A 57,671-nucleotide genomic window follows, 5' to 3' on the forward strand; every position below is an offset into this window, starting at 1 on the left:
GACAGCACCAGGCCCGCACCAGTCACTACAAACGACGCGGACACATCCCCTGACCTTCGCCACCAGTCACAGCAAACACCGTTGCAGTACTAGGGCCTCTCGTCCGGACCCCAGGCACCTACTTCAGGGCGTCGGGGCACGGCGTGCCCCGGGGCAGCTGGTACGGGGCGGCAAGCCGGTACGTGCCCGCCCGCGGCGCGATCAGCATCGTCCACTTGTCGCCGTTCGCGTCCTCGGGCGTCTCCATGAGGCACCCGTTGACATTGCGGTACTTCTTCTCCGTGCCCGGCGGCGAGGGGATCACCTGCGGGCCCTTCAGGCTCTTGCCATGGGCGTCGACCACGCTGAGCCAGGGGGAGTAGGGGATCCGGATCAGGATCCGGCCGGCCTTGCGCACGTCCAGGGTCATCTCGCCCTGCTCGGCACGGTCCACCCGCGCGTTCGGCTCGGCCAGCGGGGTCGGGTCGGTCACCTGGAACAGCTGCCAGTTGGCATCGCCCCAGATCTGCGTCAGGTACGGCATCCCGCGCCGCAGCAGCTGCCGCTCGCGCTCGCCGCCGTCCCCGTCCGGGTTGTCCTTGGGCAGCACCACGAAGTGCACGGCCCACCGCTGGAGCCACTCGTGGTAGTTCGCCGAGTTGAGCGTGTCGTCGTAGAAGAGCGGGTTGCGCTCCATGTCGGCCTGCCGGTTCCAGCCCCGCGCCAGGTTGACGTACGGCGCGAGCGCGGACGCCTCGCGGTGCGAACGCGCCGGTACGACCTCCACCCGCCCCCGCTCCGCGCCGACCTTCTGCAACTGGTTGACCAGCGGCGCCAGCTCGTGCGCCCAGGACGCGGTCGGGGTCGTGTGCACGATGTCGTCGACCGACTTGTAGCCGATCCACCCGACGAACCCCAGGAACGCCACCACCGTCGCGTACCACTTGCGCGACTTCGGCACGGTGAACGGCAGCGCCGCGATCAGCGTCGCGCCCGCGAACAGCATCGGCAGCCGCGAGATGTTCGAACCGATCTGCGAGCTGACCACCCACACCGCCACCACCATGGCGCTGTAGACGGCCGCCGTCAGCCGGACCGTGATCCACTCCTTCGGCACCAGGAACAGGCAGAGCAGCCCGTATATCAGCGGCAGGCTGACCGAGCCGATCGTCATCGGCTGGGTGCCGGAGAAGGGGAAGAGGAAGTACGACGCGGCCACCACCGCCGCCGGTGCCAGCCCGAGCGCCCACGCGCCCGGCCGTCGCTTCTGCAGAAACAGTGCGACCGCGACCAGGCCGACGAACAGTCCGGAGACCGGCGAGGCCATGGTGGAGAGCCCGGCCAGCGGGGCCGCCACCGCCGCCTTCGCCCAGCGTTTGTGCCGCCAGCGGTACGGCCAGCAGAACACCGCCGCCACCGCGCCGAGCGCGATCATCGTGCCGAGCCCGAAGGTCACCCGGCCCGACATCGCGTTGCACAGCAGCGCGAAGACCCCGGCCATCGAGACCCACAGGGGGTTCCGCACGGCCCGGCTGCGGATGAGGATCAGCGTCAGCAGGCCCGCCGAGACGGTGCCGGCGATCATCATCGTCGTACGGACGCCGAGGACCGCCATCAGATACGGCGACACCACGCTGTACGACACCGGGTGCATGCCCCCGTACCAGGCGAGGTTGTACGCCGAGTCCGGGTGCCGGCCGACGAACTCCGCCCAGGCGTCCTGCGCCGCGAGATCGCCGCCGCTGTTCGCGAACGTGAAGAACCAGATGATGTGCAGCACGCCCGCGAGCACGGTGACCCACAGCACGGGGTGGCGCAGCATACGGGCGCGAAGGGGTTCGAGGGGCGCGAGGAGGCGGGTGAGGCGGCGGCCGCCGGGTACGTCCGTACGACCGCTCGCGGGGACGCTCGTACGACCCTTCGCGGCGGTGCCCGCGTCCGCGCCGGTGTCCGCGTCAGGCGTGGACAGGCGTATTCGTGGGCCGTTTTCCGGGCCCGGTCCGGCGTCGTCGGCGCGTGTCGGCTCCGCAGTGGCCACCTGAAGGCACTCCCCGTGTCCCGTCTTCTGTTCTCGGCCGTTTTCTTCGGTGTTCCCGGCCGCTTCTCGTCCAGTTCGCGGCCGTGTCCCGGGAACCGGCGACCTGCCCCGATTCGTGACGCTAGCACGCACCCCGCCACGGGGCGCCCGGGTGGGGCGCCGTGACGGGGTGCGCGGGGGTGTGCGGGGCGTGCGGTCAGCCGATGCGGGTGAGCTTCGCGCCGAAGCCGGGCTCGGCCAGATCCCGCTGGAGGGCCACCGGGACCTTGATGCCGGCCGTGCTGCCGTCGCCCACCGTGAGGGTGCCGACCTTGGTGCCGGCCTTCGCGGTGTGCGGGACGGTGTCGGAGGCGAAGGACAGCTTCACCTTCAGGCCCGACCAGCCGACCGCGGTGACGTCCTGGGTGACCACGATCGGGGTCTGCCCGCCGAGCCGGTCGTCCACATAGCCGACGACATCGCCCTTCTTCAGGATCTTCGCCGAGGTCAGCGCGTTCTCGGCGCCGAGCAGGGCGGTCTTGCTGACCGCGTTGACCGTGTCCAGGATCGACGGCTTGTGCTGGCCGAGGATCGCGCCGACGACGGTCACCGTCTGGCCGCCGACCTTCTTGCGGGCGGCGAACAGCAGGTTGCCGCCGGCCGCGGTGGTGCTGCCGGTCTTGATGCCGATGGCGCCGACCAGGATGGGGAGATCGTTGTAGTTCCGCCAGTTGTGGCCGGAGGGGTCGGTCCAGCTGGCGGCGCTGGTGATGGCGACCAGGGCGGGGATCTTGACGACCGCGCGGCCGATCTTCACCTGGTCCTGGGCGGTGGAGACGGTGGTCTCCTTCAGACCCGAGGGGTCGGTGTACGTCGTACCGGTCATCCCCAGCTCCTTGGCGGTGGCGTTCATCTTCTTCACGAACGCCGCCTCCGAGCCCGCGTCCCAGCGGGCCAGCAGCCGGGCGATGTTGTTGGCGGAGGGGATCATGACGGCCGACAGGGCCTGCTTCTCCGTGAGGGTGTCGCCGGCGTGGACGGTGTCGAGGGTCGACTCACCGTCCTTGCTGTAGCCGGCCTCCTTCTCCGCCGTGGCGTCCACCTTGATCTTCGGGCCCTCCTGGCCCGGCTTCAGCGGGTGGTCGCGCAGGATGATGTACGCGGTCATCGTCTTGGCGACCGAGCCGATGGCGACGGGGGTCTGCTTGCCGAAGTTCCCCATCGTGCCGATGCCGTCGCCGTCCATCCAGCCCTGGCCCTCGCTCGGCCACGGCAGGTTCACCCGGCCGCCGTCGAAGGTGTAGCTGTCCTTCGCGGTCAGCGCGAGGGTGGGGGACGGGAGGGGGCGCAGGGTCTGTACGACCGCGAAGATGATCACCAGCAGGAGGACCAGCGGGGTCCAGATCTTGACCCGCCGCAGGGCCGTGCGGACCGGGGTCTCCGGGGGCGGCGGGGTATTGGTCAGCTCCGCGAGGAGGTCGAGCGGGGGCTTGGGGGGCAGGGGCTGCTGGGTGGTGCGCTCGGGGCCGATCTGGGGGACGGCGGTGGTCTCGTCGGCCGGCGCGGACGCGGGCTTGTGCCGGACGTCGTCCTTGAGCGCGACGAACTTGCTGGTGCGCTCGGACTCGGGCTCGTCCTGCTTGGCCCCCTTGCCGACCTTGAGCATCGTCGTGGGCTGGTCGACCTGGTCCTTGGGGCGTACGGCCTTGAAGATGGCGGTCGGCTGGTCGACGGCGTCCGCTCCGCCGGTCTTGGCCTTGGCCTCGACTCCGCCTCCGGCCGTCTTCCCACCCGCACCACCCGTGCGGCTCTCGCCGTCGGCCGCGGGCGGCCCCTGCGGGTCCTCCGCGCCGTCGGCGTCCTTCGCCTCGGCACCGCGCTCGGCCTTGCCGCCGCTCTTCGCCTCGGCGTCCGCCTTCGCGTCGGCGCCGGTGTCGCCCTTCGCGTCGGCGCCACTTTCCGCGTCGGCGTCCGCCTTCGCACCCGCGACGCCGGCACCTGCCGGAGCCTTCGGCTGAGCGGCGGCCTTCGTACCGGCGTCGGCCTTCGCGCCCGCGGCGCCCTTGGTGTCGGCGCCCGCCGGGGTCTTCGACCGAGCGTCGGCCTTCGTACCGGAAGCGGCCTTCGCACCGGTGCCGGACTCCGCACCGTCGCTCGCCTTCGCGGCCGCGCCGTCCGCCAGGGCCTCCGCCTCGGCGTCGGCCTTCGCGCTGCCGTCGTCGGCGCCCGGCTTCGAACCCTCGCCCGCGTCGGTCGCCGCCTCGGCGCCTGCCGGGGCCTTCTCGCCCTCGCCCTCGCCCTTGCCGTCGTCGTCGGCACCCGCCTTCACGCTCCCGGCGCCGGCGGTCTTCTGCCCGGCACCGGCCTTCGCTCCGGCGTCCGTGTCGCCCGCCGGAACCTCGGCCCCGGCGTCCGCGCCGTCGGCCTTCGCGCCGGAACCGGCGGCCGCCTCCGCGCCGTTGCCCTCGGCGGCCGCCTTCGCGTCCGCACCGGAGTCGCCGTGAGCCGTCCCCGTGTCTGCGTCGGAGTCGCCGTGAGCCGTCCCCGTGTCCGCACCGGAGTCGGCGTCAGCCGTCCCCGCGTCCGCGCCGCTCCCCGCGGCGCCGCCGTTTATCGCGCCCGTCGTTCCCCGCGCGTCCGCGTCGCCCTCGGCGTCCGTGTCGGCCGCCGTGGCCTCGGGGCCCTCGGCGTCCTTCGTGGCAGCGTCCGTTGACGCCTCCGGCTCGTCCGCGTCCCGGACCCATGACGAGACCGCGTTGCGCAGGGCGGTGTCCTCCTCGATCGCGGGGGTGCGGAACACCTTCGTCGCGGTGTCCGTGCCGCCGTTCGAGGAATCCTTTTGCCCGCCACCGGCACCCGCACCGGCCCCGGTGCTCGCACCGGACCCGCCCCGGGCCACCGCGAGGCGGGGATCGCGGGCCTCGGGAACCGAATCCGCGTGCCCCGACGTCGCTCCTGCCGACGACTCGCGCTGCTTCGACCTGTCGGGGGACTCGCCCGCCACCGATGCCTCCTCATGCGCCGCACGCCTACGCGCGCGCCCTGTCCGAACCATGTACCAGTGTCCTGTGTGAGGGCTTGGCCCCTGTGGTAGACGAGAACGACATACCTACCGGTTCCCTCACGAACCGGTCACGCACCCTCGACAGACCAATGTGAGAGGGGTCACCCTGTCATTCATCCACGCGGGGAGGCATGGATGGGCAGGAGCCGCAGAACACTTCCGGAGGAGCTTCTGCTGCTGGCACTGGACCCGACCACGGGTACCACTGCACAGCCGCAGTCGCTCGACCTCGGTCTGGCCGGTGCACAGCTAGTGGAGCTGGCGCTGGCCGGACGGATAGCCCCAGACGGGGATCGTATCGCCGTGGTGGTGCCACGGCCGACAGGAGATCCAACTCTGGACTGCGCGTTGGAGTTGCTGCGAAGGCGCGGCGCTCCGGTGCGAGCCGTCCACTGGATCGGCGGGCCCCGGCTGGGGCTGCGCCAGACGTACCTTTCGCATCTGGAGCGGTGCGGCATGGTCGCCGCGGTGCCGGGCCAGATGTGCGGAGTGCTGCCGACGACGCGCTACCAGGCGACGGAGACGGCCATCAGCCGGGAGATCCGCGGCCGGCTGGACTCCGCGATCCGCACCGGCGTACCGCCGGACCCGCGGACCGCGGCGCTCGCCGCCCTGGCGCACGCCGTCGGGCTGGGCAAGCATCTGTATCCGGGCAACGAGGGCCGATCGTCCCGTTCCCGGCTGCGGGATCTGATCCGGCACGACCCCATGGGCGGGCTCGTCGCGCACGCCGTGATGGACGTGCAGAACGGCGCGGCCGCACAGCCGCGCCGCGCTCCGGCCGTCACGGGCCGGCCGCCTGGGCCGGGACCCCGGCCCGCGGCCGAACCCGCGCACGGGGTGCCGATGCAGCCGCGCCACGGGTCCATGGCCCGTGCCGTGGCCCACTGATCCGCCGCGCCGCAACGATCGTCCCCACAGGCCCGGTTCGGGAGCCGCAGGCCGAGCGGGGTGGTGGGACCTCCGGGTCCCGCCACCCCGCTCGGCCGTATCCGGAACCGCGCCCGTCCCGGGCGGTCCGCGTGAAGCCGGCGCCCGAACAGACACGCATGCGTGCCGCATATCGAGCATTTCCCAGCGCCGGTGAGCGCCTTGGTGGCAATCTGCTCAGCAGCAGATACGGAAAGTGTCAGTACAGGCAGCAGCCGGAGGTGCGCGTCCCGTGGCGTCCAATGTCAATCCCACCGTTAGGCGGCGCCGGCTGGGCCAGGAGCTTCGAAAACTCCGCGAGCAGAAGAACATGACGGCCGAAGAGGTCGCCGAGCGTCTGCTCGTGTCCCAGTCGAAGATCAGCCGTCTGGAGAACGGCCGCCGCAGCATCAGCCAGCGCGATGTGCGCGATCTGTGCGGCGTCTACGAGGTCGAGGACCAGCGGGTCGTGGACTCGCTGATGGAGATGGCCCGGGACTCCAGACAGCAGGGCTGGTGGCACACCTTCGGGGACATCCCGTACAGCGTGTACATCGGTCTGGAGACCGACGCCGAGTCGCTGCGGGTCTACGAACCCCAGATCGTCACCGGTCTGCTCCAGACCCCGGCGTACGCCGAGGCGCTGGTGCGGGGCGCGCTGCCGGAGACCTCGGCCGCGGAGATCGAGAAGCGCGTGGGCGTGCGCATGCGCCGCCAGGAGCGGATCACCACCGAGAAGGAACCGCTGCGGCTCTGGATCGTCCTGGACGAGGCCGCGCTGCACCGGGTCGTCGGCGGCAAGCGCGTGATGCGCGAGCAGCTGGAGCATCTCCTGAAGCTGTCCGAGCTGCCCCATGTCACCGTGCAGGTGATGCCGTTCGAGGTGGGCGCGCATCCTGGGCTCAACGGCCAGTACGCGATCCTGGAGTTCGCCGACGCGGCCGACTCCAGCGTGGTCTACCTGGAGGGCGTCACCAGCGACCTGTATCTGGAGAAGGCCCAGGACGTGCAGAAGTACGCCGTGATGTACGAGCATCTGCGGGCCCAGTCCCTCAGCGTGGAGGCGTCCCGGCAGCTGATCGACGAGACGGCGCAGCGGTACACGGAATAGGGCCCGGCCACGGGCGGCGCGTGATCCTACAGGGTGGGCGCGCTCCCGTGGAAGGTACGTTGGAATATGCCATCCGGTCGAGTGAACGTCCGCTCCGGCCACGGCAGTTGCCCGGTAGCGTCGATCACGCCAATCGGACATCGGGTTGGCGTGAACCCGCACTATCGCAACTCGCACACAGGAGTGGACATGGCACTGATTCAGGGCGCTTCGGAGACGTGGCTGAAGTCCTCCTACTCCGCGGGCAACGGCGCCTGCGTGGAGGTCAAGTCGCCCGTCACCGCCGAACTGGCCGTCCGTGACTCCAAGGTCGCCGAGGGCGCGATCCTGGCCTTCCCCGCCGACGCGTGGAACGCTTTCGTGGCCTCGGTCAAGGCGTAAGGGGCTCGCGGGCCTCGTCCCTGATCCTCGTTCCGGCGATCACAACTGCACACGCACCACCCAAGAGCCCTCTCGACCAGACGCCGTCCTTGCCGAGAGGGCTCGGTCGTGCCCGGCCCCCGGCGGGGCCGGACCGCCTCGGTGAGCGTGCACCGCCTCAGCGGGCTCGCACCGGGAACGCCACGTCGCACACCGGGTCCTCGGGTCCCGCCGCCGCCCAGTCGGCGAAGTAGATCTCCCGGCAGGGCCCGGCCGGCTCCAGCCCCTCCCGGCCCAGCCACTCCTCCACCGCCTCGAACGCGGCGAGGATCTGCGGATGCGCCACCTGCGCCTTGGTGATCCGGACATACGCCAGCCGGGCCGCCGGCTCCACCCGCACCCCGGTCTCCCGGCCCCGCCCCTGCCGCCCGGCCCAGGCCCGCGCCGCCGCCTCGTCGGCCACCGGCACACAGGCCTGCGCGGGCCCGTCGCTCTCCATCGACACCTCGGCGTGGTAGACGACGAACGGCGCCGCCGCCACACCCCCGCACTCCTGGGCGGCCGCCTCCAGCCGTCCCAGCGCGGCGCCGATCCAGGCGGGCAGCTCGTCCGCCAGCGTGTGCCGCGACTCGGTGATCACCACCCGCGCCGGCACGTCCACCGTCTCGACCGCGAACTTCCCGTACATCTCGTCACTCCTCCCGGACAGCCGTCCACGGAGGTACTCGGCGAGGGTCCGCTGCCCGGCCACCCGGGCCTCCACGTCCGCCCAGTAGGCGTCCAGCAGCCGGGCCGCCTCGGCGCCCTCGGCCCCGGCCACCTCGGCGATCCGGGCCAGCGGCATGTCCAGCTGCCGCAGCAGGGCGACCAGCCGGGCGCGCTCCACCTGGGCGGCGCGGTAGTAGCGGTAGCCGCTCGACTCGTCGACGTACGCCGGGGCGAGCAGGCCGAGGCGGTCGTACAGCCGCAGGGCCTTGGCGGACAGCCGGGCCCGCGCGGCGAACGCCCCGATGGTGAGCAGATCCTCGTGCACCGATGTCATCCTCCGTCGCCGGGCGGTTCCTTCCCGCCCGGCGACAGCGACGCTCCGCCCTGCCCCAGGGGCAAGGTCAAGCGTGGTCAGCCGAGCTGGGCCTCGATCGCCGCGACGACCTCCGCCGACTCCGGCTCGGCCTGCGGCGAGAACCGGGCGACGACGGTGCCGTCCCGGCCGATCAGGAACTTCTCGAAGTTCCAGCGGATGTCGCCGCTGTGGCCCGCCTCGTCCGCGAAGCCCACCAGGCGCTCATAGAGGGGGTGCCGGTCCTCGCCGTTCACCTCCACCTTCTCGGTCAGCGGGAAGGTCACGCCGTAGGTCGCCGAGCAGAACTCGGCGATCTCCTCGGCGCTGCCCGGCTCCTGCCCGAGGAACTGGTTGCACGGCACGCCCAGCACGGTGAAGCCGCGCCCGGCGTAGCGCTCCTGGAGCTTCTCCAGGCCCGCGTACTGCGGGGTCAGGCCGCACTTGGAGGCCACGTTCACGATGAGGACGGCCTTGCCCGCGTACTGCGGCAGGTTCGCGGCGCCGCCGGTGAGGGCGCCGATCTCGGTGTTCAGCACAGTGGTCATGGGCGCGATGGTATGCGGCCGAGATGTCCTGCGGGCGGCGCCGGTCACCCCGGCTCGGCGGGTGCGGCCGCCGCCACCACCGTGTCCCCGGCCGCCGTCCTGCCGTACAGCACCGACCGCCCGGTCCTGCGCCCCACCACCAGCCCCGCCTCCCGCAGCACCTTCAGATGCCGCCCGACCGAACCGAGCCCCTGGCCAGTCACCGCCGTCAACTGGCTGGTGGTCATGGGGGAGTCGAGGAGGGCCAGGACGCCCGCGCGGGCCGGGCCGAGCAGGGCCCCGAGGGCGGCCGGGACCGCGCGGGCCCCGGCATCGGCGAGGACGCCCGCGCAGGGGTAGACCAGCGCGTACCGCTCCCCGTCGTCCCAGGACACCCAGCCGTGCCGCTGCGGGGTGACCGGCACGAAGAGCATCTCGGCGCCGGAGATCTCGCGCGGCGGGTACTCGTGCAGATTGATCTGGAGCCGGTTCTGCCCCAGCCACCGGGTACGGCCCGGCCGCAGCGAGTCCAGCACGCTCACCCAGCCGCCCCGCCCGGCCTGCGCCGTCCGCGCGACCACATCCGCCTCCAGCACCCGGCGCTGCCGCTCCCAGTACGGCCGTACGGCCGCCCGCCACACCCACTCCAGGAGCGCGGCCGCCCGCTCGGGCAGGTCCTCCCGGTCCAGCACGGCGGGCAGCGGTCCGGCGAGGGCGGTGCGCAGATGCCCCCGGGCGAGGTCCGGCGCGACCGAGCGCACCCGGGCGACCTCCGCGGCGAACTCCTCCCCGTCGCGGGGCGTGGGTGTGAGGAAGTCGGCGATCCACTCCCGCCCGAGGCCCGCCCGCACCAGCCGGTCCGTCACCGGATCGGCGGCCAACAGGGCGTGGTACGAGGGCAGATGGGCCCGCAGCCAGTCCCGCTCACCGGGATGCGCCGCCTCGCCCGCGTGCAGCAGCTTCAGCCGCGCGAACGTCTCCGCGAGCGGCGAGATCACGAACCGGCTGCGCGCGAGCGTGTCCGCGTTGACCTCCCACCAGCCCACCGTTCACCACCCCCGAACCACTGCACGCGGTACGACCTTTCGCACTGCCGCGAAACAATAACGGCCCGGCCCGCCCCGGCCGAGACTCCCCGGTGTGACCAGCTACAGATCCCTGTTCCGCACCCCCGAGTTCACCCCGCTCTTCCTCGGCTCGGCCGCCCAGACGGCGGCCGGCACCGTCGGCGGCCTCGCCCTCGCCACCCTCGTCTACCGGGCCACCGGCTCCCCGCTGCTGTCGGCGGTGAGCATGTTCGGCCCCTCCCTCGCCCAAGTCCTCGGCGCCACCGTCCTGTTGTCCGGCGCCGACCGGCTGCCACCCCGCAGGGCTCTGACGGCGATCGCGCTCGTCTTCGCGGCCGGCACCGCGCTCCAGGCGCTGCCCGCACTGCCGGTCGGCGCGGTCTTCGCCGTGCTGCTCGCGATGGGACTGGTGGCCTCGCTCGGCGGCGGGGTCCGCTGGGGCCTGCTCAACGAGATCCTCGCCAAGGACGGCTATCTGCCCGGGCGTTCGGTGTTCAACATGATGAGCGGCCTGACCCAGATCGCCGGATTCGCCACCGGCGGCGCCCTGCTGGCCGCGCTGTCGCCCCGCGTCTGCCTGCTGCTGTCGGCGGCCCTGTACCTGGCGGCCGCCCTCGCGCTGCGCCTCGGCCTGTCCGCCCGCCCGCCGCGCAGCGCGGGCCGCCCCTCCGCCTCGGCCACCTGGCGCGCCAACTCCGCGCTGTGGTCGGACCGTTCACGCCGCCTCACCTATCTGGGCCTGTGGCTCCCGAACGGCATGGTCGTCGGCTGCGAGTCCCTGTACGTGTCGTACGCCCCGCACGCGGCCGGCACCCTGTTCGCCTGCGGGGCGCTCGGGATGTTCGCCGGGGACGTCACGGTGGGCCGGCTGCTGCCGCCCGGGGTGCGCCGGCGGCTGGCGACACCGCTGCTGCTCCTGCTCGCCGCGCCCTATCTGGCGTTCGCCGTCCACCCGCCGCTGCCGCTCGCCGCGCTCTGCGTCACCCTCGCCTCCGTCGGCTTCGGCGCGAGCCTCGTGCAGCAGGAGCGGCTGATGGACCTCACCCCCGGCGAACTCGCGGGCCAGGCCCTCGGGTTGCACTCGTCCGGCATGCTGACCATGCAGGGCGTGAGCGCGGCCGCCGCGGGCGCGGTGGCCCAACTGACCACCCCGGCCGCGGGAATGGCCCTGATGGCGGCGGGCTCGGTCGCCGTGACCCTCGTCCTGGCCGCGGCGGGCCGCCGTACCCCTCGCCCGCTGATCACCCCTGCACCGGCGGCGGTGGAAGGGTCTGCTCCGTCCAGATGACCTTGCCGGTCGGGGTGTAGCGGGTGCCCCAGCGCTGGGTCATCTGGGCGATGATGAACAGCCCCCGGCCGCCCTCGTCATCGCTCGCCGCGTGCCGCAGATTCGGGGTGGTGTGCCCGGTGTCGGAGACCTCGCAGGTCAGGGTGCGGTCCCGGATCAGGCGCACCTGGATCGGGCCGCCGACATAGCGGATGGCGTTGGTGACGAGCTCGCTGACGATGACCTCGGTGGTGAACGCCAGCTCGTCAAGACCCCAGTCGTCCAGCTGCTTGCCGACGCTGCTGCGCAGGGCGGCGACCGCGGCCGGATCGGCGGCCGGCTCCCACTGGGCGAGCCGGGTCCGGTCGAGCAGCCGGGTGCGGGCCAGCAGCAGTGTCGCGTCCTCGTCCACCGCGCCGGTCAGCATCGCGCTCACCGTCTGCTCGCACAGCTCGGTCAGGGACCCCCGAGGGCCGGTCAGGGATCCCCGAGGGCCGGTGAGGGACCCCCGATGGCCGGTGAGGGAGTCGGCGAGCCGGCGCAGCCCCGCGTCCTGCCGATCGGCCGCCTGGAGCAGCCCGGCGGTGAACAGCGCGAGGACACTGCCGGGCGCGAGCCGCAGCTCGGTGTTCTGGTACGGCGGCCCGCCGACCCCCAGCGGCGGCCCCGGCGGCACGTCGAGGCACCGGGCGACCCCCGTGTCCCCGGCCACCAGCACCGGCGGCGGCCCGCCCGCGCGCGCCATGCTGCACCATCCGGAGACCGGGTCGTACACCGCGTACAGGCAGGTCACCAGCGCCTCGTCGGCGGGCGGCGGGGCATGGCCGGGCACGGGGGCGGGGCCGCTCGGGGCGGGCGCGCGCTCCTGGGCGGTCTGCTCGGCGAGGTCGTCGAGCCGGGTGAGGACCTCGTCAGGGGACAGATCGAGACGGGCGAGGACCCGCAGTCCGGTGCGCAGCCGGCCCATGGTCGCGGCGGCGGGCAGCCCGTGCCCGAGCACGTCCCCGACGACCAGGCCCACCCGGGTGCCGGACAGCGGGATCACGTCGTACCAGTCGCCGCCCACCCCGGACCCGTTGTCGGCGGGCAGATAGCGGCTCGCCGTCTCGCACGCGGTCTGCGGGGGCAGCCGGCCCGGCAGCAGGCTGCGCTGGAGCTTGAGCGCCGTGCTGTGCCCCCGGGTGACGACCGGCAGCAGCAGGAAGCCGATCGCGAGGGTGCCGAGCCCGAGGACGGTCACCCCGCCGACCCGCCCGACCACGGGCAGGTCGACGGTGCTCGCGCCGTACCCCGGTTTGGCGTACACGACGAAGGCGGCGTACCCGAACAGCAGCACCATGAGCAGCCCCCCGAGCCCCGGCATCAGGCCCTTGCAGATCAGGTCGTGGGGGCTGCGGGTGAGGACCTTGCGGTGGTACCAGAGGCAGGCGAAGCCGGTCAGGCCGTACTGGAAGGCGATCGCGAGGCCGACGGAGTCGACCGAGTCGGCGAGGACGTTGCGGCTGAACGACGACAGCAGGACGAGCAGCGCGATGGAGGCCACGCCCATGCCGAGCGTGGCCCAGGTCGGGGTGAGGAACCTGCGGTGCACCCGGGCGAACCGGGCGGGCACCGCCTTGTGCACGGCCATCGAGAAGACGGTCCTGGCCAGCGGCAGGATGGTGGTCTGCGCGGAGGCCAGCGCCGAGGTCAGCACCATCAGGACCAGCAGCCGGGACAGGAACAGCCCGGTGCCGTCACTGCCGAAGACCGCTTCCCCCAGCCCCGAGAACACATCGTCGTGGTGATCGGCGTTGCCGAGCCCGATACCGGTGGTGCCGACGCCCGCGAAGGACTGCGCGGCGGTCGCGACCAGCCCGTACATGACCAGCAGCAGCACGGGGGAGAGCACGGCGGCCCGGCCGGGGATCCGGGTGCTGTCGACGGTCTCCTCGTTGACGGACACCGCGGTGTCCCAGCCCCAGTAGATGAAGACGCCCGCGAGGATGCCCGAGGTCAGGGCCCGTACGGAGGACACCTCGAAGGGATTGAACCAGGACGCGGAGACATGGATCGCGGTCGCGGGCGGATCGGTGTAGACGCGGATCAGCGCGGCGACGGCGAACAGCAGCAGGACGGCGACCTCCAGACACAGCAGCCAGCGCTGTACGGCCGCCGAGACCGTGATGCCGACGTAGCAGATCGCGGTGAGCAGCCCGATCCAGACGACCCCCGCGACCGTGACCCACAGCCGGCTCTGGCTCAGCGAGTCCAGACCCACCAGCCGGAACCCGTAGGCACCGGCGACGGTGGCGAGGTTCGCCATGACGATGATGTTGGCGACGATCAGCCCCCAGCCGCCCATCCACCCGGTCCGCGGCCCGAACGCCCGGGTCGCCCAGGTGAAGGTCGTCCCGCAGTCCGCGTCGCTCGCGTTCAGCTCCCGGAAGGCGTACGCGATCAGCAGCATCGGCACGAACGCCAGCATGGTCACGATCGGCGCCTGCAGCCCGACCCCCGCCACGATGATCCCCAGCGTGGCGGCCAGGCTGTACGCCGGTCCGGTCGACGCCAGCGCCATGACGACCGAGGAGAACATCCCCAGCGCGTCCCCGCGAAGCCCCTTCCGCCCCACCCCGGAGCCCGGAGCGGGCCGCCCCCCGGACACACCCCTGCTCCCGAAAAGCCTCACATTCGATTCCAACGCGGGCGCGGGCGGCGTGCAAATACAGGGACGGCCGACGGGTGGCCCGCCCTCACCCCCTCTCCCCTCTTCTCCTCGTCTCTTCCGTCCCCCGCCCTCCACGCCCCGGTCGCGTGCGTGTTCCCCGTGGGGCAGCATGAGGCCGTAACCGGGTGATCACGGATCAACCGGACATCGACGGGTCGGCCGGAAGGGAACGGATGCCATGGGTAGCGGCGTGTCGAGGGGCGGACGGCGGCTGCGGGTCCGGAGCTTTTGGCGGCTCCGGTGCTTCCGGTGCTTCCGGAGTGCGAGCGTGGCCGTCGCGGTACTGGCCACCGCGGGCACCCTGACCCTCACGGCCTGCGGCGGCGGCAACAGCAACGGCGGCGGTACGACCGTCAGGCCCAGCCCCACGCCCCCCGCCACGGAGTCCTTCACGGGCACCCCGCCCTCCCCGCTCTCCTCGGCCGCCTCCTCCGCCGTCGCCTCGGCCCGCGCGTCCGCCTCCGCCGCGGCCTCCTCCGCCTCCGCTCGGGCCGACGAGTTCGAGGCCTCGGTCGCCGCGGCGGCCGAACGGGCGAACCAGGAGGCCCACAAGCGGCTGGCGAACGTCCAGGGCCGGGGCAACGCCGTCTCCGACGTCTCGCTGAGCGGCATCCCCCGCGCCCAGGTGAACGACCTCCAGGCCGCCCATGTCAACATCCACAACTCCACGGACAAGACGGCGAACTTCGCCGTCCAGGTCGACTTCCGCGACCCGGACGGCAAGGTGGTGGAGACCCGCTACGTCGGCGCGGAGAACGTCCGCCCCGGCCAGACGGTCCGCCCCTACGCCATCAGCCATCAGCCGCCGCAGCCGATCCTGAAGCCGGAGGTGGCGAAGGCGGAGCGGTACTGAGGGAACTTTCCGCAAGTTCCGGAAAGAGTTTGCACGACACCTTGACGGGCGGTCGGCCCGGCGCGATCGTCGTCGCCCGGGGCAACCGTGCCACCGGTCAGGGCACGGCGCCTCCGGCAGGGCCATGTCCGCCCTGCCGTGTCCACCGTGCGCGAGGCGCCGGTGCCGGGGCCGCGCGCGGCCGGCCGCGCCGGTGCCGTGACCTGCCCTGGAGGCAGTCGTCCCATGAGCCGCAGACTCTCCCGGCGAATACCGTCCTCTTCTCAAGGCACCAACTCCCTCCGTACCGCCGCCCGCCGAGCGGCCACCCTCGCCGCCTCCATCGCCCTCCTGGGCGGCGGCAGCGTCGGCCTGTCCACCGCCCCTGCCCTCGCCGCCACCGCACCGACCTCGGTCGTCCTGGCGGGCACCTTCGACACCGAGCTGGGCTGCGCCGCCGACTGGCAACCCGACTGCGCCCAGGCGAAGATGACGCTCCAGGCCGACGGCCGCTGGAAGGCCTCGCTGGACCTGCCCGCGGGCAGCTACACCTACAAGGCCGCCGTCGACAACGGCTGGACCGAGAACTACGGCTTGGGCGGCGTCCCGGACGGCACGAACATCTCCCTGACCGTGCCCTCCGGCGGCGAGAAGGTCAGCTTCGTCTACGACCCCGACACCCACGTCGTCACCGACAACTCGGCGATGCCGGTCGTCACCGCCGCCGGCGACTACCAGTCCGGCCTCGGCTGCGCCGCGAACTGGTCCGCCACCTGTACGACGACCACCATGACGGACCCCGACGGAACCGGCGTCTACACCTACACCACCACCGCCATCCCGGCCGGCGACTGGAACACCAAGGTCACCCTCGGCCGCTCCTGGGACACCAACTACGGCGCGGCGGGCGCCGCCGGCGGCGCGAACATCCCCTTCACCGTCCCGGCCGACGGGGCCCGTACGACCTTCTCCTTCAACTCCGCGACCCACCTGATGACCGTGGTGAGCAACCAGGGAGCCACCGCCCCGCTCAACACCCTGGGCGCGCTGTACACCTCGGCCGCCACCACGTTCCGCATCTGGTCACCGGACAGCTCGAACGTCTCCGTGACCGTCGGCGGCGCGAGCCACGCCATGACGGCGACCACCCTCAGCGGCTACACGGACGTCTACCAGGCCGTCGTACCAGGGGACTTGAAGGACCAGCCCTACCAGTTCTCGGTGGGCGGCGTCGCCGTACCCGACCCGTACGCGCAGATGGTCAAGCCCGGCACCACCCAGGGCGTCGTCGTGGACACCGCCGCCGTGACTCCCTCCTCCGGCGGCTGGGGACCCCGCCCGGCGCTGGTCAACCGTGAGGACGCGGTCGTCTACGAGCTGAGCGCGCACGACTTCACCGTCGACCCCAGCTCCGGCGTCGACGCGGCCAAGCGCGGCAAGTTCCTCGGCCTGGTGCAGACGGGGACGACGTACGACGGGGTGAAGACCGGCATCGACCACCTCAAGCAACTCGGGGTGACCGCCGTCCAGTTGATGCCGTCGTTCGACTTCGGCAGCACGGTGCCGAACTGGGGCTACGACCCGGTGGACTACAACACCCCGGAGGAGCAGTACTCGCAGTTCACCGCTCCCGAGGACCGGATCCGCGAATACAAGGACATGGTCGACCAGTTCCATCGCAACGGGATCCGCGTGATCATGGACGTGGTCTACAACCACACGTACACGAAGAGCGTGTTCGGCGGCATCACCGGCAAGTACTACACCGGGACCGATCTGTCCGGCACCGGCAACTCGATCGACGACGGCGACCCGATGGTCAGCCGGATGATCCAGGACTCGCTGGAACACTGGGTCCGCGACTACGACGTCGACGGCTTCCGCTTCGACCTCGCGGGCGTCCACTACTACAAGGACGCGTACAACTGGGCGAATTACCTGGAGACCACCTACCCCGACCGCGACCTGATGTTCTACGGCGAACCGTGGAACGGCGGCGCCGGCGACCCGAACGAGGCGCAGAAGGTCCGCTACGGCACCCTGCCCGCGCTCGCCCCCGTCCACTTCGGCGCCTTCAACGGCGTCTACCGGGACGCCATCCGGGGCGGCACCAACGACAACGTCCTGGGATTCATGGGCGGTTCGGGCAACCCGTCGGCCATCGCCTTCGGCCTGACCGGCTCACCCACCGACGCCGACAGCACCGCGCCCCTCTCCGACCTGTGGACACCGGCCTTCGCCGACCGCCCGGACCAGACGATGAACTACGTCTCGATCCACGACAACCTCAACCTCTACGACAAGATCACCTACTCCGGCGCGACCGGCGGCGCCACCGGCACGGCCGGCCGCATCGACCGCCTCGCCGTCGGGACCGTCCTGACCTCACAGGGTGTCCCCGTCATCGCCGAGGGCGACGAGTTCCTCCGCTCCAAGGTGGTGAACGGCGACTACGACACCGCCAAGAACTCCTACAACGCCCCCGACAGCGTCAACGCGATCCACTGGGGCGACAAGATCACCAACGCGAGCGTCTTCACCTACTACCGCGACGCCATCGCCCTGCGCAAAGCCACCGCGGCCCTGCGGCTGACGACCTGGTCCGCGATCCACAACCAGCTGACCACCCAGGTCGACGGCGCCACGGTGATCGCCCGGATCAGCTCCGACCCCGGCGCCCCGGCCACCCCCGACACGATCGTCGTCGCCAACCCGACGACCACGGCCTACTCCGCCACCCTTCCCTCCGGCACCTGGACCAAGGTCCTGGACTCCTCCGGCGCCACCTCCGCCACGGACACCTCCTGCGACCCTCGGTCGGTGACCGTCTTCACCCGAACCTGACCACCTCGCATTCGTGCGTCCTGGCCGCCGTCGACCCGGCCTCCGACATCCACGAGACCGGCACCGACCTCTGCTTCCCGGGCCGGCTGCCAGATCCCGCGCTTCTGACAGCGACTCTGGGCGGGGCGCTTCTCCTCACGACCTCAGGGCTCACGGGGGAGCGCCCCGCCCGTGCCCGTCACCCGCAGTCGATGTCCGTCAATCCCCCTTGCACGACGGGATCGGTACTCGTACCTCTGACCTGCAGAATCCCTCCGTCCGGCCCCCACCCCAACGTGTATCTCCCGTCGGCGACGGGCCGATACCCGTCATCGACCGTCCAGGACCCCGCCGCACCGAACGCCAGCCCCGTACGCCCCACGGCGTACGCCTCGCCGTTCCCGATCACAAGGAACGACGTCTCCCGCACCACAGCCGTACACCCTCCCGGCCCCACGGGTCCCAGCACGAAGTACCTCGCATCCGAGACCAGATCATCCACCGCACCCCACACCGTGCCGAACACGGCGACGCCGATCAGCACCCGACTCCCGACCCGCACCCACCTGCTCCGCGCGGAGCCCCCCACCCGATGGAGCCCCCACCGAAGAACGATCACCACCCCGGTCAGAACCGCACTGACCCCCCACCCGGGAATCACCTGTCCCCGCACCACCAGCAATGTGCTGCTCCAACTCGCCACCGCGGCAAGGCAGATCCCCCCGACCCCTACCGCCGTGCGGACGGCCGGCGCCCATCTCTCCCTGCGCATCGCGCGTGGTTCGTCCATGGCGGGTACGACTCCCGTCAGGCGCCGACGGTTGCGATCGGGGCCCGCTCGTCGCACCGGCCGGAAGCCCACGGCCCCTGGAGGGTCTGCCACCCGAGGGCAGAGCCATGATCCTGCCCGTGCACCCGGCAGGATCAGCGTCCAGGATCAACGTCATGGACTACCGACATGCCGTCGCGACCGATGCCCCGGCCATGGCAGAACTCTTCGCGGCCAACCACTACGACGCGCTCACGGAACGGCAACGCGCGGAACAGGGCTTCGTCCAAGGCGCTTTCGACACGGATTCACTGCGCTCGATGGCTGAACACGGAACCCTGCTCGTCGCCGACGACGACGGCCACCTGGCCGGCCTCCTGGGCCTGGCCTCCCCGGCCGACCTCCCCACCCCACCCCCACCGATCCAGGCACTACTGGCCGCCCAGGACTCCCTGCACTGGCAAGGCCACTCCCTCCGCTCCACCCCCTTCCTCCTCTACGGCCCCGTGGTGGTCGCCGCCGCCTACCGCGGCAGGGGAGTGGCCCGAGGCCTGTTCACCACAGCCCTCCGGTCCGCCGCGGGCCGAGCGGACCTGCTGATCGCCTTCATCGAACTCTCCAACCAGACCTCCTGGCGAGTCCACGTGAACGGCTTCGGCATGACCCCCCTGGGCGAGTTCACCATCGGCTCCCGCACCTACGGCGTCGTCGGCGCATCCACCCGTCCGGACGCAAGGCCCGGCACCTGAGCCGACCGGTCATCCATGCCGGCAGGAGCGCTGGCCGACTACTCGCCCTCACCACCGCGGGCCGGTGCCGTGAACATGTGGCCGACGCTGCTCCACATGAAACCCTCTCGCCAACCGGGCTCGCCGAGCATCCAGCCGAGCAGCGCTCGCAGCACCTTCTCCTGCGACACCGTCAACGTCTGGTAGTGCTCGGCGGGGACACCGTCGCAGTACTCCAACTGGTACGTGTTGTTGTCCCGCAACCAGACCTGCACGTACCAGTCCCCCTCACGCCCCTCCTCCTGCCGCTCCAGAACCACGTACTCATTCCCACGCCCCAGGCTGGCGAGCATGATCCCCACCGCCCGCTCCGTGGCCCGCTTCAGCACATGACCACGGCCATCGGTCGCTATCAGCATGGATGGATTGTGACGACTGGGTACGACAACCACGCACCGGTCATCGGTGACCGACTCAGCAATCTCAGAAGCAGACGCCAAAGGCCCCGGACCAAGATCGGTCCGAGGCCTCTGAACTGGTGCCCCCGGCAGGATTCGAACCTGCGACACCCGCTTTAGGAGAGCGGTGCTCTATCCCCTGAGCTACGAAGGCGGGGCTGACCCACAGGGTACCGGATCGGGGATCGGGCGGAGGCCGGGTTCGGGTGGTCGGGGTGGGAGGGGGCAGGGGGGCGCCGCTGGGGAGGGGAGGTGGCCGGTGGCGTGGAGGTCAGGGGCGGGTCACGATGCCGTTCAGCAGGAGCTCTGACGCCTGCAGCAGTTCTTGTTCCAGGCGGCCCTCGGGCTCGTTCTCCGCCTCGCGGAACCAGCGGTACAGAGTGCCCAGGTAGATGTCCCGGAGGACGTTGCCCACCTGCTGCGGGACGACGTCCTCGCGCAGTTCGCCGGTTCTGCGGCCGTCCTCGACGATCTCGGCGAAGAGTTCGGCGACGTAGGGCTCTTCCCGCAGGGGGCGGCCGGCCTTGACCCAGGCGACCAGCATCGCGGCCGTGCGGTCGTGTTCTTCCTCGTTGATGTGGCCCAGGACGGTCATGCAGCGGCGCAGCCGGTCCGCGGCGCCCGTCCGGTCGGGGAAGGCGTCCTCCATGATGCTGACCAGGCGTTCCCGGCGGCGTTCGCCCCAGGTGCCGATCAGGTCTTCCTTGCGTGGGAAGTGGTTGAAGAAGGTGCCGCGGGCCACGTCGGCGCGTTCGGCGATCTCGTCGACGGAGGTCTGGTCGTAGCCCTGCTCGGCGAAGAGTTCCAGCGCCGCCGTGTACAGGCGCTCTTTTATCTTGATCTTGTTTCGCCCGCGGCGCCCCAGGGGCTGGGCCTCGCTCTCGGCCGGGGACGTGTTCATCTCTTCCTCCTGTACGCGCGATGCCGGTACCAGGACAGAGACATGCGCCGCAACTGAGTGCGCCGCCCGCTCGGGCGTCCCGCCCCCACTCGTTCTTATACCACAGTACATGGATAGTTCACAGTCGAAGTATGGGGGGCAGGTTCATGAGTTGTTCGTAGATGAACTGCCGATCAGAGATGTATCGTGGTTCAAAGTTGACTCAAGGTCGTCAAGGTCGTCCTCGTGCCGAGTCGGATGGCAGGCAGCACGCCCTGCGAGAGCCGGGCCGGAAGGAGACTGCAAGGTGGATGTTCAGAGGCTTCAGACATTCGTGGCCGTAGCGCAGAGCAACACCCTCGCCGAGGCCGCGGAACGGCTCGGCTACGCGCGTTCGACGGTCACCAGTCACCTCCAGGCGCTCGAACGCGCCCTGGGGGCTTCGCTGTTGGAGCGCGGAGCGTCGGTGAACCGGCTCACGAGGGCCGGTACCCGATTCCTGGAGTACGCGACGGATATCCTGGACAAGCTGGCCCAGGCGCAGGCAGCGGTGGCCGCCGCCGCGGAGGACCGGCCGAGCACCCTGAGCATCGGCGCGACGGCGTCCCTGTGCACCTACCGGCTGCCGGGCTTCCTGCGCACGCTCCGCCGGCTCATGCCGAACCTGGAGACCCAGATCTTCGTCGGCTCGGTCGCCCAGCTGCGCGACCAGGTCGGCCGGGGCGAACTCGCCGCAGCCCTCATCAACTCGGCGCCCCTGTCGACGCCGGTGCGCGCAGCTGAGGGCGACGACCGCCGGCATCTGTGGACCGACCGGGCCGTCCTGGTGGGCACGCCCGAGTCGGCGGCGCGTCCCGAGCGGCTCCTGGTCACCGCGCCGGGCTGTGTCTACCGGGACATCGCCGAGAAGGAGGTGCTGCCCCGGCTCGGGCGCGTCCGGGTCCAGCAGGTGGGCAGCGTGGACGGCGTGAAGTCCTCCGTGCTGGGCGGCATGGGCGTGGGCGTGGTGCCGGCCATCGCGGTCGGACCCCAGCTGGAATCGGGGCAGTTGACGGAGATGCCGCCCTCCGCGCTGTCCCCGGTGATGTCCGAACTCATCTGGAACGCCGACGTCACCCCCGCCCATGTGATCCCGCACTTCCAGCTGCTCCGCCCGCCGGGCAGTCTCCAGTCGGCCCAGCCCGCCCGGCCCGGCACCTCATGCGTCACGAGCGGCATAGCGAGTTGAGCCTGAGAGAAGGGGAACGCGGGGGTGCCGGGCCCGTGGAGGAGGGGCGCGTCAGGGGGGCGGGTGCGAAAGGGGCGTCCGGCTGCCTCTTGGTCGTCGGCGCCTGCGCGCTGTTCGGGCTGAGCGGTACGGCCTCGCGCGTGCTCATCGACCATGGGGTCAGTGCGCTGACGGTTACTCAGTTCCGCATGTCGGCGGGGTTCTTGAGTCTGTTCGGTGCTCTGGCGCTCACCCGGCGTGAGCTGCTGCGCCTGCCGTGGCGGTGGTTGCCGCGGGTGGTTGTCTTCGGGCTGGCGCTGGCCGCGCTCATCTACTGCTACTCGATGGCGATAGCCCGGCTGCCCCTGGCCGTCGCGCTGGTGCTCCAGTACAGCGCCGCCGCCTGGCTGACCGCAGCGGATGCCGTACGACAGCGCCGGCGCCCGGCCCTGAGCGTGCTGGTGGCGCTGCCGCTCACGCTCGGCGGGGTCGTCCTGATGGTCGGCGTCGGGGGTGCCTCGCTGGGGCATCTCGATCCCGTGGGGCTCGTCTTCGGGCTGGCCACCGCCGCCGCGTACATCCTGTACCTGGTGTGCGGGCGCGGCATCGGCGACGCCGTGCCCACCGCCACCTCCACGATGTACGGATCGCTGGTCGCGGCCGTCGCGTGGAGCTGCGTCCAGCCGCCGTGGCGCATCGAGAGCGGGGCGTGGGAGCCGCGGGCGCTGGTGCCGCTGGTGCTGATCGGGGTCCTCGGGATGGCCGTGCCGTTCGCGCTGGTGCTCACCGCCGTACGTTCTCTCGGCCCGACGCGTGTGAGCATGCTGGGCACCTTCGAGATCGTCGCCACCAGTGTCATCGCCTATGTGTGGCTCGGTCAGGCGCTGACCCTCCTCCAGTGCGTCGGCGGGCTCCTGGTGGTCACCGGGGTCGTCGTCTGCGGGCGCCGGGTCCCGGACGGAGCGCCGGTCCCCGAACTGAACGTAGAGCAAGCGTAGTTGCTTCTCCCCGCGGAACCGTGGGCCGTACGGCATCCGTGAACAGCGGTTCAGGACCTCCGAATCGGTCTGGGACATGGAGCCGGAAGGCGGGATCTTCGATGTGTCGCGGCAGGCCGCGACACATCGACAGGAGGTCTCTCCCGTGTCACCCATCCAGTCCAGAGCCACCCGTGTACTGCTCTCGACGGTCTCCTCCGACTCCCACACCTGGAACCTGGTCTTCCTCCAGCTGCTGCTCGAAGAGCGCGGGTACGAGGTGTCCAACCTCGGCCCGTGCGTGCCCGACGCCGAGATCATCGAGGCGATCCGCGCACAGCGGCCCGACGCCGTGGTCATCTCCTCGGTGAACGGCCACGGCCACATCGACGGCCGCCGGCTGATCAGGAAGCTGCGAGAAGACAGTGACGCGACCCTGTCCGCCGTTCCCGTGATGATCGGCGGAAAGCTCGGCATCCAGGGAGCCGACCAGCCGCACCTCGCCGACGAACTGGTCGCCGCGGGCTTCGACGCGGTGTTCACGGACGGCGCCGACCCGGCCGAGTTCGGCAGCGAGCTCCAGCGGATGACCGGGCACCGCCCCGAGATCGCGGGGGCGGCCGCATGAGCGCGAACCGCCGCCAGAGCCGCCCAGACGTATACGGCCAGGGCAGCCCCGACATGCAGACCTACGTCGAACGCGCCGCGCAGGCCGGGCAGTTGGTCGTACAGCCCCGGATGGGCATGTCGGACCCGAAGAGCATGGCCGAGGGCCTCGCGGCCGTCACGGCGGCCCGTGCGCGGACGCTCGGCACGCTCACCATCGACTCCTACACCCGGGTCGAGGACATGGCCGGCGCGCAGGCCGCCCTCGCCGAGGGCCGCGCGCTGAACGGCTTCCCCCTCGTCAACCACGGACCGCGGGTCACCGCCGAGGTCGCCCGGGCCGCCGACGGCATCCCCGTCCAGGTCCGGCACGGCTCCGCGCGGCCCGCCCATATCTTCGAGGCGATGATCGAGGCGGGCCTCTCCGCCTCCGAGGGCGGCCCGGTCTCGTACTGCCTGCCCTACTCCCGGCTCCCGCTGGCCGAGGCGGTCCCCGCCTGGACCGACGCGACCCAGCAGCTCGCCGAGCAGGCGGACGACCACGGGATGCGCGCCCATCTGGAGACCTTCGGCGGCTGCCTGCTCGGGCAGATGTGCCCGCCGTCGCTGCTGGTGGCGATCAGCGTCCTGGAGGCGATGTTCTTCGCCCGCAACGGGGTGACCTCCGTATCGCTGTCGTACGCCCAGCAGACCAACGCGGTGCAGGACATCGAGGCGCTGGCGGCCCTGCACCACCTCGCGGAACTCTTCCTGCCCTCCAGCGTCGCGCGACACGTCGTGCTCTACACCTACATGGGCGTCTACCCCGCCACCGAGGCCGGGGCCGAGCTGCTCCTGGACTCGTCGGCGCAGATCGCCGTCCGCGGCGGCGCCCAGCGGCTGATCGTCAAGACCGTCGCCGAGGCGCACCGGATCCCCACCGTCCCCGAGAACATCGCGGCCCTGGAACGGGCGGCACGCGTGTCCCGGCAGGCGCTCCAGGACGACTGCCCGCTGCCGTGGGCCCGCCAGGTCGACTACGAGAGGATCTACAGCGAGGCGCTACGGCTCATCACCTCGGTCCTCGACCACGGCACCGACATCGGCGCGGGCCTGCGCGCGGCCTTCGCGTCCGGCGCCCTCGACGTGCCGTTCTGCCTGCACCGGGACAACGCGGGGGTGGCCCGCGGTGCGATCGGCGACGACGGCCGGCTGGTCTGGTCCGGTACGGGCGCCATGCCGCTGCCGGTCGCCGGGGGCACCCGGCACGCCGTCACCTCGGGCCGGCTCCTGGGCATGCTGCGCTACACCGCCGACGCCCACGACCGGGCGGCGGCCGCCCTGGCCCGCAAGCGCGCCGAGGCCCTCGCCATCCGCCGCGAGGAAGCCGCCGAGGCCCTCGCCACCCGCGGCGACGAAGCCATCGACAGCAGCGCCGGTAGCAACGACGGCAGCGCTGCCGAGGGCGTCGCCGAAAGCGCCGTCGCCCACCGCATCGCGGTCGTCGGCTCGGGCCCGCGCGGGCTCGCCGTCGTGGAGCGCCTGGTGGCCCGGCTGCGCGAGGAGACGCCGGAGCGGGCCGTGGAGATCACGCTGATCGACAAGGACCAGGTCGGCGCGGGCCGTATCTGGCGCACCGACCAGAACCCGGCCTTCCTGATGAACACCGCCTGCGGCGAGGTGACCATGTTCTCCGGTCCCTCCGACGGCGGCCCCGCCCGAGCGGGCGCGGGACCCTCGCTCGGCCAGTGGTGGGCCGGAGCCGAAGACCTGGTCTACCCCGGCCCCAATGCCTACGCCCCCCGGGCGCTGTACGGCCGCTACCTCCAGTTCTTCCTCCGGGCGGTCCAGGACTCCCTGCCGGAGCGCGCGACCCTGCGGCGGTACGAGGGTCATGTCGTCGCCCTGCAACGGGCGTCCGGCGCCTGGCAGTTACGCTGCGCGGACGGTGAACTGCTGCACGCCGACCGGGTCGTCCTGGCCACCGGCCACCCCCTGACCGAACTCACCGCCGACCAGAGCCGGTTCGCCGACTTCGCCGCCGACCGCCCGGAACTGACGTACATCCGCGGCGACAGCGCGGCCGACATGCCGCTGGAGCACATCGCACCGGGAGCCCGTGTCGCGGTCCTCGGGATGGGCCTCACGTTCTACGACATCGTCGCGGCGCTGACCACCAGCCGCGGCGGCCAGTTCAGCGAGGGTCCGGGCAAGGTGCTGCGGTATCTGCCCTCCGGCCTCGAACCGGTCCTGGTGGCGGGCTCACGGTCCGGAGTGCCACTGCCCGCCCGCGGCCTCAACCAGAAGGGCCCGCTGTGGCGTTACACGGCCAAGCTGTTCACCCCCGAGCGGATCGCCGCCCTGCGCGCCGACGGCGCCCCCCTCGACTTCCGGCTCCAGATCTGGCCCTGGCTGCACGCCGAGATGCAGCTCGTCCACTACGCCACCGCCGTGCGCGCCAGACTCGGCGCCGACCGGGAACGGGAGTTCCTGATACGCACGGCCGCCCTTGTCGAGAACGCGGGAGCCGACGGCGCGGAGAAGATCGTCCGCACCGCCGCCGCCGAACTCGGCATCGACGGCCCGGCCCCCCTGGACATCGACGCGCTGGCCCGCCCCTTCGCCGGCCGCACCTTCGAGAGCCCCGCCGAATTCACCGCAGCCATCGGCGAGTTGATCGACGAGGACCTCGCGCACGCCGGACAGGGCAACCTCGACGGCCCCCGCAAGGCGGCCCTGGACGTGCTGCGCGACGTACGCGGAACCATCCGGGCCGCGGTCGACTTCGACGGCCTCACCGCCGCCTCGCACCGCGACGACTTCCTGGGCCGGCTCGCCCCGCTCAGCTCCTTCCTGGCCGCGGGCCCCCCGGCGCAGCGGCTGCGGCAGACCCGGGCGCTGCTCGAAGCGGGCGTCCTGCGGGTGGCCGGACCCTCGGTCGAGTTCGCCCCGGACGAGGCGAGCGGCCGCTTCACCGTCCGCTCCCCGCAGGTCGAGGGATCCCTGGAGCACTGCGAGGTGCTCGTCGACGCCCGGATCCCGGCCCCGGACCTCGGCCGCGACACCGCACCGCTGACCCGGCAGCTGCTCGACACCGGCCTGTGGACGCCCTGGGCCAACGAGCAGGGCGAGGGCGGCCGGGTCGCCGGGGGAGTCACGACGACGGCGAGCCCGTACCGGCCCGTGACCGCGACCGGCGCGGCGGCGGAGGGCGTGTACGTCCTCGGCATCCCCTCCGAGGGGCAGCGCTGGTTCATGCAGGTCGGCTCCGCCCGGCCCGGCCCCTGGACCGACTTCACCCGGGACGCCGACGCCATCGCCCAGGACGCCCTCATCGCGCTCCCGCGGCCGGCCGCCCACCGCACGCTGGAAGGAACCCGACGATGACCGCCCGAGACGACCGCGCCGCGGCCCACGCCACGCTGCGCCGCACCCCCGCCCACGCCGCCTTCCGGCGCGGCCGCGATCTGCTCCTGGAACTGCGCGCCGACCACGAGGCCGCCCACCGGGCCTTCCGCTGGCCCCGCCTCACGCACTTCAACTGGGCGCTGGAGTGGTTCGACGTCATCGCCCGGGACAACCCGCGCACCGCCCTCGAACTGATCGGCCCCGACGGCCGGGACCAGCGGATCTCCTACCAGGACCTCGCCACCCGCTCCGACCAGCTCGCCAACTGGCTGACCCACATTGGTATTTCGCGCGGCGACCGGGTGCTCATCGTGCTCGGTACGCAGGTGGAGCTGTGGGAGACCCTGCTGGCCTGTCTGAAGACCGGGGCGGTGGCCATCCCCACCTACACCTCGCTGACCCGCAGCGAGGCCGCCGACCGGATCGGCCGGGGCCGGGTCCGCCATGTGATCTGCCGCAGCGAACTCGCCCCGCTCTTCGACCGCCTCGACCTCGACCTCGATCTCGATCTCGACCCGGACGCGTCCATGACCCGGATCGCGGTCGGCGCGCCGGTCGAGGGCTGGCAGCCGTACGACGACTCGTACCAGTCCGCGACGTCCTATCTGCCGACCGGGCCGACCCCCGCCTCGGACACGGCCTTCGCCTACTTCACCTCCGGCACCACCTCGGCGCCCAAACTCGTCGTCCACACCCACGCCTCCTACCCGGTGGGGCATCTGTCCTCCCTGTACTTCAACGGACTGCTGCCCGGCGACCGGCATGTGAACATCTCCGAGCCCGGCTGGGCCAAGCACTCCTGGTCCAGCTTCTTCGTCCCCTTCACCGCCGAGGCGACCCTCGTCGTCCCGCCCGTCGAGATCGTCGAGTCCGGCCGGCTGCCGCGGCTGCTGGGGGAGCGCGGCATCACCAGCGTCTGCGCCCCGCCCGCCCAGTGGACCCGGCTCGCCGCGCACGCGGCGACCGCCCGGCCGCGGCTGCGCGAGGCCACCACCGCGGGTGAGCCGCTCGCCCTGCACGTGGCGGAGGCCATCGAGGCCGAATGGGGCGTGACCGTCCGCGAGGGCTACGGCCAGACCGAGACGACCGCCCTGGTCGGCACCACGCCCGGACTGCCTCGCAAGCCCGGCTGGCTGGGCAAGCCGCTGCCCGGCTGGGACCTGACCGTCCGCGACGAGCAGCTGTACGTGGAACTCGCCGACCGGCCCGTCGGCATGATGACCGGCTACGACGGCGACCCCGGGCGCACCGGCCAGGTCCTCACCGCCGACCGGTACGCCACCGGGGACTCCGCGGTCCTCGCGTCCGACGGATACGTACGGCTGCTGGGCCGCCGCGACGACGTCTTCAAATCGGGCGGGCACCGCGTCTCGCCGTACGAACTGGAGGCGATCCTGCGCACCCACCCCGCCGTCCGCGCGGCCGCCGTGGTGCCGGTGCCGCACCCCACGCTGAACCTCGCCGCGCACGCCGTGCTCGAACTCGAAGCCGGCACCCGGGCCACGGAGACGGAACTCCTCGCCCATGTCGACCTGCATGTCACCCGCGCCCTGCGCGTCCACAGCGCCTCCTTCACCGACGCGCTGCCCCGTACGACGTCCGGCAAGATCCGCCGCTCCGAGGTGAGCGCACGACTGCGCGCCACCGCGACCGACCCCGCGCCCGGCCCCGGCCCCGCCGACCCGAAAGGCACCCCCATGTCCGTGACCAGCCCCGCGCACCGGGACGTCCTCGTCATACGCGAACTCCTCGACACCGCGAACCTGGACCGGCTGACCTGGCAGGCGTACGTCCAGCCCGGACGCCAGGCGGTCGACGTGCACTGGCTGTACACCGCCGAGGAGACCGGCCCCGACGGCGCGGAGTCCTACCTGGCCCGCTTCGGCGCCGGTGCGCACGGCGACCTCCACCGCCACCTCGGCTACGAGCTGATCGTGGTCGTGGACGGCGAACTGCACAACGACAACGGCGATGTGTACGGCCCCGGCTGCCTGGTGCTGGAGAAGCCCGGCAGCGTGCACCGGGTCAGCAGCCCCCGCGGCTGCACCCTCCTGGTGATCCGGGAGAAGCGCACCGAGGCCCTGCTGCCCGGTGAACTCCCGGACACCGGCCTCGCCCTGGAGGGCGCCCCGGTCCCCGCCTCCTGACCGACCCCGGTCCCCGCACCCGCAGCCGGCGCCACCCCCCGAGCAGAAAGCCCTTCAGGACCATGTCTCAGCAGCTCACCACGTCACCCGTCGCCCCCGCGGCGACCCCCCTGCCCGTCGGCAGGTCGGGCAGGACCCATTCGCCCCGCTACAAGTGGGGGATCCTCGGCATCGGAATCGTCGCGCAGGCGGCCTTCAGCGCGGCCTTCCAGGGCATCCCCATGGCCAGCGCGGTCCTGCAGAGCGACTACCACTACTCCACCGGCCAACTCGGCCTCGTCCTTGCCGCGTTGACCTGCGGAGCGGCCGTCACCGAGATCATCTGGGGGCTGCTCACCGACCGCTTCGGCGAGCGGATGGTGCTGATCACCGGGCTGGCCGGGACCACCGCGTGCCTCGCGGCGGCCACCGCCTTCCTCGTGCCCACCGGCGGCCACACCCCGCCCTCCTGGCTGCTGTCCGCCGTCCTGCTGCTGGCCGGCGCCCTCGGCGGCTGCGTCAACAGCGCCTCAGGCCGGGCGGTCCTCGGCTGGTTCCCGCCCGGCAACCACGGCTTCGCCATCAGCCTGCGGGTGGCGGCCGTCCCCCTCGGCGGCGCCATCGGCGCGCTCGCGCTGCCCGCCCTCGCCATGAGCGTCGGCTTCCGGGGTGTCTACGGCTTCCTGACCGCCTTCGCGCTGGTCGCCACCGTCATCATCGTCCGCTGGCTGGACGAGCCGCCGCTGCCCGCCGCCGGACATCGGAACACCACCGTCAGCCCGCTGCGCCGCTGGAAGATCTGGCGGATCTCGCTCAGCGCCTTCCTGCTGGACTTCCCGCAGTTCACCGTCCTGTCGTTCGCCGCGATCTATCTGCACAAGGTGCACGGGGTCGGCATCACCGCCATCTCCGGTCTGCTCTTCGTCGTCCAGGCCCTGGGCGCGGTCTCCCGGGTGTGGAGCGGCCGCTGGACGGACAGCAGGGGCGGCCGGCACCGCCGTACCCTCGTCATCGCCTACAGCTGGATCATCGCCGCCTGCTTCGTCGGCCTCGCGCTCTGCCAGTCCGGGCCCGCCTGGATCGCGGCGGCGCTGATGGTGGTGGCCGGTCTGCTGTCCTGCGGCTGGCACGGGGTGCACTACGCCGAGATCGCCATCATGGCGGGCAAGGAGCGCTCCGGTACCGCCCTCGGGCTGGAGAACACCATGGTGTTCGCGGGCGCCTTCCTCACCCCGCTGATCATCCCCGGGATCCTCTCGGCCACCGACTGGCCCGCGGTCATGCTGCTCATCGGGGCCGTGCCCGCCGTGCTGTCGGCGGTGATCATGCCCCGCGAAGGGAAGTAGCCGTCCGCCCGGTTCGCCGGACGTCCGCCCCGCCGCGCACCTCGTGCGGCGGGGCGGCGGCGCGTACGGCCAGTGCGTACGGCCTGATGGCAGGGGTTCAGCGGAGCCGGCGCAGGGCGTCGGGGGTGAGGTCGGCCAGGGTGGGGTAGCCGTCGACGGCCATCAGCAGGTCGGCCTCGGCGAGCAGGGTGCGCAGGACGTGCACGATGCCGTCGGCGCCGTCCAGGGCGAGGCCGTAGGCGTAGGGGCGGCCGATGCCGACGGCCCGGGCGCCCAGGGCGAGCGCCTTGACGACGTCGGAGCCGGAGCGGACCCCGGAGTCGAAGAGGACGGGCAGCTCACCGGCGGCCTCGACCACACCGGGCAGGCAGTGCAGGGCGGGCAGCCCGCCGTTGGCCTGGCGGCCGCCGTGGTTGGAGCAGTAGATGCCGTCGACGCCCGCGTCCCCGGCGCGGCGGGCGTCGTCCGGGTGGCAGATGCCCTTGAGGATCAGCGGCAGATCGGTGAGCGAGCGCAGCCAGGGCAGGTCGTCCCAGGTGAGCGGGTTGCCGAAGGTCAGCGCCCAGTGCAGGACGGCGGCCGAGGGGTCGTCCTCGGGGGACTTGGCGAGACGGGAGCGGAACACGGGGTCGCCGGTGTAGTTGGCCAGGCAGTGCCCGCGCAGCTGGGGGAAGTTGCTCGCGGCCAGATCGCGCGGGCGCCAGCCGGTGATCCAGGTGTCCAGGGTGACCACGATGCCCTTGAACCCGGCCGCCTCGGCCCGGTGCACCAGGCTCTCCGCCAACTCCCGGTCGGTGGGCGTGTAGAGCTGGAAGAAGCCCGGGGTGTCGCCGAACTCCGCGGCCACCTCCTCCATCGGATCCACCGTCAGGGTGGAGGCGATCATCGGCACACCGGTACGGGCGGCGGCGCGGGCGGTGGCCAGATCGCCGTGCCCGTCCTGCGCGCACAGGCCGATCACCCCGACCGGGGCCATGAACAGCGGGGAGGGCAGCCGCATCCCGAACAGGTCGACGGACAGATCGCGGTCCTTCGCCCCCACCAGCATGCGCGGGATGAGCCCCCACTCCTCGAACGCGGTGACGTTGGCCCGCTGGGTGTGCTCGTCCCCGGCGCCGCCCGCGACGTACGACCGCACCGAGGGCGGCAGCGCGGCCAGCGCGGGCGGCTCCAGCTCGGCGAAGGTCATCGGCAGCCGCGGTGTCACCCCGCGCAGGCCGTCGAGGTAGATCTCGTTCTGGTAGTCGGCGAACGCCATGGGGTCCTCCTGCTCCGGCCCGCCGCGTGCGAGCCGCTGGACCCTACAGCGCGGGCACGGGCCCGGGGAACAGGGTCACGTCCGCGTCACCCGCACCCGGTACGTCCCGTCGTCCTCCCCCGCCACCCGCACCACGATCCCGTGCCGGGGGTCCTTGAAGGTCTGGCCCGGGGTGAAGGGGGCGTCGGAGAGTTCGGCCTGGACATTGGGGCTGCGGGTGCAGCCGCCGCTGTCGCGGTGGGCGTCGTAGACGGTGATGGGGCCCCGGCCGGTGTCGACGGTGGCGTCCACCTTGTAGATGAGGACGCCGGGGCAGCAGATCGCCTCGTCGTTGCCGCCCTGCGCGCGGACCTCCAGGGCGTACGCCGAGTGGCCGTTCACCGGGATGATCACCAGCTTGCCGCCGCCCGACCTGTACAGCGGGGTCAGGGAGTACTCGACGCTGCCGCCCTTCGCCGCGCAGCCCACCTGGGAGCCGTCCAGCCAGCCCAGTTTCCATTTGTCCCAGGCGAGCATGTCGTTGTTGGCGCCCCAGTCCTCGCTCATGATGTCCCAGTGCCCGACCGTGCCCCCGCCGTCCTGGGTGTACAGGTCGGGCAGGCCGAAGGTGTGGCCGTTCTCGTGCGGCAGCACCCGGTAGCCGGTGTGCGGGAAGGAGCCGGAGCCGTCGTCCTGGCGGGAGTAGATGAAGGAGGCGTTGGCGACCGGCACCCCGTCGGCCACCGGCGCGTCCGCGTTCCCCGCGAAGGTCACCGACAGCACCGTGTCCAGCGCGGACGGACCCGCGTTCGGAGTGACCAATATGTTCAGCAGGTCGTACGAGCGGAAGTCGACCTTGGGGTCGGCCGCGGTCACGATGTCCTGGACCAGCTGCCGGTACCCGGGGTCGAAGGGCGCGCCGCGCTCTATGCCGTACGCCTTGAACGGCTTCGGCATCCGCAGCCAGTCGGTCACCGGTGTCTCGGGCCGGTAGTCGAGGCGGCCGTACGACGAGGTGCGGAACCAGTCCTGGGTGCGCGGGAAGAACTCGTGGAAGCGGTCCATCGCGCTGCCCTCGCCGGGCGCGTCGGAGAAGTCGACCATCAGGGTCAGGGCGTGCACGGTGCCGGTGGAGCGGGCGTAGCCGTGCGGGGTGGGCACGCCCTCGGTCATCTGCACGTCGGGGCCGCCGTGGATCATGCAGGGGGAGAGGGCGGCGGTGCGGGCGAGTCCGGTCGGCCCGGCGGTGGAGGGCGCCGAGAGGCGGGCGGTCCCGGCGGAGGTGGTGATCGCGAGGGTCAGCGCGGTCACCGCGGCGAGCGCCATCCGGCGCGAGGGTATGCGGCGCGCGGATATACCGCTGGGGTCCTGGTCGGGGGATATGCGGCGGGGCGACTGCGGCTGCGGCTGCATGCACGGACCCTTCGCTCCACGGCAGCCGCCGGACTCCTGGCTGCGCCCTTGCGATCACCCTGTGCCGGGGCCGTGGCGGGCGCGCGCTGGGCGAGACCGATCGTGGGAAGGGCGGGTCCGAACGTGGGAACTGCGGGGGCGGGAGGGTGAATTCGGGTCCCCGGCGCATGTGGCCCAGTTCACAGGCTCTTCTTCCGCGGACGGGAAATAAGTGGGGACCCTCTCCCCGTTTGGAACTGTGTCCGCCCGAAACGGGGACCCGGTCCCCGGATCATCAGGGCCCACCGGTATCGCACCGACACCGCAATGACATCGCATCGACCGAACCGACCGAGGAGCACGCAGTGACGACCGCCACCCACCCCGCGCCGCGCAAGGTGACCCGGCCCCGCGCCGACGCCCTGCGCAACCGGGAGCGGATCGTCACCGCCGCCCGGGAGATGTTCACCGAGCACGGCCCGGACGTGCCGCTGGACGAGATCGCCCGCCGGGCCGGCGTCGGCAATGCCACGCTGTACCGCAACTTCCCCGACCGCGACGCCCTCGTCCGCGAGGTCGTCTGCTCCGTGATGGACCGTACGGCCGAGGCGGCCGAAGGGGCCCTCGCGGAGACCGGGGACGCCTTCGCCGCGCTGGAGCACTTCGTGCACGCCTGCGCCGACGAGCGGATCAGCGCGCTGTGCCCGATGGTCTCCAGCACCTTCGACCGGCACCACCCCGACCTGGAGGCCTCCCGCGAGCGCGTCGAGAGCCTCGTGGGGGAGGTCATGGGCCGGGCCGTGACGGCCGGTCAGCTGCGGTCCGACGTCGGGGTGGGCGACCTGATGATCGCGGTGGCCCAGCTGAGCCGGCCCCCGGCCGGCACCGGCTGCCCGCAGGGCGACCGGTTCGTCCACCGCCACCTCCAGCTTCTCCTCGACGGCCTGCGGGCCCCCGCGCGCTCCGTGCTGCCGGGCACCGCCGTCACCGTCGGGGAACTCCGCCAGTGCGGTACGGCCGCATAGTCCGTATCCCTCACTCCAGCCGTTGTCGTCCGTTTTCCTGACGCATTCCGTTCACTGTCGTTTTCTCGTCATTTTTCCGTCACCTGGTCACGAAGCTCCGCACTCGTGAACTCCCGAAGTCCCGAAGTGGGTACCCCCATGTCCGAAGCCCTCAAGGCTCCCCGCATCGCCGCGCCATCCGGCGATGCCAACCGCTGGAAAGCGCTCGTCTTCATCGCGCTCGCCCAGCTGATGGTCGTCCTCGACTCGACCATCGTGAACATCGCCCTGCCCTCGGCCCAGAAGGACCTCGGCATATCCGACGGCAACCGGCAGTGGGTCGTCACGGCCTACGCCCTCGCCTTCGGCGGTCTGCTGCTGTTCGGCGGCCGGATCGCCGACAAGTGGGGCCGCCGGCGCGCCTTCCTCACCGGTCTGATCGGCTTCGCGCTGGCCTCCGCGCTCGGCGGTCTCGCCGTCTCGGGCCCGATGATGTTCGGCGCCCGCGCCCTCCAGGGCGTCTTCGGCGCGCTGCTCGCGCCCGCCGCGCTGTCCCTGCTGGCCGTGATGTTCACGGACGCCAAGGAGCGCGCCAAGGCGTTCGGCATCTACGGCGCCATCGCGGGGGGTGGCGGCGCGGTCGGCCTGATCCTCGGCGGCTTCCTCACCGAGTACCTGGACTGGCGCTGGACGTTCTTCGTGAACGTGCCGTTCGCCGTCGTCGCCGCGCTCGGCGCCACCCTGGTCATCCGCGAGCCGGAGGGCGGCCGCAACCGCGCCCCGCTCGACATCCCCGGCGTCCTGCTGTCCACCCTCGGCCTGGTCGCGCTGGTGTACGGCTTCACGCGCGCCGAGTCCAACGGCTGGAGCGACGCCCTGACCATCTCGATGTTCGTGGCGTCCGCGGTGCTGCTGCTGTCGTTCGTGCTGGTCGAGTCCCGGGTCAAGGCCCCGCTGCTGCCGCTGCGCGTGGTCCGCGACCGCAACCGCGGTGGCATCTACCTCTCGCTCGGCCTCGCCATCATCGGCATGTTCGGCCTGTTCCTCTTCCTGACGTACTACCTCCAGATCGTGCAGGGCTACTCCCCGGTCAAGACCGGCTTCGCCTTCCTGCCGATGGTGGCCGGCATGATCACCGGCTCCACCCAGATCGGCGCCCGGCTGATGACCCGGGTGCGGGCCCGGTTCCTGATGGGTCCCGGCTTCCTGGTCGCGGGTCTCGGCATGCTGCTGCTGACCCAGCTGGAGATCGGTTCGTCGTACACCACCCTGCTGCTGCCCGCGATGGTGCTGCTGGGCCTCGGCATGGGTACCGCGTTCATGCCGGCCATGTCCCTGGCCACCACGGGCGTCGAGCCCCGGGACGCCGGTGTGGCCTCCGCGATGGTCAACACCTCGCAGCAGGTGGGCGGCGCGATCGGCACGGCGCTGCTGAACACCATCGCCGCGTCCGCGAAGACCTCGTACCTCAAGGACCACATCGCCGGTGCCACCACCAAGCCGCAGCAGCAGCTGGTGGGCCTGCAGAGCATGGTGCACGGCTACAGCACGGCGATCGCCTTCGCCGTCGGCATCCTGGCCGTCGCCGCGCTGATCGCCTTCACCTTCGTCAACGCCGGCCGTCCGGGCACCACCCAGGTGGCCTCCGGCGCGGCCGCCGAGGACGAGGTGCCGGTGCCGGTGGTGGCCCACTGACCTTCGGGTACCCGATGAGCCAGGTGAGTTAGCGGAGCCAGGGGAGGTCCGCACCCTCCTCGTCCGGCTGCAGGCCCTCGGCGACGATCTCCATGATCTCGCCGAGGGCCTTCTGCTGTTCCGGGCTGAGCCGGTCGAACAGGGCCTGGCGTACGGCGGTCACATGGCCCGGGGCGGTACGGCCGAGCACGGCCGCGCCCTCCTCGGTGAGCACCGCGAACTGACCGCGCTTGTCGGAGGGGCAGTTCTCGCGGCGCACCCAGCCGTTCTTCTCCAGCCGGGCGATCGCGTGCGAGAGCCGGGAGCGGGTGATCTTCGCCTTCATCGCCAGTTCGGTCATCCGCAGCCGGCGCTTGGGTGCCTCGGCGAGCGTGACGAGCAGGCCGTAGTAGATGTGCGGCATGCCCGCGTCGCGTTGCAGCTGCCGGTCGAGGTGGTCCTCCAGCAGGGTGGTGGCGTGCAGGTACGCGCGCCAGACGCGCTGTTCCTCGGGGGTGAGCCAGCGGTGCGGTGCGGCGGTTTCCGGTGCCGTGTTCATGGGTCCACTTTACGAAAGGTCTTTTTGAAACTTGAACTAGTTGAGCGTACGGTGTTTCGGTAGAGCTTGAGAGTTAAAGCATCTGGCCGGATGCGTCCGGCCGCACCGGGACGAGAGGGAGTCGCCGTCATGTCCGTCGCCGCCACGGAGCGCACCGCCGGGAAGCGCATGCCCGCCCTCTACCTCAGCCACGGCGCCCCGCCGCTCGCCGACGACCCGGTGTGGCCCGGCCAGCTCGCCGCCTGGGCCGCGACGCTGCCCCGCCCCAAGGCCGTCCTCATGCTCTCCGCCCACTGGGAGGAGGCCCCGCTCGCCCTCGGCGCGACCGAGACCGTCCCGCTGGTCTACGACTTCTGGGGCTTCCCCGAGCACTACTACCGGGTCCGGTACGACGCCCCCGGCGCGCCGGAGCTGGCCGAGTCGGTCCGCAAGCTGCTGCGCGCCCCCGGCACGCCCGTCCAGGACATCCCCGACCGCGGCCTGGACCACGGCGCCTACGTCCCGCTCGTCGAGATGTACCCGGACGCCGACATCCCGGTCCTCCAGGTCTCCATGCCCACCCTCGACCCGGTGCGGCTCATGGAGATCGGCCGCAGGCTCGCCCCGCTGCGCGACGAGGGCGTGCTGATCATCGGCTCCGGCTTCTTCACCCACAACCTCGCCGCGCTGCGCCACCCGGGCGGAGGCGTGCCGAGCTGGTCCGCCGAGTTCGACGACTGGGGCCGGCGGGCCCTCGCGGACCGCGATTGGGACGCCCTGCTCGACTTCCTGGGCAAGGCACCGGCCGGCCGCTACGCCCATCCGCGCACCGAGCACTTCGCCCCGCTCTTCGTCACCATGGGCGCGGCCGAGGCGGCCGGCGAGCTGGACGCGCAGAAGTCGGTGATCGACGGGTTCTGGATGGGGCTGGCGAAGCGGTCGGTGCAGTTCGGGTAGCGGCCAAGGGCTCCGGGAGGGTCCGCGTGGCAACCATCGGGCGACGCGGGCCGTCTTCCGGGTGGGAGAGCGGCCGGGTGAGGGCAGCGTGATCCCCCTCGACTCATGGTCTGACCTGCGCCTCTGTGGGCTTGGACGGCATCTCGCCGCCCAAGCGGCGGAACAGGGTACTGCATGATCAGAAAAATTGAGGGGCGGGTTGGGAATTCTGTCCTGATTCCAGTCGTTGTTTCCATCGGATGCAGGGCACTCAGAGGAGAGTCCGCGAGGACACCCCGGAGAGCCGAGCGTTCAGCAGGACCACCCGCCAGCCCACCATCGCAAGGGAGCACGCATGGCAACCCGTGCCGTCGCCCGTCGTAAGTCCGCCGCCTCCGGCGAGACGGCCGACTCGGCAAGCAGTGTTCGCGCTCATGGCGGCGAGATCGCGGACCGCGACCTGGTCGGCATGTACCTCGACGAGATAGCGCGCACACCGCTGCTCGACGCCGCCAAGGAGGTCGAGCTGTCCCAGACCATCGAGGCGGGTGTGTTCGCGCGACAGGTTCTCGACGGGTTCGAGGACACCACCTCGGACGCCACTCGTGAGGAGCTGGAGTCCCTGGTCGCCGCGGGTGAGCGGGCCAAGGACGTCTTCATCCGCTCCAACCTCCGCCTGGTCGTCGCGGTCGCCCGGCGCTACCCGCGCAGTGGTCTGCCCCTGCTCGACCTCGTCCAGGAGGGCAACGCGGGCCTGGTGCGCGCCGTCGAGAAGTTCGACTACCGCAAGGGCTTCAAGTTCTCCACGTACGCCACCTGGTGGATCCGCCAGGCCATCACCCGCTCCATCGCCGACCAGTCGCGCACCATCCGCCTCCCCGTCCACCTGGTGGAGGAGCTGGGCCGCATCCGCCGGGTGCAGCGCGAGTTCAACCGCGAGCACGGCCGGGAGCCGGAGCCCACGGAGATCGCGGCGGAGCTGGGCTCCACGCCGGAGCGCGTCACCGACGTCCTCGACTGGGCCCGCGACCCGGTCTCGCTGAACATGTCGGTGGACGACCAGGGCGAGACCCAGTTCGGCGACCTGCTGGAGGACACCTCCGCGGTCAGCCCCGAGCAGTCCGTGATGACCCTGCTGCGCAGCGAGGAACTGGACGACCTGATCGGCCGCCTGGACCAGCGCACGGCCTCCATCATCAAGATGCGGTACGGCATCGAGGACGGCCGCGAGCGCACCCTGACCGAGGTCGGCAAGGAGCACGGTCTGACCCGCGAGCGCATCCGGCAGATCGAGAAGCACGCCCTGCTGGAGCTGAAGAAGCTGGCGCGGGACACCGGGTTCGACGCGGCGGCGTAAGGAATCCGGGGAGACCGGGGAGCTGGGGGGCCGCGTACGCCGGGTGGCGAAAGACGGCGCAAACATGGCGCTCCGGAGCCGCTTCAACCGCCGGGCCCGAGGGAACAACCTCTCCGGGCCCGCCAGCGGGGCCCGGCGAACGCCGCACTCCCCACATCGCGTCACCCGCAGACCAGCCGAACCAGCTCGTCACAGCCGACACACCGACCCGCACCCGGCCGACCCCACGCTTCAGCGGCCGACCCCACGCGAGCCATGTCCCTGCGCACATCCCCCCCGGCGCCGGGACTTCCCAGAGCCGGGCTTCGGCGCCCACCCCCCCCGGGCGCCGGAGCCCGGCTTCTTTCTGCCCCGGACGGGACGGTGGCCCAGACGTCCCCCGGTACGAGGACGGGCCGCCTGCGCCGTGGCGCCCCCGTGCGCGCGGACGGTCGTCAAGGGGAATCCCCGGCGGGCCCGCGGGTACCACGCCCACGGGTTCGAAACGGCGTTTCCGCGCCACCCGGCCCGAACCCCCTCGCCCTTTCGGATCCTTGAGGGCGGAATGGCCCACCGTCCGTTCCCTGCACGGCGGTTGGCGGCTCGGTGCGGACCTGCGCGCGGACTTTACCTGCGGGAGCGGCCGGGCCGTGCGACGCTGGGAATCGGCGCGGCGGCCAGGCCGCAACGGGATCGCGGCGCAGCCGGAACGGGACCACGGCGAAGATGGAACGCGGGATCGCGGCGAAGACGGCAAAGGGCGGCCCACCCCGTACCTGAACCCCGGGGTGAACCGCCGGATGGCAGATTCTGCCACACGGGCATAGCCTGCCGAGATGAGCACCACCCCCAGTCCTACCCCCCGCTCCACCCCCGGCACCACCCCGCAGTCACCCTCCGGCGCCGCGCCGACCCCCTCGCTCACCGAGCGCCGCAAGGCCGAGACCCGGATGGAGATCGCCCGGGCCGCGGCCGCCCTGTTCGTCCGCCAGGGGCTGCGGGCCACCCGCGCCGAGGACATCGCCCAGCGGGCGGGCATCGCACCGCGCACCTTCTACCGCTACTTCGCCACCAAGGAGGAGGCGGTCGCGCCCCTCTACGCCGCGGGCGCCCAGCGCTGGGCCGAGGCGGTCAGCACCGCCCCGGCCCGCCTCACCGTCCCGCAGGCCCTGGAACACGCCGTCGAGCGCACCCTCACCCCCGGCGCCGGGGTCTCGGCGGCCTCCTGGGAATGGGTCCGCACCCTGATCCGCCTGACCGACACCAGCCCCGCCCTGCGCAAGGTCTGGGCCGAGGTGGGCCAGACATCGGAGGAGGCGCTGGCGGAGATCCTGGCGCGGCGGCTGGCGACACCGGGATGGGGAGTGGCGTGCGCGGAGGGAGCGGGCGCGGGTGGGGAAGGGGCGGCTGCGGGGGAGACGCCTGTGGGGGAGCCGTACGAGGGTGATCCGTTGACGGGGGAGCCGTATGCGGGTGGGTTGACCGGGGGTGGGCCCTACGCGAGTTCGCCGTCGGCGCACGAGCCGTTCGCGGGTGAACCGTTCGGGGGTGGGCCGCTCGGGGGTGAGCCGGGGGCCGCGGGCACCGGCGAGGCGGGGGCGGCCGGGACGCCGTGGGCCGGGGAGCCGGGAGCCGGCCGCGGCGGTCCGGGTGCCGGGCGGCCGGGAGCCGGCCCCGAGCCGCTCGCCGCGCCCGCCTGGCCGGAACCGACTCCCGGTGCGGAACCGGTCCCCGGCGTGGAATTGGCCCCCGGCGCGGAACCGGCCCCCGGCGTGGAACCGGCCCCCGGCGTGGAACCGGCCCCCGGCGTGGAACCGGCCTCCTGCGTGGAACCGGCCCCCGGCGCGGAATCGGCCGAGCCCCCGCTCACCGTCCCCGTGATCACCCCCGACCTGCGCTTCGCCGCCGCCGTCGCCGGGAGTGCCGTACGCGTCGCCGTGCAGTCCTGGGCCGCCACCGCCGCCCCGCCCGCCGGCCCGGACGGCCCCGCGGCGCTGGCCCTGCGCAACCTCAAGGCCCTGGGCGGCTTCGACTGGGACGGCGCCTGCTAGGGATTGCCGAGAGGGCCCTGAGCATCCCCGGCCCGGCTCAGCCGTCCCCCCAACTCCCTTGCGCACACCAGCAGTTCATCGGGCCCCCGGACGGCGAACTCGTACCCCGTCAGCGCCAGCCGCACCGTCAGCCACTCCACGGGATCACCGGTGCTGCCCGCCAGGACGCAGCCGCCCTCGCCGTCGTCCGCGAGCGTCCCGAGCGCCGCCGGGAGCCGCTCGGCGACCTCCGCCGCCGACGCGGCGAACCGTACCTCGAAGGCGTACGCCTCCTGCCATTGATGGATCGACCGCCGCAGATACTCCGCCGCGCTGCCCGTCGGCAACTCCCGCTGTCCGAACCGGACTCCGGTGGCGAACGGCTCGCTCACCCGGTCCACCCGGAACGTGCGCCAGTCCGCGCGATCGAGGTCGTACGCGACCAGGTACCAGCGCCGCCCCGTCGACACCAGCCGATGCGGCTCGGTCAGCCGGCGGGACGCGCCGCCCTCCTTGTCGCGATAGGCGAACCGCAGCCGCTCTTGGCCCGCCACGGCCCCGGCCAGCAGGGTCAGCGTCTCCGCGGGGATGCTCGCGCCGTCCCCGACGGCCAGCGGGGTGGTCGCCGCCTGCAAGGTGGACACCCGGTGCCGCAGCCGGGCCGGCAGGACCTGCTCCAGCTTGGCGAGCGCCCGTACCGACGCCTCGTCCACCCCCGCCACCGCATGCCCCGCACCGGCCCGCAGCCCGACCGCGATGGCGACGGCCTCCTCGTCGTCCAGCACCAGCGGCGGCATCGCCTTGCCCGCGACCAGCCGGTACCCGCCGTCCGAACCCTTCGTCGCCTCCACCGGATAACCCAGCTCGCGCAGCCGGTCGATGTCCCGCCGCACGGTACGACGCGACACCGCGAGCCGCTCGGCCAGCTCGCCGCCGGGCCACTCACGGGGCGTCTGGAGGAGGGAGAGCAACTGGAGCAGCCGTGCCGGGGTGGCGGTCGTCATGCGTACGAGGATGCCGCAGCGACAGGACGGCACCTGACCCAGTCACGGCGGACGTTCGCTCACCGTCCCGACACTTGCCCCTTTTGGTCCGTTTGATTCGGTGTGTGTTGTTCACGGCACCTGCGAGATACGTCACGGTCCGGGTCCGAAGCGCCCCGCCGTGGTGTGTACTGGTGGGTATGCCCGAGCATCTGTCGACTCTCCAGCTGGTCGCCGCGGTCTTCCTCACCCTGGCCGGCGTGGTCTGGGCGATCGGCGTGCTGCGTCTGCTGCGCCGGTTCCGAGCACAGGCGCTTCGCGAACTCGCGGCCGCCCGACTGCCGTTCCTCCCTGCCCAGCGGACCGGACCGCTGCGGGAGTCGGTGGAGCTGACCCCGGCCGAACAGGACGCCTTCGCCGGGCTGATACGACAGCTCGGCCACCGCTGACCGACCAGACCCGACCCGACCGGCCGGGCCGCCTGCCCCGCAGTGCGATCCGCCGTGGGTCCGCCTGTCGGTCCGCCCGTCAGCCCTGTCGCGCCGCGCGCCGCTCCATCGCGGAACGGGCCGCGTCCTCCGACAGGTACACCTCGCACATATGGCGGCCGTCCGGCGTCGCCGTGTGCTCGACCTCCCACAGGGAGATCTCGCTGTCGTCCGGCAGCAGGAACGCGTGTTCGTACAGCACGTAGCTCAGCCCCGAGCGGCCCGCCCGGCCCGGACGGCCGAAGGCCTGGGTGATCTCGTGCGCCGTCGCCGTGGCCAGCAGGCCGGCCGTGCGGTCATCGGGACGGTCCGCGTTCTCCGCGCGGCGCAGCAGCCGGCGGGCGTGGTCGGCGGAGTCGCCGCAGGCGAACATGTGCCGGGGAGCGGGGACCGCCCACAGCCAGGTCGGCGCGGGCAGCTCCAGTTCGGGCGCGTCCGGGGGTAATCCGAGCCGCGAGGTGGCCGTCTGGAGCTCCTCCTCGTCGGTGTACACCTCATGATCCGGGGCGCCGCCCGGGGTGGCGTTGTGCGCCAGCTCCCACAGCGTGAGGGCCGAGCCGTCGGCGAGCAGCCAGGTGTGCCGGTAGGTCTCCCGGTGCAGCCCGGCGCTGTGGTGCGCGGAGTGCAGCGAACTGTCGTGCGCCAGCGCGCAGTCGAGCCGTCGGATCACCTCGTCGGGCAGTTCGAAGGAGTTCAGGGCGCGGCCGAGGAGCCGCGCGAGGTGCTCCTCGGGCGACTCGGGCGACTCGGCTGGTTCGGGCGCTGCCGTCTCGTACGGAACGCTCAAGGCATCTCCCGGCGTTGCTGCATGTCACCTTGTGGGTGCATACCGTAGCCCCTCGATCGGACATCATGTCCGGGAATGGGGAAAACGAACACCGGAAAAACGCGCGAGCCGCGCGAGAAGTTCCCGCGCGGCCCCAAAACCCGTCAAAACCCGTCGGTCAGGCGGCACTTCCGGCGGTCCAGGCGCTCCAGGACATGTTCCAGCCATTGAGGCCGTTGTCCGGGGACACGGTGGTGTCGGGGGAGTTCTTCACGATCACCACGTCGCCGATGAGCGTGTTGTCGAAGAACCACTTCGCCGAGGTGTCGCCCTGCGCGCCCTGCACGTCCGCGAGGCCGACGCAGCCGTGGCTGGTGCCCTGCCGGCCGAAGGGCGGATTGCCCTTGTTGTACCAGTAGTTGCCGTGGATGAAGGTGCCCGAGGACGTCAGGCGCATCGCGTGCGGCACGTCCGGGATGTCGTACTCCCCGCCGAAGCCGACCGTCGAGCCGTTCATCCGGGTCTGGGTGAACTTCTCGGAGACCACCATCTGCCCGTTGTACGTGGTGTGCTCCGGGCTGCCCGCGGAGATCGGCACCGACTTGAGCGTCTGGCCGTCGCGCACCACGGTCATCGTCTGCGTGTTGACGTCGACCGTGGAGACCTGCGAGCGCCCGACGGTGAAGGAGACGGTCTTCTTCTGCACGCCGTAGAGGCCCTGGGCGCCCTGCACATGGTCCAGGTCGATCTTCATCGTGACCTTGGAGCCGGCCTTCCAGTACTCCTGCGGCCGGAAGTCCAGGCGCCGGTCGCCGAACCAGTGCCCGACCACCTGCTGGCCGCTGCTGGAGTTGACCGTGATGTGCGACTGCACGGCCTTCTTGTCGCTGATCGACTTGTTGAAGGTGAACGACACCGGCATGCCCACACCGACCGTGCTGCCGTTGTCCGGCGTGTAGGTGCCGATGAAGCTGCTGGCCGAACTGACGGTGCTGAAGATGGCGTTGGCCGCCGCCGGGCGACCCTCGGCGTCCTTCGCCCGCGCGGCTATCTGGTACTTCGTGCCGAGTTCGAGGCGCTGCTTCGGCTTCCAGCTGTGGCCGTCCGCCGATATCGCCCCCGGCACGGCCTGCTGCGACCCCGACACGGTCATCTTCACATCGGTCAGCGTGCCGTCGCTGACCTTCACCCCGGTCGCGTTGACGGACGCGTCCGTCGCGCCGTCCTTCGCCGAGATCGCTATCTTCGCCGTCGAGGTCTTCGGGGAGTCCTTGCCGCCGCCCTTGTTCGAGGCGTTGGCGTCGCCGCCACAGGCGGTCAGGGTGAGGGCGCCGACCATCAGGGCGGCACAGGCCCCGAGTGTGCGCCGCGCTGCAATGTCCGGCCTTGTCACGGGCTGCTCCAGGTTCGTGTGATGTGCGTGGTCCGTTCCCATGCGCCAAGAAAGAGTGCGCAAACAGTCCCTGAGGTTCCCCCCAAGACCTCGTAAGGCCACGACGTGACAGAACCGCGACAATCCGCGCCCGACGGCGACACGCTCCCCCTACGACCGCCCGTACAACTCCCCGTACGACGGCCACACTCCACCCGGTCCTTCGACCGGCTCGGCCGCGCGCACCGCCCTGACGATCGCCCGGGTCACCAGGTCCGCGCCCGCGGCGAGCAGCTCGTTGAGGGCGAGGGGCTGAGCGGCGAGCGGACGGGCGCCGGTGGCCAGGGTGAAGACCGTGTCGCCGTCGTGCAGCAGATGGACCGGGCGGACGGCGCGGGCGATGCCGTCGTGCGCGGTACCGGCCAGCTTCTGGGCCTGGGCCTTGGTCAGTTCGGCGTCGGTGGCGACGACCGCCAGCGTCGTGTTCAGCGGCGGCGGCGTACGGCCCGCGCCGGACTCCTCCAGCCGCCGCAGCGCGGCCTCGTGCACCTTCTTCTCCGGGTACGTGACCCGGCCGTCGTACAACTCTCCGTACAGCACCCCCGTCTCCGGATCCAGCACCGATCCCGCCGCGTTCGCGACCACCAGGGCGGCGACCGTGATCCCCGATTCGAGGACCGTGCTCGCCGTGCCGATGCCGCCCTTGAGCCGGCCGGTCGCGGCGCCCGTGCCGGCCCCCACACAGCCCTGCGGCACCAGGGCGCCCGGCGCGCTCGCGGCCGCCGCCTCCACCGCCGCGCGGCCCGTCGCGGCGTCCGGACGGGCCCGGAAGTCGCCGCCGCGCCCCAGATCGAAGACACAGGCCGCGGGCACCACCGGCACGACATGCGACGGGTCGGGTCCCACCCGCACACCCCGCCCCCGCTCCTCCAGCCAGGCCATCACCCCGGACGCCGCGTCGAGCCCGTAGGCGCTGCCCCCGGTGAGCACGATCGCGTCGACCCGCTGGACCACATTGCGCGGATCGAGCGCGTCGGTCTCCTTGGTGCCGGGCCCGCCCCCGCGCACATCCACAGCGGCCACGGCCCCGCCCTCCGGCGCCAGTACGACGGTGGTTCCGGTGAGCCGGCCGCCCCCGGTCCGGGTGGCGTGTCCGACCCGCACCCCGGCGACATCTGTCAGTGCGTCAACTGTCATGGCCGCCAGTCTGCCCGAGCCCCGCCCGCCACCAGAAGGGCTCGCCCTGCCGCGGGGAGGGCCCAGCCGGCGTCCGCGAGGTTCAGCCGGCCTCCGCAGGGCTCAGTCGGCCGGTGTCCCGGCGCTCGCCGTGTGCTCCCTTCGGACCATGCGGGCCGTCAGGGTCACCCCGGTCGCCACCGCCGCCGCGCAGACCAGGCCCGCCGCGAGCACCGACCAGCCGCCCAGGAAGGTGCAGCAGAGCACCAGCAGCGCGGTGACCGGCAGCACCAGCTGCTGGGCGATGCCCACCTTGAAGTGCCGTGCGTGCAGGGCCCAGACGGTCAGCAGATACAGCGCCGTCGGCAGGGTCACCGCCGCCGACGCGGCCGCCGTGGAGAGGTGCGCCGAGCCGACCGTCTCCTCCACGGCCACCTCAAGACCGGCGCCGATCGCCGCCGCCGAGGAGAAGATCAGATAGTGGCCGTACCCCCACAGGAACGCCCGTCCGCCGGAGCGCAGATGGCCGTGGATGGGCACCACGAAGTAGATCCACCAGGCGGAGAAGACGATCAGAAGCCCGCCCGCCGCGATCGGCAGCAGCTCGCCCAGCGCCGAGTGCTCGTCCACGGCCGACTTCACGGCGACCGTGGCGGACGCGATCGTCTCGCCGAGCACGATGATCGTGAACAGTCCGTAACGCTCGGCGATGTGGTGCGGATGCCATGAGGTCTCGTAGTCCCGCTCGGCGAACAGCGGCACGCACATCTCCGCGATCGCCATCACCAGGAACACCCAGGGCCGCGCCGGCTGCGGCAGCACCACCAGACCGGCCCAGCCGACCTGGCACAGCAGCACCCCGCCCGCGTAGCGCAGCGCGGCTCTGCGTTCGCTGCCCTCGGCCGTCCGCGCGGCTCTCAGCCACTGGGTGGCCATCGCGAGGCGCATGATCACATAGCCGAGCCAGACCGTCAGGTAGTCGTGCTGCTCGAAGGCCCGCGAGACACCGGCGGCCAGCACCAGGACACCGGCGATCTGCACCAGGGTGACGACCCGGTAGAGCACGTCGTCGTTGTCGTACGCCGAGGCGAACCAGGAGAAGTTCATCCAGGCCCACCAGATGGCGAAGAACACCATCGCGTAGTTGAGGACCCCGGTGCCGGGGTGGCCCGCGGAGACGGCGTGCACCAGTTGTACGCCCGCCTGGGAGACCGCCACGACGAAACACAGGTCGAAGAGCAGCTCCAGCGGGGAGGAGACCCGATGGGCCTCATGCCGCCCGCGCGCGGTGAGCCGTCGCACGGGGCCGGAGGGAGGGGATGCGGGGTGGGATGCGCCCGGAGCAGCGGGCGCCGGGGTGGAACTCGGTGTCATGCCTCTCAGCACAGCAGAAAACCGGGCCGGAGGCGTGCGCGGGCGCTCACCGGCGGCCCACGGCCCACCGGTGCGGGGGCCGTACCCTGGACGCATGAGCGATGCCCCCGCACCCGGACCGCGTGACCCGAAGCCCGCGCTGGTCTTCGACGATCCGCTGGACCAGCAGTCCGCGGACGACACCGACCGCGGCTGGGGCGAGCGGCCGGCCGGCGACAGCGCCGCCGACCTCAAGCGCTTCCTCGACGAGAAGCCGCCCCACCACATCTGAACCGCTAGCGCTCGTCGTGGCCGGTGCCGCGCTGGGCGACCAGGGCGTCGCGGATCTCCTTGAGCACCTCCAGCTCGGACACCTCGATGACCTCCTTGGTGCCCTCCCGCGCCTCCCTGCGGGCCGTCTGCCGGGCCAGGTACTTCGACATCGGCAGGACCATCAGGAAGTACACCACCGTGGCGGTGATCAGGAAGGACAGCGCGGCGCCGAGGACGGAGCCCCACATCAGCTGGATGCCGTGGGTGCCGTGGCACGAGTCGCTCAGACACGTGCTGTAGTTGTCCAGGTTCTGGGTGCCGATCGCGCCGACCAGCGGGTTGATGATCCCCTTCACCAGCGCGTTGACGATGTTGGTGAAGGCGGCGCCGATGACGACCGCCACTGCCAGGTCGATGACATTGCCGCGCATCAGGAAGGCCTTGAAGCCTTGCAGGACGCTCGGTTCCTTCTTCGCGCTCACCTCGGGGACGCTCCTCGCATGCACTGGTTGTGGAACAAAACGCTCCGCAACCTACGGCACGGTACGGCCATACTGTCCAATCCCGTCCCCCGAAGGAGCGACTTGACAGCGCGCCGCCGGGAAAAAGTCCGACCCGGTTCAGCACAGCGTCACCGCCAGCCGCGCCGTGGCACTCGCACCGACGAGCCCGGCCGCCAGGGCGCGCGGCACCGCCAGCACGACCAGCGCGCCGGTCTCGGCCGCGCCGTCGAGCGGCTCCGGCACCCGGGTCACCCGCACTCCGCGCGCGAGCACCCGGGCGCCGCCCCCGGCCGCCGGATCCTGCGCGGCGACCACATCGACCCGGTCGCCGGGGCGCAGCAGCCGGACCGTGGCCGCGTCGGCGATCCGCACCGGCGCCGCGACCAGGCCCTCCGGGTGCGGCGGGCGCAGGGGAGTCGCGGGCGGGTGGCCGCGCGCGGACCGGGCGGGCCGCGCTGCCGGGTCGGCGCGGTGCGCCTGCGCGGAGGTCCCCGGGCCCGCGGCCACCAGCGCGGCCGCGGTCACCGCGAGGCCGGCCGCCACCGCGCGCCCCCGGTGCCGTACCAGCCGCTGCACCCGGTACCGCCCGCCGCGCACCCGCACCGGTGGGAACGGCGGCACCTCGCAGATCGCGGGCGCGTCCGCGCCGAGGGGGCGGGGCAGGCGGAGGGGAGGAGGGAACACGGAGCGCGGGGTGGGCGCGGGAGGGGGGAGAGAGGGGAGAGGCATCGGGGTCACCGCCTGGGACGAGGGACGTCGGCTTGCGATGTCCACGATGACGCCTCGCGCCGGATCCCGCCGGAGCCGGTGGACCACCGCCCGATTGTGGAAAACTCGCCCACCCGAACGTGTGGTTCCGCTCCCGCTACGGCGACTTGTCCACAGCTCCGGTCACCCCGTCCGCCCCGCTACGGCAGCTCGAACCCCGGGTCCATCCCGCCGAGCGCGTGCATGCACAGGCAGTCCCGCTCCCCGGTCACCGGCAGCGCGGCGACCGCGTCGAAGAGCACCCCGCGCAGCCGCTCCACATTGGCCGCGAACACCTGGAGGACCTCCTCGTGGGAGACGCCCTCGCCGGTCTCGGCGCCCGCGTCGAGGTCGGTGACCAGGGTCATGGACGTGTAGCACAGCTCCAGTTCACGGGCGAGCGCCGCCTCGGGGTGGCCGGTCATGCCCACCACCGACCAGCCCTGCGCCTGGTGCCACAGCGACTCGGCGCGGGTGGAGAAGCGCGGCCCCTCGACCACGACCAGCGTGCCGCCGTCCACCGGCTCCCAGTCGCGGCCCCGGGCGGCCTTCAGCGCGACGGCCCGTCCGGTGGGGCAGTAGGGGTCGGCCAGGGACACATGCACCACGTTCGGCACCGTGCCGTCGGGCAGCGGCAGCCCGTCGAAGTAGGACTGGGCCCGGGACTTCGTACGGTCCACGAACTGGTCGGGGACCAGCAGCGTGCCGGGGCCGTACTCGGTGCGCAGACCGCCCACCGCGGAGGGGCCGAGGACCTGCCGGACGCCGACGGAACGCAGCGCCCACAGATTGGCGCGGTAGTTGATGCGGTGCGGCGGCAGATGGTGGCCGCGGCCGTGCCGGGGCAGGAAGGCGACCCGCCGGCCGGCGATCTCGCCGAGGAACAGGGAGTCGCTGGGCGGTCCGTAGGGGGTGTCCACTTGTACCTCGGTGACGTCGTCGAGGAACGAGTAGAAGCCCGAGCCGCCGATTACGCCGATCTCTGCGTTCGCCATGGCCAAGACATTAGCTGGCCGTGACGCCACGCAGGAGACCTTGCCGGAGAACGCCGGATGCCCCGCCGTCGGGGGACGGCGGGGCGGGCGTCAAAAGGAACGGGGCGTACGGCCTCAGGCGGCGGAGGTGCCGGCCGAGCTCGACGTGGACGTCGAGGACGTCGACGACGGCTTCGAGTCGGACGACGCCGAGGTCGAGGACGAGCCGGACGACGAGGAGCCGGACGACTTCGTCGCCGGGCTGCTGCTCGACGTGGAGCCGCGCGAATCGTTGCGGTAGAAGCCGGAGCCCTTGAAGACAATGCCGACCGCGGAGAACACCTTCTTCAGGCGCCCGTTGCAGTTGGGGCACTCGGTCAGGGCATCGTCGGTGAACTTCTGCACCGCCTCGAGGCCCTCGCCGCACTCGGTGCACTGGTACTGGTAGGTCGGCACTGTCTTCCTCCTGGCACTCTCACTCATTGAGTGCTAACGACGCTCCATAGTGACGTATTCCCGGGGATCAGTCCACCGTCACCGGCGAGCGGTGACCGACGCCACGTGCCACGGTCTGCGTCTCCTGGCGGGCGGTCAGCGCGGAACGCAGCGCCACCAGGGTCAGCAGAGCGAGCACCGTACCGCCCATCGGGACCAGGAATCCCGAGCCGTCCCACAGCCGGTCCTCCAGCTGTCCGGCGACGGTGACCGCGGCCGCCTGGCCGAGCGCGACCGCGCCGGTCAGCCAGGTGAACGCCTCGGTGCGGGCCCGGGCCGGGACCAGGGCCTCGACCAGCGTGTAGCCGGTGATCAGCGACGGCGCGATGCACATGCCGACCAGCAGGCCGAGCGCGGCGAGCAGCAGCACCGAGTGCGCCGTCCACAGCGCGGACGCGGTCAGCGCGAGCGCGGCATAGCCGACGACCAGGCGCCGCTGGGGCGCCGTCTTCCAGACGATCGCGCCGCAGACGATGCCGGACAGCATGTTTCCGGCGGCGAAGACGCCGTACAGGACGCCGTTCAGGCCGGGCTCGCCGATCGACTCGGTGAAGGCGGCCAGGGAGACCTGCATGCCGCCGAAGACCGAGCCGATGCCGAGGAAGGTCACGATCAGCACGCGCACACCGGGGATCCGGAGCGCGGAGCCGTGCTCCACGTGCGCCGGCCCGCCCGTGGCCGTCACCGCGGGCTGCGTGCTCTTCTGCGCGGCGAACAGCAAACCACCCACGAGGGTGAGCGCCGCTTCCGTGAGCAGACCGGCCGCGGGGGTGACGGCGGTGCACAGGGCGGTCGCCAGCAGCGGCCCGAAGACGAAGGTCAGCTCGTCCGTGACCGACTCGAACGCGGTCGCGGTGCCCATCAGGGGCGAGCCCTGGAGCTTCACGCCCCAGCGCGCCCGCACCATGGGCCCGACCTGCGGCACCGAGGCGCCGGTCGGCACGGCCGCCAGGAACAGCGCCCACAGCGGGGCGTGCGCGAGGGCGAGCGCCGTCAGGGACAGACCCGACAGGGTGTGCACCAGGACGCCGGGGAGCAGCACGGCGCGCTGGCCGTAGCGGTCGGCCAGGCGCCCGCTGTAGGGCGCGAACAGCGCCATGGAGACGCCGGTGACGGCCGCGGCGGCGCCGGCCGCGCCGTACGAGCCGGTGGTGTGCTGCACCAGCAGCACGATGGAGAGGGTGAGCATCGCGAACGGCTGGCGTGCCGCGAAGCCGGGGAGCAGGAAGGTCCAGGCGCCGCGGGTGCGCAGCAGTGCTCCGTATCCGGGGCGGGAGGAGGCCGTCGAGGTCTTCGCCGAGTCGTCGGTGACCGTGGATCCCACGGCCCGTGCCTTTCTGCCGCCTGGTAGCGCGCGTCCCGTGTGGGGTCCGGGCGCCGAGAGCTGTCCTCTTGCGCGGACTGCGGTAGATACCGGCGCCCACGGCAAGGTGGGGGGCGTCACGGCCGCCATACGGTCGCGCCAGCTCTGCGTCAGGCAGAGTTGGTTCGATCAGGGTGCCCCTTCATCGTACAGGGGCCACCCCCGCATGGGCTGTGAAAGCGAGCACCATCGGATCGGTCGCCTGGGATTCCGCGGCGCGTACGCCAGGTGTGAACCGTATGAAACCCGCTCTTAACGCGACCCCCCGGAGCGCGAGCCTCCGGAGCGCGACCCCCCGGACCGCGCGCTCCCCGGCTTCGGGCCCCCGGCCTGTGCGCCCCCGGCGTCCGCCCCGTCCGTGCCCAGCCAGCTCGCCAGCTTGCCGCCGTGGGCGACCGCGCGCAGCCGCGCCTCCGCCGAGTCGCGGACCGGGTCGGTGGCGACCACCAGGAGTTCGTCGCCGCGCCGCAGCACCGTGCTGGGCAGCGGTACGAAGGACTTCCCCTCGCGTACGACGAGCGTCACGGCGGACCCGGACGGCAGCCGCAGCTCGGCGATCTCGACGCCGTGCATCCGCGACTCCTCGGGGATGGTCACGGACAGCAGATGCCCGCGCAGCCGCTCCAGGGGCGCCGACTCGATGCCGAGGTCGGCCGCCTCGCCCTTCTCGCCCAGGCGCAGCTTGCGTGCCAGCCAGGGCAGCGTCGGCCCCTGGACGAGGGTGTAGACGACGACCAGGACGAAGACGATGTTGAAGATCCGCCGGCTGCCGTCCACGCCGTTCACCATGGGGATCGTCGCCAGGATGATGGGCACGGCGCCGCGCAGTCCCGCCCAGGACATCAGGGTCTGCTCCTGCCAGGGCACCCGGAACGGGGTCAGGCTGAGCACCACGCTGAGCGGGCGGGCCACCATGGTCAGGATCAGGCCGATGACCAGGGCGGGCACGATGTCGTCGCCCAGTTCGTGCGGGGTGACCAGAAGGCCGAGCAGGACGAACATGCCGATCTGGGCGATCCAGCCGAGCCCCTCGGCGAAGCCGCGGGTGGCCGGCCAGTGCGGCAGCTTGGCGTTGCCGAGCACCATGGAGGCCAGATAGACCGCGAGGAACCCGCTGCCGTGCCCCAGGGCGCCGGCCGCGTACGCCGAGATGGCGATCGCGAGGACGGCGATCGGGTAGAGGCCGGAGGCGGGCAGCGCCACGTGCTTGAGTCCCCAGGAGCCGACCAGGCCCACCGCGAGTCCCACGGCGGCGCCGATGGCCAGCTCCAGGGCTATCTCGCCCAGCAGCATGTACCAGTGCTCGACCGGTCCCGCCGTGGAGAAGGCGACGACCAGGATGACGACCGGGGCGTCATTGAACCCCGATTCCGCCTCCAGGGTGCCCGTCACCCGTGCGGGCAGGGGGATTCTGCGCAGTACGGAGAAGACCGCCGCCGCGTCCGTCGAGGACACCACCGCGCCGATGATGAGCGACTGCCGCCAGTCCAGCCCGACCAGATAGTGCGCGCCCGCTGCGGTGATCCCGACGCTGACCGCGACGCCCGCGGTCGCGAGGACGGCGGCGGAGGACAGGACCGGCCGGACCTCCTTCCACTTGGTGCCGAGGCCGCCCTCGGCGAGGATCACGACCAGGGCCGCATAGCCCATGACCTGGGTCACGGCGGCGCTGTCGAAGCGGATGTGCCCCAGGCCGTCCTGGCCCATGACGATGCCGATCCCCAGGTACACGAGCAGGCTGGGGAGCCCGCTGCGTGAGGAGATCCGCACGGCCGCGACGGCGACCAGCAGGACCAGGGAGCAGACGAGCAGAAGCTGGTTGAGGTGGTGAACAGTCAGCGGCGGTTCCCTTCCTTGGCCCGAGCGCGGGGCGCGCGGACGCGCGAACACAAGATCCGAGGCTGCGGCGCACCGCATCCAGGTACTTCGTTACCTTACCTAATTCTTGACGCTTTCTTGACGTTAGGGGGAGAAGATCGAACGCTCGTGCGCGCTGGTTCCCGACTCCGCGTCAAGGCGCACAGGGTCCTGCGCCTATGGTTGCTCCAGCGCTCATTCAAAGTCATGGCCCGACCTGCCGCTCGCGTTAGGACAGCAAGGACAGCGATGCCCCCGAACACCACCGCCACAACGGGTGACACCGCCACCACCGGTGCCGCGCCCGCCAAGTCAGGCAGGAAGAAGGGGCGCAAAGCCCGACTGCTCGTCCTGCTGCTGGTCCTGGCCGTCATCGCGGGCATCGCCTACGGGGGCTACTGGTCGGTCAGCACCGTGCGCGCCTCCCTCCCGCAGACCACGGGCACGATCACGCTCGACGGGCTGTCCGGCCCGGTCGACGTCAAGCGGGACGGCAACGGCATCCCGCAGATCTACGCGTCCTCCGACGCGGACCTGTTCATGGCGCAGGGCTACGTCCAGGCGCAGGACCGGTTCTACGAGATGGACGTGCGCCGGCACATGACGGCGGGGCGTCTGTCGGAGATGTTCGGCAAGAGCCAGGTCAAGAACGACGAGTTCCTGCGCACCCTCGGCTGGGAGCGGGTCGCCAAGCAGGAGTACGACACCAAGCTGTCGGCCTCCGCCAAGAGCTATCTGGACGCCTACTCCAAGGGCGTCAACGCGTATCTGAAGGGCAAGAGCGGCAAGGACATCTCCCTGGAGTACGCCGCCCTCAACCTGACCAACGACTACAAGCCGCAGCAGTGGACCCCGGTCGACTCGATCTCCTGGCTGAAGGCGATGGCCTGGGACCTGCGCGGCAATATGCAGGACGAGATCGACCGCGCCCTGATGACGAGCCGGCTCGGCCCGCAGCAGATCCAGGACCTGTACCCGGAGTACCCGTACAGCCGGAACAAGCCGATCGTGCAGGAGGGCCAGTACGACGCGCTGACCAAGAGCTTCGAGCAGAGCGCCGCCGCGGGCACGCCCGTGGGCACGGGCACGACGAGCGGCACGGGCACGAGCACCGGCACGACGGGGAACCCGGGCGCGACGGGCACCACCGGCGCCACGGGCTCGTCTGCGGGCACGACGGGCGCCACCGGCTCCGGAACCTCGGACACCTCCGGTTCGGGCCTCACGAGCCAACTGGGGGGCCTCTACAGCTCCCTGGACGACCTCCCGACCGCCGTCGGCGTGAACGGCCAGGGCATCGGCTCCAACTCCTGGGTCGTCGGCGGCCAGCACACCATCACCGGCAAGCCGCTGCTCGCCAACGACCCGCACCTGGAGGCGTCCCTGCCGGGCGTCTGGTACCAGATGGGCCTGCACTGCCGGACCGTCTCGGCCAAGTGCCAGTACGACGTCACGGGTTACACGTTTGCCGGGATGCCCGGTGTGATCATCGGCCACAACGCCGACATCGCCTGGGGCATGACGAACTCCGGGGTCGACGTCAGCGACCTCTACCTGGAGAAGGTCACCGCCGGCGGCTACCTGTACGACGGCAAGGTGCGGCCCTTCAAGACCCGCCAGGAGACCATCAAGGTCGCCGGCGGCGCCTCCAAGACGATCGTCGTGCGCGAGACCCAGGACGGGATGCCGCTCCTGTCGGACCGCGACGACGAGCTGGTCCAGGTCGGCAAGAAGGCCACCGTCACCACCGCCGCCCCCGACCGCGGCGACGGCTACGGCATCGCCCTGAAGTGGACCGCGCTCGACGCGGGCACCTCCATGGACGCCATTTTCGCGCTCGACAAGGCCGGCGACTGGAAGGACTTCCGCGCGGCGGCCGCCAAGTTCGACGTGCCCTCGCAGAATCTGATCTACGCCGACACCCGCAACAACATCGGCTACACCCTGCCGGGCAAGATCCCGACGCGCTCCGCCGCGGACGACGGCTCCGTACCGGCGCCCGGCTGGGACTCCAAGTACCGCTGGACCGGCTACATCCAGCAGGACGAGCTGCCGTACGAGTACAACCCCAAGCGCGGCTACATCGTCACCGCCAACCAGGCCGTGGTCGACAAGGACAAGTACCCGTACACCCTGACCACGGACTGGGGCTACGGCACCCGCAGCCAGCGGATCACCGACCTGATCGAGTCCAAGATCAAGGGCGGCGGCAAGATCTCCACCGACGACATGCGGCAGATGCAGCTGGACGACAGCAGCGAGATCGCCAAGCTCATGGTGCCGAAGCTGCTGAAGATCAACCTGTCCGACAAGAACGTGCGGGACGCGCAGAAGCTGCTGGAGGGCTGGGACTACACCCAGGACTCCGACTCCGCGGCCGCCGCGTACTTCAACGCCGTCTGGCGCAACGTCCTCAAGCTCGCCTTCGGCAACAAGCTCCCCAAGGAGCTGCGCGTCAAGGGCCAGTGCCTGTGGGTCGACAAGATCGACAGCACCGGCCCGGTGGACGACGACAACACCAAGGTGCGCGAGTGCGGCATGCGTGCCGCGGACCAGGCGCAGCCGGACGGCGGCGACCGCTGGTTCGAGGTCGTGCGCAATCTGATGAACAAGCCGGACAGCGACTGGTGGACGACGCCCAAGCAGGGCACCCGCCCGGCGGCGAAGAACATGGACCAGCTCTTCGCGCGCGCCATGATCGACGCCCGCTGGGAGCTGACCGCCAAGCTCGGCAAGGACATCGACACCTGGAACTGGGGCCGGCTGCACCGCCTGTTCCTGAAGAACCAGACGCTCGGCACCGACGGCCCCAAGGTGCTCCAGTACCTGCTCAACCGCGGCCCCTGGAAGCTCAACGGCGGTGAGGCGGCCGTGGACGCGACCGGCTGGAACGCCGCGGGTGGCTACAACGTGGTCTGGGTGCCCTCGATGCGGATGGTCGTCAACCTCGCCGACCTCGACAAGTCCAAGTGGATCAACCTGACCGGCGCCTCCGGGCACGCGTTCAGCGCGCACTACACGGACCAGACGGACAAGTGGGCCAAGGGCGAGCTGCTGCCCTGGTCGTACTCCTCGAAGGCGGTCGACAAGAGCACGAGCGACACCCTCGTCCTCAAGCCCTGACCCGCCGCACCCGGTACCCGGAACGGCCCTCCACACGCGCGTGGAGGGCCGTTCCGCGTATCCGGCGTCCTCAGGTGAAGCGGCGCGCCCCGGAGGGCGTCACCACCGCGTGCACCGGCCGGTCGTGCTCCTCCACGGGGACCCGCGCCACGACCTCCGTGTCGTAGAGCAGCACCACGAGCCGGGGACGCGCGCCCGCGCGCTCCAGCCGGGCCAGGACACGGTCGTACGAGCCGCCGCCGCGCCCCAGCCGCATCCCGCGCGTGTCCACCGCGAGTCCGGGCAGCAGGACCACGTCCGCGCCCGTCACGGCGTCCGGGCCGAGCCGGGTGCCCGAGGGTTCGAGGAGGGCCATCTTCGAGCCGTGCCGCACCTCCGTCAGCGAGCCGGGCCCGGTGTACTCCCCCCAGTCCAGGTCGTTGTCCGCCAGCAGCGCGGGGAGCAGGACACGGACGCCCCGCGCGCGCAACGCGTCGAGGAGCGCGCCGGTGCCGGGTTCCGTGCCGACGGAGACGTACGCGGCGACCGTGCGCGCCCCCGCCAGTTCGGGCAGCTCCAGGGCGCGCGCGGCCAGCGCACGGGCCGACTCCCGTACGTCATCGTCCGGCAGCCCGTTCCTCATCGCGAGGAGGCCCCGCCGCAACGTCCTCTTGTCAGGCTCGTCCACGCGTCCGTCGTGTTCCACGGGTCGTTCCCGCACCCTTTCCGTCCGCCGTTCACGGCGTTCATGTCGTCCCGGTCGTCGTCAAAGGGTGGGCCAAGCGCAGCCCCAGGTCACGCCAAGGGTCGCCGGTTAAGGTGGCGGGCATGACTCAGTCGCACCCCAGGATCAGCAAGGCTGTCATTCCGGCGGCGGGTCTTGGTACCCGGTTCCTGCCGGCGACCAAGGCCACTCCCAAGGAGATGCTGCCGGTCGTCGACAAGCCCGCGATCCAGTACGTGGTCGAGGAGGCCGTGTCCGCGGGGCTCGACGACGTTCTCATGATCACCGGTCGCAACAAGCGTCCCCTGGAGGACCACTTCGACCGCAACTACGAGCTGGAATCCGCCCTGCAGAAGAAGGGCGACGCCGAACGGCTCGCGAAGGTGCAGGAGTCCAGCGATCTGGCGACCATGCACTACGTCCGCCAGGGCGACCCGAAGGGGCTCGGCCACGCCGTGCTGTGCGCCGCCCCGCACGTCGGCCACGAGCCCTTCGCGGTGCTCCTCGGCGACGACCTGATCGACCCGCGCGACCCCCTGCTCCAGCGCATGATCGAGGTCCAGGAGCAGCACGGCGGCAGCGTGATCGCCCTCATGGAGGTCGCGCCCGAGCAGATCCACCTCTACGGCTGCGCCGCCGTCGAGGCCACCGCCGAGGGCGACGTCGTCAGGATCAGCGGACTGGTCGAGAAGCCCGACCCGGCCGACGCCCCCTCCAACTACGCGATCATCGGCCGCTATGTCCTCGACCCGCACGTCTTCGACATACTGCGCACGACGGAGCCGGGCCGCGGCGGCGAGATCCAGCTGACCGACGCGCTCCAGCAGCTCGCCGACGACGAGAAGGCGGGCGGCCCGGTGCACGGCGTCGTCTTCCGCGGCCGCCGCTACGACACCGGCGACCGCGGCGACTATCTGCGTGCCATTGTCAGACTCGCATGCGAACGTGAAGACCTGGGCCCGGACTTCCGGACCTGGCTCCGCAGTTACGTAGCCGAGGAGATGCAGCAGAGTTGAGCAGCGCCGCGACCCGCCCGACCGGCGAAGACGACCTGTGGTCGGTGGACCAGCACCTGGCGGACATCCTCGCCACGGTCCAGCCCCTGGAGCCCATCGAACTCCAACTGCTCGACGCCCAG

At 71.8% G+C, this 57,671-nt stretch carries 46 protein-coding genes, 1 tRNA gene and 2 pseudogenes (1 of these 49 running past the window's edge); 24 read left to right on the forward strand and 25 right to left on the reverse strand.

Going from position 1 to position 57,671, the window contains the following annotated elements; all coding sequences use genetic code 11:
- Positions 1 to 118 precede the first annotated feature (118 nt).
- A complete protein-coding gene (locus AB0N90_RS27955; RefSeq protein ID WP_365201245.1) occupies positions 119 to 2,017 on the reverse strand; it encodes an MFS transporter in 1,899 nt (632 codons plus the stop codon).
- A gap of 196 nt (positions 2,018 to 2,213) precedes the next feature.
- The gene (locus AB0N90_RS27960) at positions 2,214 to 5,000 is read right to left on the reverse strand and encodes a D-alanyl-D-alanine carboxypeptidase (RefSeq protein WP_365201248.1); all 2,787 of its coding nucleotides are present in this window, start codon (positions 4,998 to 5,000) and stop codon (positions 2,214 to 2,216) included.
- Positions 5,001 to 5,195: 195 nt separating this feature from the next.
- Between AB0N90_RS27960 and AB0N90_RS27965 the strand changes: the two genes are divergently transcribed.
- The 3 genes from AB0N90_RS27965 to AB0N90_RS27975 all read left to right on the forward strand — a co-directional run bounded on the left by AB0N90_RS27965 (position 5,196) and on the right by AB0N90_RS27975 (position 7,461).
- On the forward strand, positions 5,196 to 5,951 hold the full coding sequence (locus tag AB0N90_RS27965; RefSeq protein ID WP_365201251.1) for a GPP34 family phosphoprotein: 756 nt from the start codon (positions 5,196 to 5,198) through the stop codon (positions 5,949 to 5,951).
- A 271-nt stretch (positions 5,952 to 6,222) separates the two neighbouring features.
- Positions 6,223 to 7,080 carry a helix-turn-helix transcriptional regulator gene (locus AB0N90_RS27970; protein WP_128790484.1) on the forward strand — a complete coding sequence of 286 codons (858 nt, stop codon included), beginning with the start codon at positions 6,223 to 6,225 and terminating at the stop codon, positions 7,078 to 7,080.
- A gap of 189 nt (positions 7,081 to 7,269) precedes the next feature.
- A complete protein-coding gene (locus tag AB0N90_RS27975) occupies positions 7,270 to 7,461 on the forward strand; it encodes a DUF397 domain-containing protein (protein WP_365201254.1) in 192 nt (63 codons plus the stop codon).
- A gap of 157 nt (positions 7,462 to 7,618) precedes the next feature.
- Here AB0N90_RS27975 and AB0N90_RS27980 read toward each other — a convergent pair whose 3' ends face one another.
- From AB0N90_RS27980 to AB0N90_RS27990, 3 genes are all read right to left on the reverse strand, one after another.
- Positions 7,619 to 8,482 carry a MerR family transcriptional regulator gene (locus tag AB0N90_RS27980; RefSeq protein WP_365201257.1) on the reverse strand — a complete coding sequence of 288 codons (864 nt, stop codon included), beginning with the start codon at positions 8,480 to 8,482 and terminating at the stop codon, positions 7,619 to 7,621.
- A gap of 77 nt (positions 8,483 to 8,559) precedes the next feature.
- Positions 8,560 to 9,048 (reverse strand): glutathione peroxidase, encoded by a 489-nt coding sequence (locus tag AB0N90_RS27985; RefSeq protein WP_361674116.1) that lies wholly within the window; start codon positions 9,046 to 9,048, stop codon positions 8,560 to 8,562.
- 44 nt (positions 9,049 to 9,092) lie between these two features.
- On the reverse strand, positions 9,093 to 10,073 hold the full coding sequence (locus AB0N90_RS27990; protein WP_365201260.1) for a winged helix-turn-helix domain-containing protein: 981 nt from the start codon (positions 10,071 to 10,073) through the stop codon (positions 9,093 to 9,095).
- Positions 10,074 to 10,167: 94 nt separating this feature from the next.
- On the opposite strand from AB0N90_RS27990, the gene AB0N90_RS27995 reads away from it, so the two are divergent.
- On the forward strand, positions 10,168 to 11,382 hold the full coding sequence (locus AB0N90_RS27995) for an MFS transporter (protein ID WP_365201263.1): 1,215 nt from the start codon (positions 10,168 to 10,170) through the stop codon (positions 11,380 to 11,382).
- On the opposite strand, the gene AB0N90_RS28000 is transcribed toward AB0N90_RS27995, so the two are convergent.
- Positions 11,336 to 13,939: an amino acid permease gene (locus tag AB0N90_RS28000; RefSeq protein WP_365201265.1), complete on the reverse strand. Its 2,604-nt coding sequence runs from the start codon at positions 13,937 to 13,939 to the stop codon at positions 11,336 to 11,338. The two genes, AB0N90_RS27995 and AB0N90_RS28000, sit on opposite strands and share 47 nt — an antisense overlap.
- Before the next feature lie 400 nt (positions 13,940 to 14,339).
- On the opposite strand from AB0N90_RS28000, the gene AB0N90_RS28005 reads away from it, so the two are divergent.
- On the forward strand, positions 14,340 to 14,924 hold the full coding sequence (locus tag AB0N90_RS28005; RefSeq protein ID WP_365201267.1) for a hypothetical protein: 585 nt from the start codon (positions 14,340 to 14,342) through the stop codon (positions 14,922 to 14,924).
- Positions 14,925 to 15,149: 225 nt separating this feature from the next.
- Positions 15,150 to 17,747, forward strand: coding sequence for an alpha-amylase family glycosyl hydrolase (locus tag AB0N90_RS28010; RefSeq protein ID WP_365201270.1), 2,598 nt, complete (start codon positions 15,150 to 15,152; stop codon positions 17,745 to 17,747).
- 178 nt (positions 17,748 to 17,925) lie between these two features.
- Here AB0N90_RS28010 and AB0N90_RS28015 read toward each other — a convergent pair whose 3' ends face one another.
- Positions 17,926 to 18,270 carry a hypothetical protein gene (locus AB0N90_RS28015; protein WP_361674104.1) on the reverse strand — a complete coding sequence of 115 codons (345 nt, stop codon included), beginning with the start codon at positions 18,268 to 18,270 and terminating at the stop codon, positions 17,926 to 17,928.
- Between the two features lie 401 nt (positions 18,271 to 18,671).
- Between AB0N90_RS28015 and AB0N90_RS28020 the strand changes: the two genes are divergently transcribed.
- Positions 18,672 to 19,244: a GNAT family N-acetyltransferase gene (locus AB0N90_RS28020; protein WP_365201273.1), complete on the forward strand. Its 573-nt coding sequence runs from the start codon at positions 18,672 to 18,674 to the stop codon at positions 19,242 to 19,244.
- Between the two features lie 38 nt (positions 19,245 to 19,282).
- On the opposite strand, the gene AB0N90_RS28025 is transcribed toward AB0N90_RS28020, so the two are convergent.
- From AB0N90_RS28025 to AB0N90_RS28035, 3 genes are all read right to left on the reverse strand, one after another.
- Entirely contained in the window at positions 19,283 to 19,642 is a 360-nt protein-coding gene (locus AB0N90_RS28025; protein WP_365201275.1) for a hypothetical protein, read from the reverse strand.
- 117 nt (positions 19,643 to 19,759) lie between these two features.
- Positions 19,760 to 19,835, reverse strand: a tRNA-Arg gene (locus AB0N90_RS28030).
- 117 nt (positions 19,836 to 19,952) lie between these two features.
- A complete protein-coding gene (locus AB0N90_RS28035; protein WP_162134125.1) occupies positions 19,953 to 20,582 on the reverse strand; it encodes a TetR/AcrR family transcriptional regulator in 630 nt (209 codons plus the stop codon).
- 286 nt (positions 20,583 to 20,868) lie between these two features.
- Here AB0N90_RS28035 and AB0N90_RS28040 point away from each other — a divergent pair, with 286 nt between their 5' ends.
- The 6 genes from AB0N90_RS28040 to AB0N90_RS28065 all read left to right on the forward strand — a co-directional run bounded on the left by AB0N90_RS28040 (position 20,869) and on the right by AB0N90_RS28065 (position 30,210).
- A complete protein-coding gene (locus tag AB0N90_RS28040) occupies positions 20,869 to 21,789 on the forward strand; it encodes a LysR family transcriptional regulator (protein WP_361674078.1) in 921 nt (306 codons plus the stop codon).
- Positions 21,762 to 22,766 (forward strand): EamA family transporter, encoded by a 1,005-nt coding sequence (locus AB0N90_RS28045; protein ID WP_365201276.1) that lies wholly within the window; start codon positions 21,762 to 21,764, stop codon positions 22,764 to 22,766. Before AB0N90_RS28040 ends, AB0N90_RS28045 begins: the two co-directional genes overlap by 28 nt.
- A 145-nt stretch (positions 22,767 to 22,911) precedes the next feature.
- Entirely contained in the window at positions 22,912 to 23,373 is a 462-nt protein-coding gene (locus tag AB0N90_RS28050; RefSeq protein ID WP_232984967.1) for a cobalamin-dependent protein, read from the forward strand.
- Positions 23,370 to 26,717: an FAD/NAD(P)-binding protein gene (locus AB0N90_RS28055; protein WP_365201279.1), complete on the forward strand. Its 3,348-nt coding sequence runs from the start codon at positions 23,370 to 23,372 to the stop codon at positions 26,715 to 26,717. Before AB0N90_RS28050 ends, AB0N90_RS28055 begins: the two co-directional genes overlap by 4 nt.
- Positions 26,714 to 28,885 (forward strand): AMP-binding protein, encoded by a 2,172-nt coding sequence (locus AB0N90_RS28060; RefSeq protein ID WP_365201282.1) that lies wholly within the window; start codon positions 26,714 to 26,716, stop codon positions 28,883 to 28,885. Before AB0N90_RS28055 ends, AB0N90_RS28060 begins: the two co-directional genes overlap by 4 nt.
- Before the next feature lie 62 nt (positions 28,886 to 28,947).
- Positions 28,948 to 30,210 (forward strand): MFS transporter, encoded by a 1,263-nt coding sequence (locus tag AB0N90_RS28065; protein ID WP_365201285.1) that lies wholly within the window; start codon positions 28,948 to 28,950, stop codon positions 30,208 to 30,210.
- A gap of 97 nt (positions 30,211 to 30,307) precedes the next feature.
- On the opposite strand, the gene AB0N90_RS28070 is transcribed toward AB0N90_RS28065, so the two are convergent.
- A complete protein-coding gene (locus AB0N90_RS28070) occupies positions 30,308 to 31,468 on the reverse strand; it encodes an alpha-hydroxy-acid oxidizing protein (RefSeq protein WP_365201287.1) in 1,161 nt (386 codons plus the stop codon).
- A 75-nt stretch (positions 31,469 to 31,543) separates the two neighbouring features.
- Positions 31,544 to 32,773, reverse strand: coding sequence for a M6 family metalloprotease domain-containing protein (locus AB0N90_RS28075; RefSeq protein ID WP_361674482.1), 1,230 nt, complete (start codon positions 32,771 to 32,773; stop codon positions 31,544 to 31,546).
- 431 nt (positions 32,774 to 33,204) lie between these two features.
- Here AB0N90_RS28075 and AB0N90_RS28080 point away from each other — a divergent pair, with 431 nt between their 5' ends.
- A complete protein-coding gene (locus AB0N90_RS28080; RefSeq protein ID WP_086810576.1) occupies positions 33,205 to 33,864 on the forward strand; it encodes a TetR/AcrR family transcriptional regulator in 660 nt (219 codons plus the stop codon).
- Between the two features lie 138 nt (positions 33,865 to 34,002).
- Positions 34,003 to 35,538 carry an MFS transporter gene (locus AB0N90_RS28085; protein ID WP_365201290.1) on the forward strand — a complete coding sequence of 512 codons (1,536 nt, stop codon included), beginning with the start codon at positions 34,003 to 34,005 and terminating at the stop codon, positions 35,536 to 35,538.
- A gap of 28 nt (positions 35,539 to 35,566) precedes the next feature.
- Here the strand turns inward: AB0N90_RS28085 and AB0N90_RS28090 are convergent, their stop codons facing one another.
- The gene (locus AB0N90_RS28090) at positions 35,567 to 36,076 is read right to left on the reverse strand and encodes a MarR family transcriptional regulator (protein WP_361674063.1); all 510 of its coding nucleotides are present in this window, start codon (positions 36,074 to 36,076) and stop codon (positions 35,567 to 35,569) included.
- Positions 36,077 to 36,205: 129 nt separating this feature from the next.
- On the opposite strand from AB0N90_RS28090, the gene AB0N90_RS28095 reads away from it, so the two are divergent.
- From AB0N90_RS28095 to AB0N90_RS28110, 4 genes and pseudogenes are all read left to right on the forward strand, one after another.
- Positions 36,206 to 37,012: a class III extradiol ring-cleavage dioxygenase gene (locus tag AB0N90_RS28095; protein ID WP_365201293.1), complete on the forward strand. Its 807-nt coding sequence runs from the start codon at positions 36,206 to 36,208 to the stop codon at positions 37,010 to 37,012.
- 334 nt (positions 37,013 to 37,346) lie between these two features.
- Complete coding sequence (locus AB0N90_RS28100; RefSeq protein WP_361674059.1) at positions 37,347 to 38,348, forward strand: sigma-70 family RNA polymerase sigma factor; 1,002 nt, start codon at positions 37,347 to 37,349, stop codon at positions 38,346 to 38,348.
- 929 nt (positions 38,349 to 39,277) lie between these two features.
- Positions 39,278 to 39,673: pseudogene (locus AB0N90_RS28105) on the forward strand (TetR family transcriptional regulator); the annotation flags it as partial.
- Positions 39,674 to 40,207: 534 nt separating this feature from the next.
- A pseudogene (locus tag AB0N90_RS28110) lies at positions 40,208 to 40,378 on the forward strand (TetR family transcriptional regulator); the annotation flags it as partial.
- Here AB0N90_RS28110 and AB0N90_RS28115 read toward each other — a convergent pair.
- Positions 40,375 to 41,361 carry a YafY family protein gene (locus AB0N90_RS28115; RefSeq protein WP_365201295.1) on the reverse strand — a complete coding sequence of 329 codons (987 nt, stop codon included), beginning with the start codon at positions 41,359 to 41,361 and terminating at the stop codon, positions 40,375 to 40,377. The pseudogene AB0N90_RS28110 and the gene AB0N90_RS28115 sit on opposite strands and share 4 nt — an antisense overlap.
- Before the next feature lie 179 nt (positions 41,362 to 41,540).
- Here AB0N90_RS28115 and AB0N90_RS28120 point away from each other — a divergent pair, with 179 nt between their 5' ends.
- A complete protein-coding gene (locus tag AB0N90_RS28120; RefSeq protein ID WP_046421631.1) occupies positions 41,541 to 41,789 on the forward strand; it encodes a hypothetical protein in 249 nt (82 codons plus the stop codon).
- A gap of 79 nt (positions 41,790 to 41,868) precedes the next feature.
- Here the strand turns inward: AB0N90_RS28120 and AB0N90_RS28125 are convergent, their stop codons facing one another.
- The 4 genes from AB0N90_RS28125 to AB0N90_RS28140 all read right to left on the reverse strand — a co-directional run bounded on the left by AB0N90_RS28125 (position 41,869) and on the right by AB0N90_RS28140 (position 46,516).
- Positions 41,869 to 42,615, reverse strand: coding sequence for a DUF6227 family protein (locus AB0N90_RS28125; RefSeq protein ID WP_365201296.1), 747 nt, complete (start codon positions 42,613 to 42,615; stop codon positions 41,869 to 41,871).
- Positions 42,616 to 42,772: 157 nt separating this feature from the next.
- Positions 42,773 to 43,987 carry an Ig-like domain-containing protein gene (locus AB0N90_RS28130; RefSeq protein ID WP_361674053.1) on the reverse strand — a complete coding sequence of 405 codons (1,215 nt, stop codon included), beginning with the start codon at positions 43,985 to 43,987 and terminating at the stop codon, positions 42,773 to 42,775.
- Positions 43,988 to 44,137: 150 nt separating this feature from the next.
- The gene (locus tag AB0N90_RS28135) at positions 44,138 to 45,163 is read right to left on the reverse strand and encodes a P1 family peptidase (protein WP_365201299.1); all 1,026 of its coding nucleotides are present in this window, start codon (positions 45,161 to 45,163) and stop codon (positions 44,138 to 44,140) included.
- Positions 45,164 to 45,265: 102 nt separating this feature from the next.
- Positions 45,266 to 46,516, reverse strand: a complete 1,251-nt coding sequence (locus AB0N90_RS28140; protein ID WP_365201300.1) for a low temperature requirement protein A — start codon at positions 46,514 to 46,516, stop codon at positions 45,266 to 45,268.
- Between the two features lie 94 nt (positions 46,517 to 46,610).
- Here AB0N90_RS28140 and AB0N90_RS28145 point away from each other — a divergent pair, with 94 nt between their 5' ends.
- The gene (locus tag AB0N90_RS28145; protein WP_361674047.1) at positions 46,611 to 46,787 is read left to right on the forward strand and encodes a hypothetical protein; all 177 of its coding nucleotides are present in this window, start codon (positions 46,611 to 46,613) and stop codon (positions 46,785 to 46,787) included.
- A 4-nt stretch (positions 46,788 to 46,791) separates the two neighbouring features.
- On the opposite strand, the gene mscL is transcribed toward AB0N90_RS28145, so the two are convergent.
- From mscL to AB0N90_RS28175, 6 genes are all read right to left on the reverse strand, one after another.
- Positions 46,792 to 47,250: a large conductance mechanosensitive channel protein MscL gene (gene mscL / locus AB0N90_RS28150; RefSeq protein WP_365201303.1), complete on the reverse strand. Its 459-nt coding sequence runs from the start codon at positions 47,248 to 47,250 to the stop codon at positions 46,792 to 46,794.
- Positions 47,251 to 47,388: 138 nt separating this feature from the next.
- The gene (locus tag AB0N90_RS28155; RefSeq protein WP_365201305.1) at positions 47,389 to 47,955 is read right to left on the reverse strand and encodes a hypothetical protein; all 567 of its coding nucleotides are present in this window, start codon (positions 47,953 to 47,955) and stop codon (positions 47,389 to 47,391) included.
- 224 nt (positions 47,956 to 48,179) lie between these two features.
- The gene (locus AB0N90_RS28160; RefSeq protein ID WP_365201308.1) at positions 48,180 to 49,013 is read right to left on the reverse strand and encodes an S-methyl-5'-thioadenosine phosphorylase; all 834 of its coding nucleotides are present in this window, start codon (positions 49,011 to 49,013) and stop codon (positions 48,180 to 48,182) included.
- A gap of 114 nt (positions 49,014 to 49,127) precedes the next feature.
- Positions 49,128 to 49,448 carry an FmdB family zinc ribbon protein gene (locus AB0N90_RS28165; protein WP_365201311.1) on the reverse strand — a complete coding sequence of 107 codons (321 nt, stop codon included), beginning with the start codon at positions 49,446 to 49,448 and terminating at the stop codon, positions 49,128 to 49,130.
- A 67-nt stretch (positions 49,449 to 49,515) separates the two neighbouring features.
- Positions 49,516 to 50,811, reverse strand: a complete 1,296-nt coding sequence (locus tag AB0N90_RS28170; protein ID WP_365201314.1) for an MFS transporter — start codon at positions 50,809 to 50,811, stop codon at positions 49,516 to 49,518.
- Between the two features lie 291 nt (positions 50,812 to 51,102).
- Complete coding sequence (locus AB0N90_RS28175) at positions 51,103 to 52,689, reverse strand: potassium/proton antiporter (RefSeq protein WP_365201526.1); 1,587 nt, start codon at positions 52,687 to 52,689, stop codon at positions 51,103 to 51,105.
- A gap of 267 nt (positions 52,690 to 52,956) precedes the next feature.
- On the opposite strand from AB0N90_RS28175, the gene AB0N90_RS28180 reads away from it, so the two are divergent.
- Positions 52,957 to 55,830 carry a penicillin acylase family protein gene (locus AB0N90_RS28180; protein ID WP_365201316.1) on the forward strand — a complete coding sequence of 958 codons (2,874 nt, stop codon included), beginning with the start codon at positions 52,957 to 52,959 and terminating at the stop codon, positions 55,828 to 55,830.
- Positions 55,831 to 55,900: 70 nt separating this feature from the next.
- Here the strand turns inward: AB0N90_RS28180 and AB0N90_RS28185 are convergent, their stop codons facing one another.
- Positions 55,901 to 56,515 (reverse strand): 5-formyltetrahydrofolate cyclo-ligase, encoded by a 615-nt coding sequence (locus AB0N90_RS28185; protein WP_365201318.1) that lies wholly within the window; start codon positions 56,513 to 56,515, stop codon positions 55,901 to 55,903.
- A 122-nt stretch (positions 56,516 to 56,637) separates the two neighbouring features.
- Here AB0N90_RS28185 and galU point away from each other — a divergent pair, with 122 nt between their 5' ends.
- Positions 56,638 to 57,549, forward strand: coding sequence for a UTP--glucose-1-phosphate uridylyltransferase GalU (gene galU / locus AB0N90_RS28190; RefSeq protein ID WP_365201321.1), 912 nt, complete (start codon positions 56,638 to 56,640; stop codon positions 57,547 to 57,549).
- On the forward strand, positions 57,546 to 57,671 hold the 5' portion of the coding sequence (gene glp, locus AB0N90_RS28195; protein ID WP_361674029.1) for a gephyrin-like molybdotransferase Glp. 1,197 nt of this gene lie beyond the right edge of the window; only the first 126 of its 1,323 coding nucleotides appear in the window; the start codon lies at positions 57,546 to 57,548; the stop codon falls past the right edge of the window. Before galU ends, glp begins: the two co-directional genes overlap by 4 nt.

The organism is Streptomyces sp. NPDC093018, from assembly GCF_040684035.1.
In the GTDB taxonomy this organism is placed as follows: Bacteria; Actinomycetota; Actinomycetes; order Streptomycetales; family Streptomycetaceae; genus Streptomyces; species Streptomyces murinus.

Bases quoted from the DNA above. Each gene is read 5' to 3' on its own strand.
- AB0N90_RS27965 (WP_365201251.1), top strand. From the start codon at position 5,196: ATGGGCAGGAGCCGCAGAACACTTCCGGAGGAGCTTCTGCTGCTGGCA.
- AB0N90_RS27975 (WP_365201254.1), top strand. From the start codon at position 7,270: ATGGCACTGATTCAGGGCGCTTCGGAGACGTGGCTGAAGTCCTCCTAC.
- AB0N90_RS27980 (WP_365201257.1), bottom strand. From the start codon at position 8,482: ATGACATCGGTGCACGAGGATCTGCTCACCATCGGGGCGTTCGCCGCG.
- AB0N90_RS27985 (WP_361674116.1), bottom strand. From the start codon at position 9,048: ATGACCACTGTGCTGAACACCGAGATCGGCGCCCTCACCGGCGGCGCC.
- AB0N90_RS28000 (WP_365201265.1), bottom strand. From the start codon at position 13,939: ATGTTCTCCTCGGTCGTCATGGCGCTGGCGTCGACCGGACCGGCGTAC.
- AB0N90_RS28010 (WP_365201270.1), top strand. From the start codon at position 15,150: ATGAGCCGCAGACTCTCCCGGCGAATACCGTCCTCTTCTCAAGGCACC.
- AB0N90_RS28020 (WP_365201273.1), top strand. From the start codon at position 18,672: ATGGACTACCGACATGCCGTCGCGACCGATGCCCCGGCCATGGCAGAA.
- AB0N90_RS28025 (WP_365201275.1), bottom strand. From the start codon at position 19,642: ATGCTGATAGCGACCGATGGCCGTGGTCATGTGCTGAAGCGGGCCACG.
- AB0N90_RS28035 (WP_162134125.1), bottom strand. From the start codon at position 20,582: ATGAACACGTCCCCGGCCGAGAGCGAGGCCCAGCCCCTGGGGCGCCGC.
- AB0N90_RS28045 (WP_365201276.1), top strand. From the start codon at position 21,762: ATGCGTCACGAGCGGCATAGCGAGTTGAGCCTGAGAGAAGGGGAACGC.
- AB0N90_RS28055 (WP_365201279.1), top strand. From the start codon at position 23,370: ATGAGCGCGAACCGCCGCCAGAGCCGCCCAGACGTATACGGCCAGGGC.
- AB0N90_RS28060 (WP_365201282.1), top strand. From the start codon at position 26,714: ATGACCGCCCGAGACGACCGCGCCGCGGCCCACGCCACGCTGCGCCGC.
- AB0N90_RS28065 (WP_365201285.1), top strand. From the start codon at position 28,948: ATGTCTCAGCAGCTCACCACGTCACCCGTCGCCCCCGCGGCGACCCCC.
- AB0N90_RS28070 (WP_365201287.1), bottom strand. From the start codon at position 31,468: ATGGCGTTCGCCGACTACCAGAACGAGATCTACCTCGACGGCCTGCGC.
- AB0N90_RS28075 (WP_361674482.1), bottom strand. From the start codon at position 32,773: ATGGCGCTCGCCGCGGTGACCGCGCTGACCCTCGCGATCACCACCTCC.
- AB0N90_RS28085 (WP_365201290.1), top strand. From the start codon at position 34,003: ATGTCCGAAGCCCTCAAGGCTCCCCGCATCGCCGCGCCATCCGGCGAT.
- AB0N90_RS28090 (WP_361674063.1), bottom strand. From the start codon at position 36,076: ATGAACACGGCACCGGAAACCGCCGCACCGCACCGCTGGCTCACCCCC.
- AB0N90_RS28095 (WP_365201293.1), top strand. From the start codon at position 36,206: ATGTCCGTCGCCGCCACGGAGCGCACCGCCGGGAAGCGCATGCCCGCC.
- AB0N90_RS28100 (WP_361674059.1), top strand. From the start codon at position 37,347: ATGGCAACCCGTGCCGTCGCCCGTCGTAAGTCCGCCGCCTCCGGCGAG.
- AB0N90_RS28115 (WP_365201295.1), bottom strand. From the start codon at position 41,361: ATGACGACCGCCACCCCGGCACGGCTGCTCCAGTTGCTCTCCCTCCTC.
- AB0N90_RS28120 (WP_046421631.1), top strand. From the start codon at position 41,541: ATGCCCGAGCATCTGTCGACTCTCCAGCTGGTCGCCGCGGTCTTCCTC.
- AB0N90_RS28135 (WP_365201299.1), bottom strand. From the start codon at position 45,163: ATGACAGTTGACGCACTGACAGATGTCGCCGGGGTGCGGGTCGGACAC.
- AB0N90_RS28140 (WP_365201300.1), bottom strand. From the start codon at position 46,516: ATGACACCGAGTTCCACCCCGGCGCCCGCTGCTCCGGGCGCATCCCAC.
- AB0N90_RS28145 (WP_361674047.1), top strand. From the start codon at position 46,611: ATGAGCGATGCCCCCGCACCCGGACCGCGTGACCCGAAGCCCGCGCTG.
- AB0N90_RS28160 (WP_365201308.1), bottom strand. From the start codon at position 49,013: ATGGCGAACGCAGAGATCGGCGTAATCGGCGGCTCGGGCTTCTACTCG.
- AB0N90_RS28180 (WP_365201316.1), top strand. From the start codon at position 52,957: ATGCCCCCGAACACCACCGCCACAACGGGTGACACCGCCACCACCGGT.
- galU (WP_365201321.1), top strand. From the start codon at position 56,638: ATGACTCAGTCGCACCCCAGGATCAGCAAGGCTGTCATTCCGGCGGCG.